Source organism: Streptomyces sp. Y309 (assembly GCF_056712025.1).
Window position 1 is genome coordinate 5,509,231 of sequence record NZ_CM160048.1, and the last position, 57,671, is coordinate 5,566,901.

Genomic DNA, 57,671 nt, shown 5'->3' on the forward strand with positions numbered 1-57,671 from the left:
CAGGCCGATGGTGCCGACCTGGATGATGTCCTCCATCGGCTCGCTGCGGGAGCGGAACCGGGAGGCCGCGAACTTCACCAGGGCGAGGTTCAGTTCGACCAGGGTGTTGCGGACGTACGCGTATTCGTGGGTGCCTTCTTCGAGGGACTCGAGCCGTTCGAAGAGAGTCTTGGACAGGGCCCGCGCATCCAGTGGCCCCACCTCGTCGTACGGGGGGATCTCGGGGAGCCCCTCAAGGCTCTCGTGCAGCTCACCGGCGCCGGCGAGCGGGGGCTCGGCCATGGCGGCGATGGCGGTCGGCGCGGCTTCCTGGGCGGGACCCGGGATCTCGGTGTCGGTGCGGTTCGGCGGGGGTGTCGACGTCGCTTGGTCAGTACGCGATTCGTCGAGCCGGGGTGACATGGTCTCCTCCATCGTTCTCGGCATATGGCTGCCGATGCCACTACGTGCACTGCGGTGTGCGGCGCCTCCATGGCCGTCCGTGTCGATTGATGTCTCTTCTACCCCTACCCGCTTCCGCGTCGGAGTCGCAAGTGCGGTCCGTGGCGAAATGTCCGAATTCGGGGGGATGTTCGGGTACCCCCGGCCGTAGGGAAGGCGTAATGTTCAAGGGCGTCATCGCGTGTCGGAATACACAGGCGAGCGCGCGGGCAACACCCCACGACTTGCAAGCAACAGCCCACGACTTGTCGGGAAGAGAGTGACGGCATGGACCGCGGGACGGTCGGCAGCGCACACCGAGGCCGGCTTCTGGTCGAAGTCCGAAAAGAGGGCCGCAGCGCCGTCGTGACTCCGGCGGGTGAGTTGGATCACCACACCGCCGACCTGTTGCGAGAGCCGCTGGAGGCCTGTGTCGACGACGGCTTCGCACGCCTCGTGATCGACTGCTCACGGCTCGAGTTCTGTGACTCGACGGGGCTGAACGTGCTCCTCGGGGCCCGGCTCAAGGCCGAGGCCGAGGGGGGTGGAGTCCATCTGGCCGGGATGCTGCCGGTGGTGGCCCGAGTGTTCGAGATCACTGGCGCCGATGCCGTCTTCACCGTCCACGAAACGCTCGAAGCGGCACTCGCCGAGTAGCCCAGGTGACTCTCCGTGCATGGCGTGAAGAGTTACGCGTCAGTTGTCGCTGTGTGATCGATGCGTTACCAGCGTCACACGGATCGTGCCGAATCCATGGGTGTCCGCACGGATCGGCCGGGCAGGAGTCACTCTGAGTCCGTCGTCCACATCCATCAAGTCATTCATCAAGTCAAAGTCAGATCGAAGTCGGAACGGCAAGCGGCCGGGACGCATCCGGGCGGGCGGGGGTCCGCCACCGGGGGCCTGCGCACTCGTCACTTGTCCAGTCCTCTTGTCGGTGAGGTGAAGTGCTGATGAGCACCACCCGGCCTTACTCGCCGGGCGACCGTGGCCCGGAGTCGGAGGCCGCCGTCGCGGCTGTTCCCGCGTCCGCGGCCACCCCGGAGTCCGGGGGCCGCCAGGTCCGCAGGCTGTGCCTGAACGGGGCCAGCGGCGTTGTGCCCCTGTCGCGCGACTTCACCCGGGAGGCGCTGCACGCCTGGGGCTGGCTGCCCGCGGCCGGCGCCGACCGGCGCGCCGCCGCCGAGGACGTGCTGCTCGTCGTCTCCGAGCTGGTCACCAACGCGTGCCTGCACGCGGAAGGGCCCGAGGAGCTCTGGCTCAGCTGCGACGGCAAGGTGCTGCGCGTCGAGGTCTCCGACCGCGGCGCCGGCCAGCCCGCGCCCCGCACCCCGCACCGCGCGGGGCGGCCCGGCGGTCACGGGATGTTCATCGTGCAGCGGCTCTGTTTGGACTGGGGGGTCGTTCGTACGCCGGGTTCGGCAGGCAAGACGGTGTGGGCCGAGCTGGGCGCCCCCTGTTAGTTCGGGGGGCCGGACCGCTTGCCGCCTGCCCGGCCGGGGTTCCGGCGCATTCGCCTCCCGGGGCCGTGGCTGCCGCTGATCGCGCTTCGCGCTCGTCCTCAATCTCCCCCAAGCTCTTAAGGAGCAGGGAGGGACCCCCTCGACGGGCTGAATCCTCCCCCCGTCTCCTCAAGTTCCTCCACGCGTCGGATCATCACGGATCCGGCGCGTCCTTTGTCTTCCCTCGGCAAGGCCCCGGGCGTACCTTGACGGCCAATCTGATGTGCCGTCAGTAAATTCGCACGCGCGGCACGGACTCGCCCGCACCACCGGCATGAGGGGAAATCGAGGTGTCGTACCAGAAACAGACGGCCGCGCTCGTGCTCGCCACGGCCCTGGCCGGATCGGCTCTGCTCCTTGCCGCGCCGGCCGCCCAGGCCGAGGTCCAGGACGTGGACTACCAGTGCAAGACCCCCATCGGGAACAAGGGGGCGGTCTCGCCGATCGACATCAAGAGCGTCAAGAGCGGCAGCGGCTACAAGCTCACGATGTCCTTCCAGAAGGGCGTCTCCTCCAGCCCCGTCGAACTCGGCAAGGGCGCGATGAAGCCCAGCGCGGTGATCAAGCTGGGCGGCGCGGAGAGCGGCACGGTCGCGGTCTCCGGGCCCACCAACCCGGAGGCCATTCCGGCCAACACCCCCATCAAGATCAGTGACTTGTCGGGCACGTACACGCCCAAGAAGTCGGGCAAGGTCACGTTCACGGCCGGGGTCCTCACGATCAAGGCGCTCGGTACGACCACGACGTGTACGCCCGCGAACAACCCCAAGCCGTCCCTGACGCTCGACGTCAAGGGCTCGGGCGGGGGATCGGGCGGTACGAGTGGTTCCGGCTCGGGCTCCGGGGCCGACGCGGGCGCGGGTTCCGGTTCCGGGGACACCTCCAGCGGCTCGCAGGGTGCCCCCTCCGGCGGCGACGAGCTCCCGCAGACCGGCCCCGCCGACTCCGCGATCGCGCTCGGCACCCTCGGCGGCACCGTGCTGCTCGCGGGCGCGGCCGGCGTGCTGTGGCTGACCCGGCGGAACCAGGCGGCGCGGTCGCGCTGACGTGGCCGACGTGGCCGACGTGGAGGACACCTGGTACGAGGACGGGGAGCCGCCGATGCCGCTGATGCCGTCGACGTGGGGAACGCGTGGGGCGCGTGTGCTGTGCGTGGGCGCCGCCGTGCTGCTCGCGTGGTGCGCCGGTGGGCCCGCGCGGGCGGACGACGGTGCCGCGCGGGCCGCGGACGACGGTGCCGGGCGCGCCGCCGATAGTGGTGCCGCCTGGTCCGTCGCGCCCTCCGCGGGGGCCGGGTCGCGGTCCGCGCGGGACGGCGGGCGGCCCTACTTCTATGCGGAGGGCGACCCCGGAGCCGTACTCCAGGACACCGTGTCCGTGACCAACCCCGGGGGCCGGCCGCGCACCGTGACCCTGCGCGGCGCCGGTCCGTCCGGCACCGGGAAGTGGCTCGCCTTCGCGAAGCGCGAAGTGACCGTGCCGCCGCGGACGCGTGCCGACGTGCCGTTCACCGTGACGGTGCCGTCCGGGGCCACGCCCGGCGACCACCTCGGCGAGGTCGTCGCGCGCGGCGGTGGGCGGGACGAGCGGGTCGCGCTGCGGCTGCGGGTGAGCGGGCCCACGCTGGCCGCGCTCACCGTGGAACGCGTCCGGGTGGACGCGGGGGCGGGCAAGATCTCGTACGACCTCGTCAACCGGGGCAACACCGTGCTCGAGCCGCGGGTCGCGGTGCGGGCCGAGGGGGTGTTCGGCGAGCTGCTCGACCGCGGGGCGCGGAAGCTGCCCCTCGAACTGGCCCCGGGGCGGCGGGTCTCCCTCACGGAGCCGTGGGGCGGGGTGCCCGCGCTCGACTCGGTCGACGTGAAGCTCACGGTCACCGCGGGCGGTGGCGTGCGGGAGCTTGGCGCTGCCTCTGCGTGGATCGTGCCCTGGCCCTTGGTTGCCGGCGGGGGTGCCGTGGTCCTGGTGGGTGCGGGGGGCTTTGTTGCTGTACGTAGGCGTCGGCGGGTGGAGGCCTCCCGTGAACGGTAAGTCGGTAAAAGCCCGCCGCTTCGCGGCGGATATCTCCCACCCACCCACCCGTTGCTCTCGGACTCAAGGTGGACGCCCCCGGGTTGCTGTCTCCTTCTTCGTCCCCGCCGTCTTCGGGCTCCTGCTCGCCGTCCTCGCGTTCACCCTGTCGGCGCCGGATCCCGCCCACGCCGCCGACAAACCCACCGTCACCCTTTCCAAGTCCCAAGCAGGTGCGGGAGGTTCAGTCACAGTCAGAGGCAAGGGCTGGCGCCCCGACACCCTCCTGATGATGCTCGTCTGCGGGCAGGCCACCCCCGCCGCCGGTGTGCCCGGCGGCACCAACTCCTGTGCCAACTCCCAGGGGCGCGCCGTCACCACCGACGGCGACGGTGCCTTCAGCAAGAAGCTGCCCGTCGCCGAACCCCCGAAGCCCTGCCCGTGCGTCGTGCACGTCGCCACCGTGACCGGCGCGAAGACCGCCGTGGACGCGGAGTTCAAGGTCGCGGGACACCCGGTGAAGCCGCTGCCCGAGCAGCGGGCGGGCGGGCGGCTCTCCGTGCTCACCGACACCCGGCTCGACGGGTCGAGCGGCATCCTCACGTGGTTCGGCTCACCGCCGTCCCGGCGTCTTGTGTTCACCGTCGGCAACGTGGGCTCCGCGCCCGTCAAGGACCCCGTCTTCCAAGTCGGCACCTCGCACGGCGTGTTCGCCCCGAAGTGGGAGGAGCAGCAGTGGCGCGGCACCATCGCACCCGGCAAGAAGGCACAGATCAAGCTGCCCGTCGAGCTGCCGGCGGGCGCGCACGGCGACTATCTGGTGTCGCTGCGGTTCGGTGACAAGGTCCTCGCCGAGCAGCCGTGGGGCGTCGGGCGGCCGTGGGGCGTCACGCTGTTCTGGGTGCTGCTGTGTGTCGTCGTGCCCGCGGCCGTGTTCCGCGTCGGCATGGTGCTCGTCGACCGGTTCCGCCCGGACCGGCGCCGCGGCCGCCGCACCCCGGGCCGGCACCGCACGTCCCGCCTCGTCGACCTCACCGGGCGCCTGCCGAAGCTGCGCCTGCCGCAGTCGGCCGTGACCGCGGAGCGCGGCGGCACGCCGCCCGGCTCCGCGCCGGCGCCCTCCTCCACCACCCTGCCCTGGTTCAGCCCGGACACCGACCCGGGCGCACCCGCAGGTCAGCTCTCCGCACCGTCCGACAACGGCCCCACCACGAGCCCCACGACGAAAGGAAAGCCATGAGGAGGAAACGGAGCGCGAGGGCGGCGGGAGCGGCACCACCCCGTACGAGAGCGACCGCGGCCGGCGTCGCCCTGATGCTCGGCGGCGCGGGACTCGCCGGCACCGCCGTGCTCGCCGCGGCCACTCCGGCGCAGGCCGCCGAGGTCGCGTACAAGACCGAGTGCATACCGCCGCCGATCTCCAATCTGCCGCCGGTGCACGGCACCACGAAGGTGGACGTCAAGGTGCCCGCCGAGGCGAAGGTCGGCGACGAGATCGAGGTGGTGTGGAAGACCGTCGAGGCCGCGTCCAAGAACCCCGACATCCTCGACCTCGGCAAGGACACCGTCCTGCCGACCGGCACGATCAAGGTCGGCGGCGCCCAGAGCGGCGACCTGAAGATGGAGGGGACGCGGACCAACCCGCCCATCCCCAAGGGCAGTCCGATGGTCCTGTCCGACATGAAGGGCAAGCTGAAGCTGACGAAGCCGGGCGAGGTGACGCTCACCCCGGACGCGTACGACATCAACGTCAACAAGCCGATCTCCACGGACACCAAGTGCAAGCCGGAGGAGGCCGTGAAGCCCGCAGCGACCATCAAGGTCACCGAAGGCGGCGGGAGTTCGGGCGGCACCACGTCAGGGGGCACCACGTCGGGTGGCACCACGTCCGGCGGGACCTCCGGCGGCAGCACCTCGGGCGGGACCTCCGGCGGCGGTGACGACGGCGGCACGACCACCGGCGGAAGCAGCTCCGGAGGCAGCAGCGGCGGCAGCACGTCCGGCGGGTCCGCCGCGGGCGGCTCCAGCGGCGGCGGTGACGGCCAGACCGACTTCACCGGCAAGGAAGTCCAGATCCCCTACAAGTGCAAGACGCCCATCGGCGACAAGGAAGCCACCTCGCCGGTGCAGATCAACGCCAAGAAGAACGGCGGGAGTTACGGCCTCACGGTCCAGTTCAAGAAGTCCGTGATGGACAGCCCGGCCGACATCCCCGCGAACTCCGTGAAACCTTCGATGGACGTCAAGCTGGGCGGCGCCGACAAGGGCACCGTGCCGGTCGAGGGCCCCGCGAACAAGGAGCCGATCAAGTCCGGCGCCCCCATCAACATCCCCGACCTGACGGGCACGTACAAGCCCGGCGCCGACGGCAAGTCGACGCTGTCGCCCGGTGTCCTGACCGTGAAGGCGCTGGGTACGACCACGACGTGCACCCCGGCGAAGACCGAGGTGTCCCTGGAGCTCGACACGTCCGCGCAGCCGGGCGGCGCGTCCGGCGGCTCGGCGGGCAGTAGCGGTGCGGGCGGTCCGGGTACGTCGGGTGGCTCCGCCTCCGGCTCGGCGGGCGGCTCCGCGGGCGGCGCGGCGGCGTCGGGCGGCGGCCTCGCGGACACCGGCGGCGACGGCAACGGCGCGCTGCGGGCGCTCGGCCTGGTCGCGGGCACGGCGATCCTGCTGGGCGGCGCGGTGTTCACGTTCCTGCCGAGGAGGCGCCGCGGCCTGCGCTGAACCGATTGTTCAGTGGCTAAGGGCCCTATTGGTCAGTGGCTGCGGGTCCACGCGTGCGCCCGCAGCCACTGAAGTACGTCGTGTGCGAGGCCCGGTGTCTTCAGGAGCGGGCCGCCGTGCGCGGAGCCTGGCAGGGTCCGTACGGTCACGTCCCGCATCCCCGACCTGCGCTGGGCGGCGGCGAGTTCGACGGAGTGCGCGGGCGGCACGTAGTCGCCCGCGGAGTGCACCAGGTACAGCGGGGCGTCCCGCTCGCCCGACGCGTGGGACTTCGCCGCCAGGTCGCCCCACCGCTCCCAGCAGTGCCGCCCGCCGCGGGCGGGGGAGCACCCGGCCAAACGTTCAGCCGCCTGCCGCAGCGCCCGCTGCCGCGGGGACGCGCCGGGCAGGGCGCCGTCCACCCACGCGCGGTAGGGCGAGGCGACGGGGGAGAGGGCGACGACTCCTCGTACGTACGTGACTCCGTCGCCGTACGCCCCCACGCTCGCCGCGAGGTGCCCGCCCGCGGACGAGCCGAGCAGCAGCGGGCGCGCGGCGCCGGGGCCCTCGCGCCGGGCGATCCAGCGCAGGGCGGCGAGCACGTCGTCGCGCTGCGCGGCCCAGGCGGCGTCCGACGAGAGGCGGTAGTCGGTCTCGTACACCGTGAAGCCGCGGGCCGCGAACCACCGCGACCAGCCGCTCCAGTCCGTGTCCCGGGCCCACGACCCGCCGTGCAGGACGACGAGGGCCGGGCGCGCGCCGTCGGACGGGCCGTACACGGTCACGGTCTGGCGCGCGTGCGCCCCGTAGGGGAAGACCCGGCGCGGAGCGTCGGGTGAGGCCTCGGGCGAGGCCTCGGCGGCGACGCTGGACGAAAGGAGCGAGCCGCACAGGGCCAGGGTCAGCAGCGCTCGGCGCAGGGTCATGGGCCGATGGTGCCCCGGCCGCCGCCGGGCCGCCCCCGCAAACGCCGAGGGCCACCGCACCGGGTGGTGCGGCGGCCCTCAGTTCGTACGAACGGCCTCGGGCGGGGGCGCCCGGACGGCCTCAGGCGGGCGTCAGTTGACGTCGCCCATGAGCGCCTTGACCTTCTTGCGGTACATGTAGACCGCGATACCGGCGACGACGGCGAGGGTGGCCTCCATGGCGACCACGCCGGTCTTGTTCAGATCGACGCCGGCCGTGGACAGCAGGCTCGTGGTGCAGTCACCGGCGGTGACGGCGAGGAACCAGACGCCGAGCATCTGCGAGGCGTACTTCGCCGGGGCCATCTTCGTGGTGACCGACAGGCCGACCGGAGAGACGCACAGCTCACCGAGGGTGTGCATGAAGTAGATCGCGACCATCCAGTACGCGCCGACCTTCTCGCCGTCGGCCGCCATGGTCAGCGGGATCAGGAAGACGAAGAACGAGGCGCCGGTGATGACCAGACCGACGGCGAACTTCACGACCGTGGTCGGCTCCTTGTCGCGGCGGTTCAGCGCCAGCCACAGGACGGCGACGACCGGGGCCAGGGCCATGATCAGGACCGGGTTGACCGACTGGTACCAGGAGACCGGGAAGTCGAAGCCGAAGATCGACGTGTCCGTGGAGTTCTTGCCGAACAGGGCCACCGTGGAGGCGCCCTGGTCGTAGATCATCCAGAAGACCGCGGCGGCCACGAAGAACCAGATGTAGGCCGTCATCTTGGACTGCTCGACCTGGTCCAGCTCCTTGTCGCGCTTGATGCGCGTGATCACCCAGATGGGGATGACCAGACCGGCGAGCGCGATCGGGACGGTCGCCCAGTTCAGGGTGTAGACACCGGTGGCGACCGTGACGCCGTAGAAGACGACCGCGGCGATGATCCACAGCATGGCCTTGCGCAGCAGGCTCGTGAGCTCCGGCTTCCCGACCGGCTTCGGCACTTCGCTGCTGCGCTCGCTCAGGTGGCGGCCGCCCAGCAGGAACTGGACCAGGCCGAGGCCCATGCCGAGCGCGGCGAGGGCGAAGCCCAGGTGCCAGTTGACCTTCTCGCCGACGGTGCCGATGGCCAGCGGGGCGATGAAGGCGCCCAGGTTGATGCCGACGTAGAAGAGCGTGAAGCCGCCGTCGCGGCGCGGGTCGTCCGGGCTGTCGTAGAGGTGGCCGACCAGCGTGGAGATGTTGGCCTTCAGCAGACCCGAGCCGATCGCCACGAGCACCAGGCCGAGGAAGAACATCGCCTGGCCGGGCAGCGCGAGGGTGACGTGACCTGCCATGATCACCAAGGCGCCGATGGTGATCGTCTTGCGCGGGCCCCACAGGCGGTCCGCGAACCAGCCGCCCGGCATGGCGAGCAGGTACACCATCGCCATGTAGATCGAGAAGATCGCCGTCGCGGTGGCGGCATCCATGTCCATGCCGCCGGGGGCGACCAGATACAGGGGGAGCAGTGCCTTCATGCCGTAGAAGCTGAAGCGCTCCCACATCTCGGTCATGAAGAGAGTGGCCAGGCCGCGGGGGTGGCCGAAGAAGGTCTTCTCGGAACCAGGAGTGCTGGCCGAATCCTTCGTCAGGCTGGACGCCATGGGTCGATCCTTGTGGTTCGGGACGCGCCTGGGGGCGGCATGGCCGCGGGCGCGCCCGGTGGGGGGCGGTCGGCACCGGCGCCCGCCATCCACCCCGCACGCCTGACGGGGGATCCGTGCCACGGTGTCCGTGGAGCACGAGGGACGGTGACACCGAGATCCACACCCCGGGACGCATCATCGCGTGCGGGGCCCGACCACAGGTCATTCCTTTCAAGGCTGGTGAACACCAGCCCACACACAGAAGAGACCCTTGGCGCGCAATAGCGGGCCAAAGGTCCTTGAGTAGTGCTACAGGCGTCTCGCCACCATACGTCACGATAGAGCGGCGTTAGGAAGGACTTGAGAGATGGATCACAGGTGACGCCGGAACCAACATCCCACATTCCAAGGTGTACGCGAGACGTACCCAAGGATCGCATCCTCTGACCGTCGGGGGGCGTCCGGCTCGGGGTGGCGCGGGGGCCGCGGGGCCGAGGTGCGGGGCCCGCGTTGCCGGGGGCGGACCGGCGTGCGGCCATCGGCCTCCTGTGCTGGTCCGGTGCGGACTACCATCACCCCATGACCCGTGTACTGCTCGCCGAGGACGACGCGTCCATCTCGGAGCCGCTGGCCCGCGCCCTGCGCCGCGAGGGCTACGAGGTCGAAGTGCGCGAGGACGGTCCGACCGCCCTCGACGCCGGGCTGCAGGGCAGCGTGGACCTGGTCGTGCTCGACCTGGGCCTGCCCGGCATGGACGGCCTCGAGGTCGCACGCCGCCTGCGCGCCGAGGGTCATACGGTGCCGATCCTCATCCTCACCGCCCGCGCCGACGAGGTGGACACGGTGGTCGGGCTCGACGCCGGCGCCGACGACTACGTGACCAAGCCGTTCCGCCTCGCCGAACTGCTCGCCCGGGTCCGGGCGCTGCTGCGGCGCGGCGCCACGGAGCCGGCGCAGCCTCCGGCCACGCACGGCGTGCGCATCGACGTCGAGTCCCACCGCGCCTGGATGGGCGAGGAGGAACTCCAGCTCACGGCCAAGGAGTTCGACCTGCTGCGGGTCCTCGTGCGCGACGCGGGACGCGTGGTCACGCGGGACCAGCTCATGCGCGAGGTCTGGGACACGACCTGGTGGTCCTCCACGAAGACCCTCGACATGCACATCTCCTGGCTCCGCAAAAAACTGGGCGACGACGCGGCGAATCCGCGGTACATCGCCACGGTGCGGGGGGTCGGCTTCCGCTTCGAAAAAAGCTGACTCTCGCGGGGCGCGTCAGTCCGGGCGGCCCCTGCCCCCGCCGCTCCGCGGCGGGCTTCCCACCCACCCACCCGTGACCGCCGACCCCGCCGCACCCTCGTTGCTCCACCGCTCCGCGGCGGGGTCCGGCTCGGCGTTCCCGTTGACGCGGCCCCCCGGGGCGCACCCCGGGGCCGACGGTCACGGGTGGGTGGGTGGGAGGAGCCGCCGCGCAGCGGTGGGCGGCTGCCGCCCCCGGCCCGGGGGACACTGAGGGGGTCCGTCACCCCGCCCGGCCGGAGGGCCCTGTGCGTCGTCGTCTCATCAACTCGACCCTCGCCGTCGTACTCGTAGTGATCGCCGTCTTCGGCGTCTCCCTGGTGATCGTCGAGACCCGCACGATCAGCAACAGCGCCCAGGAGCGCGTCGACTCCGAGGCGCTGCGGCTCGCGGGCATCGTCGACAGCCGCCTGCTCAGCGACGAACGCGTCAGCGGTGAGGTGCTGCGCAAGCAGGTCGACACCGACCGCTACGCCCGCATCGAGATCCCCGGCCGCGCCCCCATCGAGGTCGGCACCCGCCCCACGGGCGACGTGATCCGCGCCACCCGGGACGGCGAGGAGGGCGAGATCGTCACGGTCGAGGAGCCCCGCACCGCGGTCACCCAGGAGGTCGGCCGCACGCTATTGATCATCGGGGGCGTGGCACTCCTCGCCATCGTCGCCGCGGTGCTGCTCGCCGTACGCCAGGCCAACCGCCTGGCCTCCCCCCTCACCGACCTCGCGGAGACCGCCGAACGCCTCGGCTCCGGCGACCCCCGCCCCCGCCACCGCCGCTACGGCGTCCCGGAGCTGGACCGCGTCGCCGACGTCCTGGACGGCAGCGCCGAGCGGATCGCCCGCATGCTTACCGCGGAGCGCCGCCTCGCGGCCGACGCGTCCCACCAGCTCCGCACCCCGCTGACCGCCCTCTCCATGCGCCTGGAGGAGATCACCCTCACCGACGACCTGGACCAGGTGAAGGAGGAGGCGACGGTCGCCCTCACCCAGGTCGAGCGGCTCACGGACGTCGTCGAGCGGCTGCTCACCAACTCCCGCGACCCCAGCACGGGCTCCGCCGTCACCTTCGACCTGGACGAGGTGATCAAGCAGCAGCTGGAGGAGTGGCGCCCCGCCTACCGCAGCGCGGGCCGCGCGATCGTCAGCTCCGGCAAGCGCCATCTGCACGCGGTCGGCACCCCGGGCGCGGTCGCCCAGGTCCTGGCGGCGCTGATCGAGAACTCCCTCATGCACGGCGGCGGCACCGTCGCCCTGCGCACCCGTGTCACCGGCAACCAGGCCGTCGTCGAGGTCACCGACAGCGGCCCCGGCGTGCCCGCCGACCTCGGCGCGCGGATCTTCGAGCGCGCCATCAGCGGCCGCAATTCGACAGGGATCGGCCTGGCGGTGGCCCGGGATCTGGCCGAAGCGGACGGGGGCCGCCTGGAGATGCTGCAGGGCAAGCCGCCGGTGTTCGGGTTGTTCCTGTCACGTACGCCGTCGTACCGGGAAGGCCGGGGCAATGACGACGCGACGGACGCGACGGACGAGACGGACGCCACGGACGAGACGGTCCGCTGAGGCCGACGCGGACGCCGCCTCAGCCCGACCGCCGTCCCCCCAACGCCGTCGACCCCGACCGCTCCTTGCCGCTCCCCGGCTCCCCCCGCTCCCCCTGCTCCCCTTCCAGGAACGATTCCGCATGCGCGACGGCCTCGCGGGCGGGCAGCGCCCGGAACACCCAGGTCCGGTACGACCAGAAGCGGAACAGGGTCGCGATGCCCATGCCGAGGAACTTGAAGACGTTGGACTGCAGCCTGCTGTCCCAGTCGAACCCGTACGTCGCGACGTACAGAACGCCGTTCTCGATGACCAGGCCGACCGCGCTGAACAGCAGGAAGAGCGTCAGCTCCTTGGTACGGCCACTCTTGTCGCGGTCACGGTAGGTGAAGTACCGGAACCCCACGTAGTTGAAGGCGATCGCGACGACGGTGGCGATCACGCTCGCGCGCACCACCTGGAGATCCGTGACGTGGCGTACGAGGTTGAAGACGGCGAAGTTGACCAGCGTTCCGACCGCCCCCACGGCCCCGAACTTGGCTACTTCGCGCGCGAGTTGGTCGAACCGCACCCTCAGTGCGCCGCGTTCCGTCATGGTCGCCCCAGCCCCCGTCGAGTCGAGTGGTCCCGCCGACGGGATCGATGTCGGGCGGTGTGCTGTCGCCGCCTTCGATGTGTTCGGTGTATCCGCCGTTTCGGTCGCGCCAACCCAGCCATGCTAACCAGCGACCTCCGTCGGCGCTCGTGGGCGCTGTCACTCCGTGGCACCCCTGTGACGGCAGTGCACGGATCGGGCCGTTCCCGGATGGCCGATACCCTGTGGGTGTGACGTTCCCGGTAGTCGGCATGGTCGGCGGGGGGCAGCTCGCTCGTATGACACACGAGGCGGGCATCCCGCTCGGCATCAGGTTCAAGCTCCTCAGTGACACTCCGCAGGATTCCGCGGCGCAGGTCGTCAGCGACGTCGTCATCGGCGACTATCGCGACCTGGATACGCTGCGTGACTTCGCGCGGGGCTGCGATGTGATCACTTTTGATCACGAACATGTACCCACCGAGCATCTGCGGGCCCTGGAGGCGGACGGCATCCCCGTGCGCCCGGGGCCCGACGCGTTGGTGCACGCCCAGGACAAGGGCGTGATGCGCGCGAAGCTGGACGAGCTCGGCGTGCCCTGTCCGCGCCATCGGATCGTGCAGGACCCGGCCGACGTGGCCGCCTTCGCGGCCGAGGGCGCCGCGGCGGCAGGCGACACGGAGAGTGACGGCTTCCCGGTCGTCCTCAAGACCGTGCGCGGCGGGTACGACGGCAAGGGCGTGTGGGTCGTGCGCTCGGTTGAGCAGGCCGCCGAGCCGTTCCGCGCGGGCGTCCCGGTGCTCGCCGAGGAGATGGTCGGCTTCGTACGGGAGCTGGCGGCGAACGTCGTCCGCTCGCCGCACGGGCAGGCCGTGGCGTATCCGGTCGTCGAGTCCCGTCAGGTCGACGGCGTCTGCGACACGGTGATCGCGCCCGCGCCCGGTCTCTCCGAGGATCTCGCGGGCCGGGCCCAGGAGCTGGCGCTGCGCGTGGCCAAGGAGCTGGGCGTCGTCGGACACCTCGCCGTCGAGCTGTTCGAGACCCCCGACGGCCGTGTCCTGGTCAACGAACTGGCGATGCGACCGCACAATTCCGGCCACTGGAGCCAGGACGGGGCGATCACCTCCCAGTTCGCCAACCACGTCCGCGCGGTCCTCGACCTGCCGCTCGGCGACCCGCGCCCGCGCGCGAAGTGGTCGGTCATGGCGAACGTCCTGGGCGGCGACTACCCCGACATGTACGGCGCGTACCTGCACTGCATGGCGCGCGACCCGCAGTTGAAGATCCACATGTACGGCAAGGACGTGAAGCCCGGCCGCAAGGTCGGCCACGTCAACACCTACGGCGACGACCTTGACGACGTGCTGGAGCGCGCCCGTCACGCGGCCGGCTACCTCAGAGGAACGATCACCGAATGACTTCACCCGTCGTTGGCATCGTCATGGGCTCCGACTCCGACTGGCCCGTCATGGAGGCCGCCGCGAAGGCTCTCGACGAGTTCGAGATCCCCTACGAGGTCGACGTCGTCTCCGCGCACCGCATGCCGCGCGAGATGATCGCGTACGGCGAGCACGCCGCCGAGCGCGGCCTGAAGGCCGTCATCGCGGGCGCGGGCGGCGCCGCCCACCTGCCCGGCATGCTCGCCTCGGTCACCACGCTGCCGGTGATCGGCGTCCCCGTACCCCTGAAGTACCTCGACGGCATGGACAGCCTCCTGTCCATCGTGCAGATGCCCGCGGGCGTGCCCGTCGCGACGGTGTCGGTCGGCGGCGCGCGCAACGCGGGCCTGCTCGCGGTGCGCATGCTGGCCGCGCACGACGAGGAACTCGCCTCCCGGGTGCGGGAGTTCCAGCAGGAGCTGAACGACCAGGCCACGGAGAAGGGCAAGCGCCTTCGCGCCAAGGTCGACGGCGTGGGTTCAGGTTTCGGCTTCGGCTCGGGAAAGTGAGCGCATGACGAACCTGCGTGAGCCCGCTGAGTCTTCAGAGTCCGCTGTGGTGCCCGAGGCGGCCGCCGCCCTCGCCGAAGCCCGCGCCCTGCTCGCCGAGTTCCCCGTGGTGGACGGTCACAACGACCTGCCGTGGGCGCTGCGCGAGAAGGCCGGGTACGACATCGACCGCCTGGACATCGCCGCCGACCAGACCGGCAAGCTGCACACGGACATCGCGCGGCTGCGCGCGGGCGGGGTCGGCGCGCAGTTCTGGTCGGTGTACGTCCGCGCGGACATGGCGGGCGACACCGCGGTCAGCGCGACGCTCGAACAGATCGACTGCGTACGGCAGTTGCTGGACCGCTACCCCGCGGACCTGCGCGGCGCGCTGACCGCCGCCGACATGGAGGCGGCGCGCGCCGAGGGCCGCATCGCCTCCCTGATGGGCGCCGAGGGCGGCCACTCGATCAACAACTCCCTCGCCACGCTGCGGGCGTTGTACGCGCTCGGGGTCCGCTACATGACCCTGACCCACAATGACAACATCGCCTGGGCCGACTCGGCGACGGACGAGCCCGGCGTCGGCGGCCTGTCCGCGTTCGGCCACGAGGTGGTCCGGGAGATGAACCGCCTGGGCATGCTCGTGGACCTCTCGCACGTGGCGGCGACGACGATGCGGGCGGCCCTGGACACGTCGGTCGCGCCGGTGATCTTCTCCCACTCCTCGGCCCGCGCGGTGTGCGACCACCCGCGCAACATCCCGGACGACGTCCTGGAGCGCCTGCCCGGGAACGGCGGCGTGGCGATGGCCACGTTCGTACCGAAGTTCGTGCTCCAGGCGGCCGTCGACTGGACGCTGGCCGCCGACGACAACATGCGGGCGCACGGCTTTCACCACCTGGACACCACGCCCGAGGCGATGAAGGTGCACGAGGCCTTCGAGGAGACGCACCCGCGCCCGGTCGCCACCGCCGCGACGGTCGCCGACCACCTCGACCACATGCGCGAGGTCGCAGGCATCGACCACATCGGCATCGGCGGCGACTACGACGGCACGGCGTTCACCCCGTCCGGCCTGGACGACGTCGCCGGCTACCCGAACCTGATCGCCGAGCTCCTCGACCGCGGCTGGTCGCGCGCGGACCTCGCCAAGCTGACGTGGGGCAACGCCGTGCGGGTGCTCGGCGCGGCGGAGGACGTGTCGCGGAAGGTCCAGGGGGAGCGGGGCCCGTCGATCGCGACCCTCGACCAGCTGGACGGCGACGCCCGCTGACGCGGGGTCACGAGACCTGAGGGGCGCGGCCGTTGGGCCGCGCCCCTTCTTCGTACGCTCGACGAGCCGCCGCTATTGAAACGATCGGTCCAAATGGGTTACCGTCCTGGCAAGTAATGGACTGATCGATCTAAAACTGGACGGGAGACCGGCATGACCGAGGCAGTGACCCACGTGTGGACGGACGAGGAGCTGGCCCGCTCCCTGGAGGGCGACTTCACCAGCGCGCACGCCGACGTGAACGACACCACGCTGCACTACGTCTCCGGCGGCAGCGGCGAACCGCTGGTCCTGCTCGGCGGCTGGCCGCAGACCTGGTGGCAGTTCCACAAGATCATGCCGGAGCTGGCCCGCCACTACCGCGTGATCGCCGTGGACCTGCGCGGAATGGGCGGCTCGGCGAAGCCGGAGGGCGGCTACGACAAGAAGACGATGGCGCGTGACGTGTACGAACTCGTCCGCCACCTAGGCCACGACAGCGCCCACCTCGTCGGCCACGACATCGGCGCCATGGTCGCGTACGCCCACGCCGCCAACCACCCCGAGGCCACGCGGAAGCTCGCCGTCCTCGATGTCGCGCACCCTGACGAGTGGATGCGGAAGCTCACGCTGCTCCCCGAGGCCGGCGCCGACTGGCGGAACAAGCCCGGCATCTACCTCTGGTGGTTCGCCTTCAACCAGGTCAAGGGGCTCCCGGAGCAGCTCCTCGCAGGCCGCGCGGACCTCCTGAACGACTGGCTCTTCGACTACCAGCTCAAGGACCCCGCCTCGATCGACAAGGCCGCGCGCGCCGTCTACGCGCACGCCTACTCCACCGCGGACGCGGTCCGCGCGGGCAACGCCTGGTACCAGGCCTTCACCCAGGACATCGCCGACTTCGCGACGTACCAGCCGGTGGAGGCGCCGATCCTCGGCCTGGGAGGCGAGACCAACTACGCCTATCTGCGCGACCGCCTGGCGGTCCACGGCACGGATGTCCGGGTGCTCGCGGTGCCGGACAGCGGGCACTACCTGCCGGAGGAGCAGCCGGAGTTCGTCGCGAAGGAGCTGACGGACTTCTTCGCCTGAACCCGGCGGACATGCGTGTCGCCCTCCCCCTGACGCAGGGAGAGGGCGACACGTCGTACGGCCAAGTGGCCCCGGACTACGGCAGGTTGCGCGCCATTACGATCCGCTGGACCTGGTTCGTGCCCTCGTAGATCTGGGTGATCTTGGCGTCGCGCATCATGCGCTCGACCGGGTAGTCCCGGGTGTAGCCGTAGCCGCCGAGGAGCTGGACGGCGTCCGTGGTGACCTCCATGGCGACGTCCGAGGCGAAGCACTTGGCGGCGGCGCCCTGGAAGGTCAGGTCGCTGTCGCCGCGCTCCGACTTGGCGGCGGCCGCGTACGTCAGCTGGCGGGCGGCCTCGATCTTCATGGCCATGTCGGCGAGCATGAACTGCACGCCCTGGAAGTCGCCGATCGGCTTGCCGAACTGCTTGCGCTCCCGGACGTAGCCCTTGGCGTAGTCGAGGGCGCCCTGGGCGATGCCGAGGGCCTGGGCCGCGATCGTGATGCGGGTGTGGTCCAGGGTCTTCATGGCGGTGGCGAAGCCGGTGCCCTCCGCGCCGATCATGCGGTCGGCGGGGATGCGGACGTTGTCCAGGTAGACCTCGCGGGTGGGCGAGCCCTTGATGCCGAGCTTCTTCTCCGGGGCGCCGAAGGAGACGCCCTCGTCGGACTTCTCGACGACGAAGGCCGAGATGCCCTTGGAGCGCTTCTCGGTGTCGGTGACGGCCATCACCGTGTAGTACTCGGAGACGCCCGCGTTGGTGATCCAGCGCTTCACGCCGTTCAGGACGTAGAAGTCGCCGTCGCGCACGGCGCGGGTCTTCATGCCTGCCGCGTCCGAGCCCGCGTCCGGCTCCGAGAGGCAGTACGAGAACATCGCGTCGCCCTTGGCCAGCGGCGTCATGTACTTCTTCTTCAGGTCCTCGGAGCCGGAGAGGATCACGGGGAGCGAGCCCAGCTTGTTCACGGCCGGGATCAGGGACGAGGACGCGCAGACCCGCGCGACCTCCTCGATCACGATGACGGTGGCGAGCGCGTCGGCGCCGGTGCCGCCGTAGCTCTCCGGTACGTGGACCGCGTGCAGGTCGGAGGAGACCAGGGCGTCGAGCGCCTCCTGCGGGAAGCGGGCCTCCTCGTCCACCGCGGCGGCGAACGGCGCGATCTTCGCCTCGGCGAGCGAACGGATCGCGTCCCGGAGCATGTCGTGCTCCTCGGACGGGCGGTACAGGTCGAAGTCAGCCGATCCGGCCAAGGTCTCTCACGCTCCAAGGATGCTGCGGACGCTAATTACCGTTAAGTAACCCGTTGAGTAATCCAAATTTTAGGGGCCTGCCCACGTCAGGGATACGTGAGCTTGACGACAGGGGAAGACGTGCCCGGTGAAAGTCCCTGTTACGCCGGGACTATGCTCGGTCGACGCGCTCGCGCGGCAGCCGCGTGCGGGTAGGAAACCTCGATTCACTGGAGCACCGCATGGCCCTCAAGATCACCGTGATCGGCACCGGTTATCTCGGCGCCACCCACGCCGCGGCCATGGCCGAGCTCGGCTTCGAGGTGCTCGGCCTCGACGTCGTGCCGGAGAAGATCGAGATGCTCCAGCGCGGCGAGGTCCCAATGTACGAGCCGGGGCTCGCGGAGCTGCTCCGCAAGCACGTCGCGGGCATCGAGGGCGCCAGCGGGCGGCTCCGCTTCACCATGGACTGGGCCGAGGTGGCCGGCTTCGGCGACGTGCACTTCGTCTGCGTGAACACCCCGCAGAAGCACGGCGAGTACGCCTGTGACATGAGTTACGTCGACTCCGCCTTCGCCTCCCTCGCGCCGCACCTGAAGTCGGGCGCGCTCGTGGTCGGCAAGTCGACGGTGCCGGTGGGCTCGGCCGACCGGCTCGCGCGGCTGCTGCCCGAAGGGGTGGAGCTGGCCTGGAACCCGGAGTTCCTGCGCGAGGGCTTCGCGGTCGACGACACCCTGCACCCCGACCGGATCGTCATCGGCGTACGCAGCGAGCGCGCCGAGAAGCTGCTGCGCGAGGTGTACGCGACGCCGGTCGCCGAAGGGTCCCCGTTCATCGTCACGGACTTCCCGACCGCCGAGCTGGTGAAGACCTCCGCGAACTCCTTCCTGGCCACGAAGATCTCCTTCATCAACGCCATGGCCGAGGTGTGCGAGGCCGCCGACGGCGACGTGGTGAAGCTCGCGGAGGCCCTCGGGTACGACGACCGGATCGGCGCCAAGTTCCTGCGGGCCGGGATCGGCTTCGGCGGCGGCTGCCTGCCCAAGGACATCCGCGCCTTCATGGCCCGCGCCGGTGAGCTCGGCGCCGACCAGGCGCTGACCTTCCTGCGCGAGGTCGACTCGATCAACATGCGGCGCCGCGGGCACATGGTGGAGCTGGCGCGGGAGGCCGTGGGCGGCGGATCCTTCCTCGGCAAGCGGGTCGCGGTGCTCGGCGCCGCGTTCAAGCCGGACTCGGACGACGTGCGGGACTCGCCCGCCCTCAACGTGGCCGGCCAGATCCACCTCCAGGGCGGCCAGGTCACCGTGTACGACCCCAAGGGCATGGACAACGCCCGCCGCCTCTTCCCGACCCTCGGGTACGCCGACTCCGCCGAGGAGGCCGTGCGCGGCGCCGACGTCGTCCTGCACCTCACGGAGTGGCGCGAATTCCGCGAGCTCGACCCCGAGGCCCTCGGCACGGTGGTCGGCCGCCGCGTCCTCCTGGACGGCCGCAACGCCCTCGACCCTGTGGAGTGGCGTGCGGCTGGTTGGACCTACCGGGCCATGGGGCGCCCGGGCGCGTAGGCGCCCTGTAAGGGGCGCGGGGAACTGCGCGACCAGCCACGACGCACCCGCACGCGCCACGGGCCCGGGGCCCAACGGCGCCACCCGGTCAGCGGGGCGCAGCCCTCCGCGCGCGGTACGCCCGCATCTTCGCCCGCGCCCCGCACACCCCCATGTCGCACCAGCGGCCCCGTCCGCCGGGGCTGCGGTCGTAGTACGCCCAGTGGCACGTCACGGCCTCGCACGCCTTGAGGCGGGCCCAGGTGCCCGCGCCCACGCCCTCCGCGACGGCCGCCGCCACGCGTGAGGCGAGCGGGCGCGGATCCGCGGGGCCGAGCGTCGCGGAGCCGTCGGCGGTGTCGACCCGTACCAACAGGGGTGCGGCGGCGAGGAGTTCACCGAGGGGACGCACCTCTTGGTGCGGCGCGTGCCCCGCGTGGGCGAGGCACGCGGCCCGCAGCGACTCCCGCAGCTCCCGCGCCGCCGCCACGTCCGCCGCGGTGAGGCCGAACCGGGCCCGCCCGGTTTCGGTGTCGAGTTCGTCGGTACCCGCCCCGATGTCCAGCGTGTTCACCAGGTCCTGGATCAGCGCGAGGCCCCCGGGCGCGGGCGCTCTGTCATTCATGGTTGCGACGTTACCCGTACGGGGCCACTATGGGGTAACCGGAGTGGTTACCGGAGAACAGCTTCTGTCGGTAACCACGATCATCGACCGAGGAGAGGTCATGGCTGCCCCAGTCGCCCGCCTGCACAACGTCGTCCTCGACTGTCCCGACCCCCGCGGCCTCGCCGAGTTCTACGCCGAGATCATCGGCGGCACGATCCACGACGAGGACGGCGACGGCCAGTGGATCGACCTGGTCGCCCCCGGCCGCGTGAAGGTCTCCTTCCAGCGCGTCACCGGCCTCACCCCGCCCGAGTGGCCCCGCTCCGACACCAATGCCCAGCAGCTCCACCTGGACCTGGACGCGGGCCCGACCTGGGCGGACGTCGACGCCGCCGAGGAGCGCGTGCTCGCCCTCGGGGCCCGCCCGCTCGACCTCGACGACGGCGGCGGCAAGCGCGACTTCCGCGTGTACGCGGACCCGGCGGGCCACCCGTTCTGCCTCTGCACGATCCCCTGACCGGCCCGCGCCTCCCCGGAGGGCTCAGCCGTCAAGGCGCCCGATCGTCGCCGTCGACGCCCCCCGCCGCTCCCGCGCCGCCCGCGCCGTGAAGTCCGCGCCGCGCAGCACCCGTTGTACGTTGCCCCAGGTGAGCGCCGCGACGTCGGCCTCGGGCCAGCCGCGGCCGAGCAGCTCGGCGACGAGCCGCGGGTAGCGGGAGGCGTCGGTGAGCTCCCCGGGGTGCGCGGACCGGGTGTCGTACATCCCGGAGATCCCGACGCACTCGGGCCCCGCGACGCGGTGTACGTGCTCCAGGTGGTCCGCGACGTCACCGAGCGTCGGCCCCGTCCGGTCGGCCGCGAACGGCACCAGGCACAGCCCCTTCGCCCGGCCCACCGCGGCGAGCAGCCCGTCGTCCAGATTGGCGGGGTGCTCGCGCAGCGCGCGGGCCCCGGAACGCGTCCACAGCACCGGCGCCTTGGAGGCGGCGAGCACCCGGCGCGCGGTCGCCGGGGAGGCGCCGGAGAGGTCGGCGAGGACGCCGAGCCGGTTCATCTCCCGCACCACTTCCTCGCCGAAGGGGGTGAGATCCTCGCCCGCCCACGACGTGCCGGCCAGTGTCAGCGAGCTCAGGCCGAGCATGTGGAGCTGGCGCAGGGCGCCGAGCGAGTCGCCGATGGCGCGGGCGCTCGCCGGGCCGATCAGCGTGGCGATGCGGCCGCAGTTGCGGGCGTCGGTGGTCTCGGAGGCGTCGCGGGCCACCCGCAGGCCGTTCGCGTAGCGGCCGACGACGTGCCGGACGAGGTCGAGTTGTTCCAGGGCCGAGCTGACGGCGCGGTCGCCCTCGGGCTGCCCGTCCGGCGCCTGGAGCGACCAGAACTGCGCGCCGACCCGGCCCGCCCGCAGCCGCGGCAGATCGGTCTCCAGGCCGCTGTCGCCCAACTCCAGGTCGAACCAGGGAAGTTCACGCAACGCCGAGGGGAGGCCGCTGTAGCCGTCGGCGACGGGATGTGCGGCGAGGAGGTCCTGGGCCCGCTCCAGGGCTTCCCGGGGGTCCGGCTCCAGGGGCTCCGGTTCCAGGGGCTCCGAGGCGGGTTCCGACGCGGCCTCGGGCGCGGACTCCGGCGCCGGTGCGGGAGTCGACGCGTCGTCCACGAAGGCGTCGTCCACGAAGGCGTCGTCCGTGGGGCTGGGCGCGGTGCGCCGGTCGTGCTTCTCCCCGGCTTCGGCGGGGGAGTCGAGTTCGTCCTGCAGGTCCGCCATGGCAGGGCTCCGCGGGTCGGTGGGGGCACTTCTCGGCAGTGGCTCTTCGGTGGTGTCGAACCACCGTGCCACGGCCCCCGCGCGGCTTCGCGGCGGACGGGGCGTTCGGGGTACGCCGAACGCCCCGCGCGGGCGTGTTGTGCGGGCCTGCCCTGCGGGCCTAGTTGCCCGACACCGTCACCTTCTCGTCGTTGTTGAGCTCCGACACCAGCTGCTTGACCTTGGCCTTGTCCCAGACGACGTTGCCGCCCGCGAACCCCGAGCTCGGCATGTTCATGGACTTGCCGTCGCCACCGGTGACGCCCTTCATGGCCCAGAACATGGACGCCACGTCCATCAGGTCCATGTCCTTGTCGACGACCAGCGTGTCCAGACCGGCGCCCATCGTCGGGTACAGCTTGAACGGGTTCATGACCGTGCCGGGCGTGGCCGTCTGGTTGGCGAGCGCGGCCAGGAACTTCTGCTGGTTCTTGGTGCGGTCCAGGTCGCTGCCCGGCAGGGCGTAGCGGGTACGTACGAAGGCCAGGGCCTCCTCGCCGTTCAGCGTCTGCTTGCCCGCCTCGAAGTCGGCGCCGGACTTCTTGTCCTTGAAGCCCTTCGGGATGTCCATCTCGACGCCGCCGACCGCGTCCACGATCTTGGCGAAGCCGCCGAAGCCGATCTCGGCGTAGTGGTCGATGCGCAGGCCCGTGTTGGCCTCGACGGTGCGCACGAGCAGCTCGGGGCCGTCCTCCCCGTACGCGGCGTTCAGCTTCTTGCAGACCTGAGTCGTCGTGTTGCAGTCCCGCGCCGGGTAGAGCTTGCCGGAGTCCGAGCCCTTGAAGGAGGGGATCATGACGTTCGAGTCGCGCGGCAGCGAGATCATCGTGTTCCCGCCGTCGTCCGCGACGTGCAGGATCATCATCGAGTCCGTGCGCTTGCCCTCGGCGGAGCCGGTGTGGAGCTTCTTCTTCTCCTCGTCGGACATCCCGGCGCGGCTGTCGGAGCCGACGATCAGGTAGTTCGTGCCCTTGCCGCCGGCGGGCCGCTCGATGACCTTCGACAGGTCGACCTCGCGCTTGAGCTTGGAGTCCGCCCAGAAGTACGTGCTCACGGAGACCACGAGCAGCAGGGCAAGGAACGTGACCAGACCCCAGGTGATGCGCTTCTTCCAGTTGACCGGGGGCTTGGGCGCGCGCGGCGGGGCGGGCGGGCCGCCCGGACCCTGCGGTCCGTCGCCGCGGCCGGACGGCGAGCCGTACACCTGGCCGGTGTTGTAGCCGCTGTCGTAGCCGTCCTGGCCGGGGCCGCCCTGGCCGCCGGGCTGGGCGTAGGGGTCCTGGGGGCGCTGGTCGCGGTACAGGTCGTCGTAGACGTTGTCGTCGTACGAAGGCTGGCGCGGGACCGAGCCGCGCTGGCCGGGGGCCGACGGGCCGCCGCGCTGGACATGGCGCATCACGCGGGCGCCCTCGGGCTGTGCGCCGTCGCTGCCGTATCCGTGGCGGTCACCGTTGTTGTTCCGCGCGTCTGGCCAATCGCTCATTGGCTTAGTGTGCAGTGCCGCACCGTGCGCCTCACAGAGAGGGCATTGTTTCGGGTCAGGGCTGTTGCAGAGCTGATGCAATGTGCCCGGCGGGGGTTCGGGAGGGTCCCGACATAGGGTGGAGTGCATGACAGACCTGGCCCCCGGCACGGAATCGACGATTCCGGGCAAGCCGACCTCGGCGTCCCGCACCACGCTGAGCCACATCATGACGCACGCCGACACCAACCTCCTCGGCACGGTGCACGGCGGCGTGATCATGAAACTCGTGGACGACGCGGCCGGTGCCGTCGCCGGACGGCACTCCGGCGGGCCCGCCGTGACCGCGTCCATGGACGAGATGGCGTTCCTCGAGCCGGTCCGCGTCGGCGACCTGGTGCATGTGAAGGCCCAGGTCAACTGGACCGGGCGGTCCTCCATGGAGGTCGGCGTACGCGTCCTCGCCGAGCGCTGGAACGAGTCGACGCCCGCCCAGCAGGTGGGCTCGGCGTACCTGGTCTTCGCGGCCGTCGACGCCGACGGCAAGCCCCGCCTCGTACCGCCGGTCCTCCCCGAGACCGACCGCGACCGGCGCCGCTACCAGGAGGCCCAGATCCGCCGCACCCACCGCCTGGCCCGGCGCCGCGCCATCAAGGAACTCCGCGAGGCCCGCGCAGCAGAGGGCTTCGACGACTGACCCGGGCCCCGTCAGGGGCGCGGGGAACTGCGCGCTCAGCGCGCGAAAAGCCGCAGACGCGTCTGCCGGGTCACTGCGCAGACGCGTCTGCGGGTTTGTCGTGGCTGGTCGCGCAGTTCCCCGCGCCCCTACGGGGCGCGCCCCTGACGGGGCTAACGGCACATCACCTGGTCGCCGGTCACGGCGCCGAACTCGCCCTGGTGGGCGTCTTCGGCCCGTACCGCCCGCACGCCGCGGAAATCCGTCCCCGCGATGACCTTCAGGAGCGGCCCCTGCCCCCGAACGGGGCGCATCTCGCAGCCGGGTAGCGCCGTGGCCAGGGACTTCGCCGAGCGGTCCCAGCGCGGGTCGAAGGCGACGACGCTGCGGGCGACGGGCCTGGCGCCCGGCGCCAGCGGCACCGTCCCCGGCGTCCGGGTGGTGCGGAACCCGGTGCGCCGCAGCTCCGCGTCGACCCGCTTGCCGAGGCCCGGCACTCCCGCCCCGTTGTCCACCTGCACCCGGATCTGCTGCGGCGACACCGGCACCGCGAGGGCCTTGCGCTTGACGCGGTGCGGGGCGAGCGGCTTGTCGTCGCGCAGCGCCTGGAAGAGCTTCCTGGACTTCACGTCGTCCCACTTCAGGGTCGAGCCGATGCCCGGCACCTTGTAGCCCATCTTCCCGATCGGCACGGTCGTGAACTCCGACGACTTCGGCGAGAAGTTCCGCATCGCGCGGCCCAGCGTCAGCATCTCGGTCGTACCGAACCCCTTGTCGGCCCGTACCGATTCGAGCAGCGTCCCGGTGACGTCGTTGAACTTGACCGGATTCAGCAGTACGCCGCTGCTCGTCGCCTTCGCGATGAGTGCCGCGAGGAAGCGCTGCTGGCGCTGCATCCGGCCGAGGTCGGCGGCCCCGTCGACGTGCCGCGAGCGCACGTACTGCAGCGCCTGGCCGCCGTTCAGCTGGTGGGTTCCCACGGGCAGGTTCAGGCCCGAGTAGGAGTCCTTCAGGGGGCGGGTGGTGCAGATCTCGACGCCGCCGAGGACGTCCACGGTCTTCATGAAGCTGGTGAAGTCGACCTCCAGATAGTGGTCGATCTTCACCTTCGTCATGTTCTCGACCGTGCGCACGGTGAGATTCGGGCCGCCCTCCGCGTACGCCGCGTTGAGCTTCACCGGGTGCGCCTTGTGGTGCTTGCGGGAGTTCTGGTCGACGTGCTCGGGCATCTCGGCGTACGAATCCCTGGGGAGGCTCACGACGCTGGCCCGGTCCCGGTCCTCCGAGATGTGCACGATCATGATCGTGTCCGTGCAGTGGCAGGGCGCGCCGCCCAGGCGGTACTTCTTGCGCTCCGCGCGGCTGATCTTGTCGCGCCCGTCGGTGCCCACGAGCAGCACGTTCATGCCGTTGCCGGACTCGGGCCGGTTCTTCATGTTGCTGAAGGCGTCGACGCGGCCGATGCCGGTCTCCAGGCCCGAGACGATCGAGTGCCCGATGCCGGCGGCGGCCAGCACCCCGACGGACAGGGTGGTCGCGACCCGCTTGGCCCAGCGGGGCCGCCGTACCCGCGCGCCCGTCCTCGGGGCCGCCCGCGGCGCCGGTGGGCGCTGCGGGCGCGGGGGGCGCGGCGGGCTTGCGGGGGAGCGGGGCGGCGTGGGCACGTGCGGGGACACCTCCGCGGTTCAGGGTCCTGGGCCGGGCACCCGAGAACCGTAGGCCCATACGATCTGCGGACCGGGGCAGCGACCCCATCGGCGCGCGCCGGTGTCCCCCATTCGCGGTAACGTGACGCCCAATGCTGCATTCTCCGGGGGACAACCCCCGGACCCCCGGCCGAGCGACGAAAAGGACCCCGCACAGTTGAAGTCCGACGTGCATCCCCCCGCCGTATCCGTGATCATGCCGGTCCTCAACGAGGAGCGGCATCTGCGTGAAGCCGTGCACGCGATCCTCCAGCAGGAGTACGCGGGCGAGATGGAGGTCGTCGTCGCGCTCGGCCCCTCCACCGACCGCACCGACGAGATCGCCGCGGAGCTGGTCGCGGAGACTGCATCCAATAAAAACGCGCGGGTGCACACGGTGCCCAATCCCACGGGCCGTACGCCCGCGGCCCTGAACGCCGCGATCAAGGCGTCACGCCACCCGATCGTGGTACGCGTCGACGGCCACGCCGCGCTCTCGCCGGGCTACATCACGACCGCCGTCCGCCTCCTCGAGGAGACCGGCGCGATGAACGTCGGCGGCATCATGCACGCCGAGGGCCAGAACGACTGGGAGCACGCGGTCGCCGCCGCCATGACGTCGAAGATCGGCGTCGGCAACGCGGCCTTCCACACGGGCGGCGAGGCGCAGCAGGCCGAGACGGTCTACCTGGGCGTGTTCCGGCGCGAGGCGCTGGAGCAGCAGGGCGGATACAACGTGGAGTTCATCCGCGCCCAGGACTGGGAGCTGAACTTCCGGATCAGGGAGGCCGGGGGCCTCATCTGGTTCTCGCCGGAGCTGAAGGTCTCGTACCGCCCGCGGCCGAGCGTGAAGGCCCTCGCCAAGCAGTACAAGGACTACGGCCGCTGGCGCCACGTCGTCGCCCGCTACCACCAGGGCTCCATCAACCTGCGCTATCTCGCGCCGCCGGTGGCCGTCTGCGCGATCGCCGTGGGCCTGGTCGTCGGCGCGCTGCTGACGCCGTGGGGCTTCGTCGTGCCCGGCGGCTATCTCGCCGCCATCGCCGCGGGCTCCGTCCCCGCGGGCAAGGGCCTGCCCCTGAAGGCGCGGCTGCAGATCCCGGTGGCGCTCGCGACCATGCACATGTCGTGGGGCTGGGGCTTCCTCACCAGCCCGCGCTCGCTGGCCAAGCGCGTCATCGCCTCGCGGCGCCCGGCGGTCCTGGGAGAGACCCAGGAGGCCTGAGGCCCAGGCCCCCCGGGTGGCCAACTCCCGCCCTACCAGCTGAAGTTCGGGTCCACCTTCATGCAGGCCTTCTTGTCGGAGCCGTTCATGGCGTCCGCCGAGTCCGGCGTCGAGTCGTCCTGCTTCTTCGCCTTCTCCGGCTTGGCGCCGTCACGCCAGTCGGAGCCGACGACGAGCGTGATGCCGGAGACGTCCGTCGACTTCTTCACCGAACTCAGCGGCAGGCCGAGGGACTTGGCGACCCGCTGGGCGTCGCCCTCCAGCTCCACGCTGGGATAGCGGATGACCGTCCTGCTCTCGGTGAGCGACGTCGCGGTGTCCGGGACCGCCTTCACGAAGCCCTTGGCGGCGAGCAGTTGGGCGACGGCGCTCGCGCGGCCGCTGACGGCGGGCTCCGTGGCCGTGCGGGTGCCGTTCTGCACCTGGAGGGCGATCTGGCCGTCCGGCGCCGCCGGGTCGTCCGACAGCTTCTCCTTCGGCGGCTTGCGCTTGCCCTTGCCGTCGAGGGCGATGTCGTCGCGTACGAGACGGAAGAGCTGCTCCGCGTCGTCCGGCTTGGGGACCACGCGTGAACCGGAGTACTCGAACGGCATCGTCGTCATCGTCGTGCGCTCCGGCGAGACCTTCTTCAGCTCGTTGCCGAGGCCGTAGAGCTTCATGACGGAGCCGAGGCCCGGGTCGACCTTCAGGGCGCTCGTGGCGTTCTCGGCGAGCTTGCGCAGCTTGTTGGGGCTGGTCAGGCCGGTGTTCTCGCGGAGCGTGCGGACCAGCGAGTTCATGTACATGTGCTGGGCCTTGGCGCGCGCTATGTCGGTGCCGTCCTCGAAGCCGTAGCGGGTGCGCAGCCACTGCAGGGCCTGCTCGCCCTTGATCTTCGTGGTGCCCTTCTCCAGCTTCAGGCCCGAGCCCTTGCCCTGGCTGGTGCGCGAGTGGATGTTCTTGTCCACGCAGACGGGCACGCCGCCGATCGCGTCGGCCATCGACACCACACCCGAGAAGTCGACCATCATGAAGTGGTTGATGTGGATGTTGGTCAGCTTCTCCCAGGTGGCCACCGTGCAGCCGGGTCCGCCGCGGCCCAGGGACTCGTTGGTCATCGCGCGCGGTCCGGTCTCCTCGTACACCTTGCCGTCGTCCGGGTCCGTGCACTTGGGGATGGTCAGGAGGGTGTCGCGCGGCATGCTGATGACGGACATGTTGCTGCGGTCGGCCGAGAGGTGCAGGAGCATCTGTACGTCCGCGAGCGGCGGGCCGCCGAAGGTCTCCTTGGCGCCGCCGAGCTTCTGGTTCGCCTTGGAGTCGCGGGCGTCGGAGCCGATCAGGAGGATGTTCAGGGGCGTCTGTCCCGCGGAGTTGGGCGTGGGCTCGGGGGCCCGGTGGTCGCCCAGGTTCAGGTCGTCCGTCTCCAGGTTGTTGTTCAGGTGCTGGTAGTAGAGGTATCCGGCGCCGGCCGTGCCGAGTATCAGCACCGACAGAATCGTCGCCGACCACCGCAGCACACGACGCTTGCGCCGCCCCGGGGGTCTGCCGTCCCCGCCGCTGCCGGGAGGCCCCGCCTTGCCGCCTTTGGCGTGCCTGCCGTCCCCGCCGCCTTTGGCGTGCTTGCCGTCCCCGCCTTTGCCCGGCGGCCCCTTCGTACGAGAACCGGATTCCTCCGTACGAGAACCGGCCCCCTCGGCAGGAGAGTCCTCAGCAGGAGATCCCTCTGTACGGACACCGTTCTGCGCCATGCCTGCCCCTCCCCGCCCTGCTTCCCAAGTGCGGTCGCCCCGCGGCGACTTGCGGCGTGCCGCCGCCCGCCCACGTGACGGCGGTTGCCGGCCCGCCGTCACGCGTGGCGTTCTGTGAGACGTGAAACAACCGCCTCAGGTCACTTGGCGCACACAGTTTTGTCGGCTTCAACCTTCTGGACGCCGTCCGGAGCCTTCGACGGAGCGGTGATGGACTGCCCCGCGCCCTTGAAATCGGCGCCGAGGGTCAGCACCATCGCGGGCAGCCCCTGCGCGTTCTTCTCGCTCTTGCCCGGCTTCAGCGCGGACCCGGGCAGCCCCATGAGCTGGGCGAGCCGCCGGGCCTGGTCGGCCTGGTCCGCGCCGTACTCCAGGGTCGTCTTGGGCAGGTTCTTCGGCGCGTTGCCCTGCTGGCTGGACTTCGTCACGCCTTCAGTGTTCTGCAGCCAGCTGAGAGTTGCCTGAGCGGCGCCCGTCTTCCCGCTGCCGTTGTAGATGTCGACGCGCACGTCGGAGGGGTCGGCCTTGGGGCCCTTGAGGCGGGCGGCCACCGCGGCCTTCTCCTTCTTCTCCTTCTTCTTCACCTCGGTCAGCGACACGTCCTCGCGCATCATCGAGAACAGCTCGTCGGCCTTGGCCTCGTTCGGGACGACCGTGACGGGGTCCTTCTCGGCGGGGTTGTCGACCACGGGGGTGGTCGCGAAGGTCAGGTTCTTCATGTCGAGCTTGCCGAGCTCCATGCCGAGGTCGCGGAGCTTCATTATGTCGGCGATCTTGGAGTCGACGGTCAGCGCCTTCGTGCCTGCTTCCGCCAGACTTATCATCTTCTTCGGGCTGGTCAGCGTGCCCCCGGACTTGAGCTTGCGCATCAGTGAGCTGAGGAACTGCTGCTGCAGCTCGATGCGGCTCAAGTCGCTGCCGCTGCCCACGGTGTGCCGGGTGCGCACGAACGCAAGCGCCTCCTCGCCCTCGATCGTGTGCTTGCCCGCGGGCAGCTTCAGATGCGACTTGGGGTCGTCGATGTCCTTGGCGAGGCACACGTCCACGCCGTCGACCGCGCTGGACAACGTCTTGACCGCGTTGAAGTCGGCCACCATGAAGTGGTCGAGCTTTATGCCGGTGATCTTCGTGACCGTACGCATCGTGCAGCTCGGCGTGCGGTCGTTCTGGCCGAGGCTCTCGTTGAAGCGGACGCCCTGCGAGCCCGGGATCACCTTCGTGGAGCCGTCGTCCTGCTTGGTGGGGCAGTCCGGGATGTCGGTGATCATGTCGCGCGGGATGCTCAGCGCGGTCGCGTTGGAACGGTCCTTGGAGACGTGCAGCAGGAGCGTGGTGTCCGCGTGCCCGGTGCTGCCCTCGTCGCCGTAGCCCGCGTTGCCCTTGCCGCTGCGCTTGTCCGTGCCGACGAGCAGGATGTTGATCGCGCGGTCCTTGCTGAAACCGCCGGTGCCCGCGCCGTCGTCGGAGACGGACGTGATGTTGTCGTTCAGGTGCTGGTAGTAGAGGTATCCGCCGACCGCGGCGGCGACGACCACGAAGGCCACCGTGCCGCCCGACCACATCGCGATCTTCTTGCCGGTGCTCTTCTTCTTGGTCCGCTGCTTGCGCCGGCCGCCCGCGGCCGCCTCCGGCTGCGCGCGCCGCCTGCGCTGGCCGGGCACCTGCTCGCGCCCGTGCTCGCGGCTGCCGTGCTCACGCCCCTGGTCGCGGCCCGGCTCACGTCCCGGCTCGCGGCCGCGGCGCCCGCCGTGCGTCCCCGGCCGGGGCGCCGTGCCCCGGGGTCCGGGAACTCCGGGCGGCGCCGACTGCCCTGCGGAGGGACTCAGTCGCAGTTCGTAGTCGCCGGTCTGCGGGTTCAGCACCCACTGGTCTGCGGGGTCGATGTCGTCCGCCCGCCCACGGCCTTGCGCGTCCACGGTTGTTTGCGTCCTCCGTCAGGGCCACGCGGCGCCTTTCCCCCCTCAAGAAGGCGCTCGGTCAGTCGTACAGCGGTGCGCGGCCGCGTTGGCCGGAACACCGGATCGGCTCACACTATCCGCCCAGTTCAGCGTCCAACGACGCCGGTGACAAATTCCACTCCTCATCCGCGTCCCTACAACTGGGCAATCCACCCAATTTCTTTGGGAAGTGGCCCTTCGGCGGCTCTTCGGCCCCCTTCCGGGAGATGCCCGTCTTTACTCACAGGCGGTCCGGTCGGCCGTGTTGCCCCGGAATGTGGGAGCCGGACTCGGCGTGTGCGTCGGGTCGTCGGGCTTCTCGTCGCTCCAGGAATCGCCGCCGTCGCCACCCTCGTCGCCGTACTCGTCACCGTCCGACGAGTCCTCGGACTCCTTCGACTCCTCCTCCTCGTACGCGGATTCGCTTTCGTCGTACGTCTCTTCGGCGCCGTCGGAGTCTTCGGCGTCGGTGTCTTCGGTGTCGTCTTCGTACGACTTGGCGGCCGCGCGGTCGTACGTCTCCGCCGTGGCCGCGCGTGCCACCTGGACCGGCTCGTCCATCCGAAGGCGCGTGAAGAGTGCCGCCGCGGCGGGCTCGACCAATTCGTCGCGATTCGCGTCATAGGTGTAGGAACGCCGTGGCACAGTGAGGAATTGCACCCGTTCTGTGGGGATATTGCGCACCCCGCGCACCAGTTCGTACAAACCACGCAAACTCGCGAGGCCGGGGTCCGTCGTCAGCGACGACGTGGCCGCGTCGAGAACGGGATAGAGCTTCGCCGGATTCAGCAGGACGTCATTGCTGCGCACCTTGTTGACGAGCGCGGCCAGGAACTCCTGCTGACGGTCCATGCGCTCGGTGTCGCTGCCGTTGCCGAGGGACTTGCGGGCGCGCACGAATCCCAGTGCCTGCTCGCCGTTGAGCGTCTGCGGCCCGGCCGGAAGGCGCAGCTTCGCGCCGCGGTCGTCGATGGGGCGCTTCAGGCAGACCCGTACGCCGTCGACCGCGTCCACCATGTCCTTGAACCCGGCGAAGTCCACGACCATGTGGTGGTCGACGCGGATGTTCGTCAGCTTCTCCACCGTACGGATCGTGCAGGCCGTGCCGCCGAACTCGAACGCCCAGTTGAACTGGGCGAATTGGGCGCGGGTGCGGGAGCCGTCCGGGCGGCGGCAGCTCGGGATGTCCACCATCAGGTCGCGCGGCAGCGACACGGCGGTCGCGCTCTGCCGGTCGGCGGCCAGGTGCAGCAGGATCGTGGTGTCGGAGCGCTGGGTGCCCGGATCGCGGCCGTACTTGCGGTTGTCGGGTCCCGAGCGGCTGTCGGAGCCGATCAGCAGGATGTTCTGCGCGTCGTGCACCAGCGGCGTCGGCCGCTCCTTCTCGTAGCGCTCGAGCTCGGCGGCGGCGCCGGTGTCCTTGGTGATGTTCCCGTTGAGCTTGTTGTACGCGGCCCAGCCGAGGCCGCCCGCGGCGAGCACGAGGACGGCGGTGACCAGCGCGGCGTACCGCAGCCAGCGGAGCCTGCGGCGGCGCGGGCCGAGCCCGGTGGGACTCGCGCCCGCGCCCGGTGCGCAGGTGGCTCCGCCCGGTGCGTACGTGGCCTCGCGCGCCGCGTCCGCGGCCTCGGCCGGTCGTCCGTCCGGGTCGGACGGCTCGGACGGCGTGGGCGCGGTGTCGGTCACGTGTCGGTCCACCCCTCATGGCTGCGGTCGGTGCACAGGTCGCTCTGCTCGCTCCTACGACCATGGACCGGCGTGCGCCGGGGGGCCTGCGGGCCAGGGGCTCCACTGGGCCGAACGGGGGATGCCGGGGTGCCGGGGCCGACCGCCTGGGCGGTGGGGTCCGACGGGCCGTCGCCGTGACGCGGCAGGACCCGTCGGCCGCGCCCGACGGGACCCGTCGGCCGCGCCCTAGTGGGCCGTCGCCGTCACCCGCTCGCTCTCGATCCGCTTCTCCAGGCCGCCCTCGCCGAGCCGGTCGAGGTGGCGGCACAGGACCACGGAGCCGCCCGCGGCCAGCGGCGCGTAGAGCCCGGCGCTCAGGCCGTCCCAGGTGTCGTACGGGCGGTCGGAGAGCAGCCGGGAGCCGGGGGCGAGGCCGAGCTCGGCGGCGTCGGCGCGGGCCCGCTCCACCAGCTCGGCGCCGGTCAGCTTGCGGTCGCCGACGGCGAGCGCGGGCTCGTCCGGGTCCACGGGGGCGTACGGGGCGAACTGGTCGCCCTGGCTCGGCACCTCCACCGCGTAGTCGGCGAAGCCCTCGGGGGGCTGCGGGAAGCGGCCGCCGAGGGGGCGCAGGGCCAGGGCCACCCGCTCGCCGGAGCAGGCCCGCGCCGCGTCCAGGGTGTCCGGGCCGCTGACGACGAGGTCGGCCGCGGCCGGGTCACCGCCGACGTCCGCGGTCACACCCACGGACGAGCAGGCGAGCAGCCACACCGCCGTCTGCCAGTGCGCGGGCAGCAGCAGCGCGAGCCGGTCGCCGGGCTCGGCGGACAGCTCGCCCTGGAGCAGATTGGCGGTCTTGGCCACCCAATTGGCGAAGGTGGCCACGGACAATTCGACGCGCTCGCCGGTGGCGTCGTCGTAGTACGTGACGAGCGGGCGGGCCGGGTCCGCGGCGAGCGCGGATCGCAGCAGGTCGGCAGGGGTGCGGTCGTTGGCGTTCACGGCGGCAAGGGTACGCGGGCGGCCGCGTGTCGCCCCTGTGGGCGGCCCAGTTGGGGACACCGGTTCGGTGCCTCGCGGACCGACGGCCCGTCAGTTCCAGTTCCGTCCCCGATGGACAGATATGACCGGGTATGCCAACTATCGTCTGTATGCGTGGATTCCTTGCTTCCTCGATCGGTGTCACCTGCGCCGCGGCACTCGCCCTGCCCCTCGCCCTGACCTCGTCCCCCACCGCGGCCGAGACGCGGCCCGCCGCGGACTCGCTGCCCGGCTCCACCCAGTCGCTGCCGCTCGGACCGCTCGGCGGCGACCGCGCGAGCGGCCCGGCCACACCGCGCGACCAGGGCCTGGCCCGGCGCGACGTACGGCCGTTCTCACTGGTGGGTGTCGTCTGGGACGACCCGGACGTCGAACTGCGCGGGAGCGTCCAGGTGCGCACGCGCGCGGCCGCCACCGCCACCTGGTCCTCCTGGCAGGAGGTCGAGACGCACAACCACGAGCACGCGGCCGACCCCGGCACGCCCGAGAGCGACTCGGGCCGGGTGCGCGGGTCGACGGCGCCGCTGTGGGTGGGGGACTCGGACGGGGTGGAGGTGCGGGTGCGGCCCGAGGCGGGGCCGGACGAGCGCGCGCACCCCCGGGGCGATGCGCACCCCCAGGGCGACGCGCGGCCTGAGGGCGACGCGCGCCCCCAGGACCAGACGCTCGCCCTCCCCGCGGGCCTGCGCCTCGAACTCGTGGACCCCGGCGAGCATCCGGCGCCGCCGGCCGACCCCCAGACCGACACGGCGCAGGGCGCTCCGGCGCAGGCCGACGACGTGCACCAGGCGCCCTGGCGCGATCAGCCCGGCCAGGCGGACGGTGCCCTGATGGCCGGCATGACCGCCGAGGCCGCCGCGGCTTCCGCCGTGAACGCCGACCTCGCGCCGCTGGGCGCCGCCGTCGTCCCCGCGCTCGGCAAGGCGGAGACGGAGGCGGCACTGCTCGCCGCGCGCGGCGGCGACGTCACCAAGGCCAGGCCCTACATCGGCCCGCGGCCGCGGATCGTCACGCGGCGCGGCTGGGGCGCCGACGAGGGCCTGCGCGAGCGGAACTTCGCGTACACCAGGACCGTCAAGGCGGCCTTCGTGCACCACAGCGCGACCGGCAACAACTACCGCTGCTCGCAGGCGCCCTCCGTCCTGCGCAGTATCTACCGCTACCACGTCAAGAGCAGCGGCTGGCGCGACTTCGGCTACAACTTCGCCGTCGACAAGTGCGGGAACATCTACGAAGGCCGCGCCGGGGGAGTGGCCAAGGCGGTGCTCGGCGCGCACACTCTCGGTTTCAACACCAACAGCATGGGCATCGCCGTCCTCGGATCGTTCACCAACGTCCGCCCACCCAAGGCGGCGGTGACCGGCGTCGCGAAGCTCACCGCGTGGAAGCTCGGCCTGTTCGGCGCGAATCCCCGCGGAACGACATACCTGAAGTCGGGCGGTGGGAACCTCTACAAGAAGGGGAGCACCGTCAGGCTCAAGGTGATCTCCGGCCACAAGGACGGATTCGCCACCGAGTGCCCCGGCCGCCGTCTGTACTCCAAGCTCGGAACGGCCAGGTCCGCTTCGGCTCGCTACCAGGGCCGCTGAGGTCCGGTCACCCTGCACGGTCCGCTATGACGTCTGCATACACTGGCCGGCCGAGACGAAACCTCGGCCGGCCCGAGCAGGAAGCAGAGACGACAGGTGACAGAAGCGATCCTCCTGGTCGGCGGCAAGGGCACCCGGCTGCGGCCGCTCACGGTGCACACGCCCAAGCCGATGGTCCCCGCGGCGGGTGTCCCCTTCCTCACCCACCAGTTGGCGCGGGCCCGTGCGGCGGGCGTCGACCACATCGTCCTCGCCACCTCCTATCTGGCGGAGGTCTTCGAGCCGTACTTCGGCGACGGCTCGGCGCTGGGCCTCCACATCGAGTACGTCACCGAGGAGGAGCCCCTCGGCACCGGCGGCGCCATCCGCAACGTCGCCTCGCGCCTGCACTCCGGCCCCGAGGACCCCGTCCTGATCTTCAACGGCGACATCCTCACGGGCCTGGACATCCGCGCCCTCGTCGCCGAGCACGAGCGGGTCGACGCGGACGTCTCGCTGCACCTGACGAAGGTGTCCGACCCGCGGGCGTACGGCCTGGTCCCCACCGACCCCACCGGCCGCGTCACGGCCTTCCTGGAGAAGCCCCAAACCCCCCAGGAGATCGTCACCGACCAGATCAACGCGGGCGCGTACGTCTTCCGCCGCTCGGTCATCGACACCATCCCGGCGGGCCGCCCGGTCTCCGTGGAGCGCGAGACCTTCCCCGGCCTCCTCTCCTCCGGCGCCCACCTCCAGGGCATGGTCGACTCCACCTACTGGCTGGACCTCGGCACGCCCCAGGCCTTCGTCCGCGGCTCCGCCGACCTGGTCCTCGGCCGCGCCCCGTCCCCCGCGGTCCCCGGCCGCTGCGGCGACCGCCTGATCCTGCCCTCCGCCCACGTCGCCTCGGACGCGAAGCTCACCGGGGGCACGGTGGTCGGCGAGGACGCCGTCGTCGGCGAGGGCGCGCGCCTGGTCGGCAGCACGGTGCTCTCCGGCGCCGTCATCGAGCCCGGCGCCGTCATCACCGACTCCCTCATCGGCGCCCGCGCCTCGGTCGGCGCCCGCTCGGTCCTCACCGGCGCGGTGGTGGGCGACGGCGCGTATGTCGGCGCCGACAACGAGCTGCGGGACGGGGTCCGCGTGTGGTGCGAGGCCAGACTCCCGGCGGGAGCGGTCCGCTTCTCTTCCGACCAGTAGCTGATCGCCGTTGCACGGCGGGTGGCCGCAGATCGCGCTGCCGCGCTCGTCCTCAATCGCCGGACGGGCTTTTTTCCCCACCCGCCCGCCCTTACTACCTGCCGTAGGCGCCAAGCGACCCTTACGACCTGCCGTCGGCGCCAGCGAACCGGACCCGCCAGCCAGGCGTTTTCGGCTGCCTCGGCAAATTTCAGCCCGTCGAGGGGGTCCCTCCCTGCTCCTTAAGAGCTTGGGGGAGATTGAGGACGAGGCCGAAGGCCGATCGGCGGGCGCCTGTCCCACCCGCACGGGACACCCGCCTCCGGCTGGGGCCCAGGGGGCGCAGCGCCCCTGGTTTCGGTGAAGGGGCGGGACTGGGGCGCCCCGCGAGGGCCCACCCCGTACCCTCGACGGATGTCGTCCCGCTTCGCGCCGCGTCCCACCCGCACAACAGTGCGCGGCGGCGAAACGGCGATCCCACAAGGCGTCCCCCGCCAGAACACCGCAGCGGCAACCCGCACGTACACCCCACCCACCCCCCTGAACCTGAGCCTCACCCTCGGCCCTCTCCGCAGAGGCCCCGCGGACCCCACCTTCCGCACCACCCCCGACGGCTCCGTCTGGCGAGCCACCCGCACCCCCCAGGGCCCAGCCACCCTCCGCGTGGCCGCACGCGCGGGCACCGCGGAGGCGGAAGCCTGGGGCGAGGGCGCGACCTGGCTCCTGGACCACCTCCCCCAACTCCTCGGCGCCGAGGACGACCCGACGGCCTTCACCGCCCGCCACCGCCTCCTGGCCCACACCGAACGCCGCCGCCAGGGCCTGCGCCTGACCCGTACGGGCCTGGTCATGGAGTCCCTGATCCCGTCGATCCTGGAGCAGAAGGTCACGACGGGCGAGGCGTACCGCGCCTGGCGCCTCCTGGTCCGCAAGTACGGCGAACCGGCCCCCGGCCCGACCCCTGCCCAGGCCCGTATGCACGTGATGCCGGACCCGCGCACGTGGTCGCGCATCCCGTCCTGGGAGTGGCACAAGGCGGGCGTGGACAACAAGCGCGCGTCCGCGATCCTGCGCGCGGCCCGGGTGGCGCCCCGCCTGGAGGAGGCGGCGACGATGGACCCGGTCGCGGCCAGGACCCGCCTGGAACTGATCCCCGGCATCGGCCCCTGGACCTCCGCGGAAACGGTCCAGCGCAGCAACGGCGCCCCCGACGAGGTGACGGTCGGCGACCTCCACCTCCCCGGCATCATCGGCTACGCCCTGGCCGGCGACCGCACCGCCGACGACGCCCGCATGCTGGAACTCCTGTCCCCCTACGAGGGCCAACGCCACCGAGCGGCCCGCCTGATCCTCCTCAGCGGCCACACTCCGCCACGCCGCCAGCCCCGCATGCGCGAGGGCAACATCGCGGCGCTGTGAAGCCAAAGGCTTCCGCGTGACGCGGAGGCAAGCCTTTCAGCGCACCCCGGCACATTTCAGCCCGTCCGGCGTTTGAGGACGAGGCCGTTCAGGCCGATACGGGGGTCCGGGGGCGGAGCCCCCGGTTTCGGGAAGGGGCGGGACTGGGGAAAGCCCCGCAGGGCCCCCTACCGCACCACCACAAAGTCCTCCACCACACGCCCCACCCGCCCCGCCGGAGCCGAAGCCGGATGCCCCACAGCAACAGCCCCCATCGGATCCCACGCAAGCGGCAGCCCAAGAACGTCGCGCACCACATCCCGGCAGAACATGGTCGAGGAAACCCAGGCGGACCCCAACCGCTCCCCGGCCAACGCCACAAGAAAGTTCTGCACCCCGGCCCCGGCGGCGACGACGAACATCTCCCGCTCGGCCCCGTCCCGCCGCACGTCCCCGTACGCATGGGCCCCGTCCATGACGAGGCAGGGCACCACGAGGTAGGGCGCGTTGCGCAGCACGTCCCCGCGCCGCACCCGCCGAGCGATCGACTCCTCGGACTTCCCGTCCCGCCGCAGATCCGCGACCCACGCGTCCCGCATGGCGTCGAGCAGCCGTGTCCGCGCGTCGGCCGATTCAAGGAGTACGAACCGCCAGGGAGTCGTGTGGTGCGGCGCGGGCGCGGTGACGGCGGCGGCGACGGCCCGCCGCACGGACCCGGGATCGACGGGCTCGTCGGTGAACTCCCGCACGGTCCGCCGCAGCGACAGCGCTTCGCGCACCGCCTCGGACGTACCGAGCCGGAACATGTCGCTGTGCGCACTCCGCACCAGGTCCCGCGCCCCGCATTCCTCGGCACTCGGCCCTTCCGCGCCCCGCGGGACAACGTGCCCGAGCCCCCGCACCACCGCGACGGGCAGCCCGGCGGCCTTGCCTTTGACGAGGTCACCGGCGGCGGCGAGTTCGTCGGCGGTGGCGACGACGGTGGCGCTCAGCGGATTGCCGTACGCGTCCACGCCGCCGCGCAGGTCGTCGAGGACCCGTACGCCCGCGGCGCCGATGGCGACGTCCGTGAGCCCTTGGCGCCAGGGCCGCCCGAAGGTGTCGGTGACGATCACGCCGACGTCGACGCCGAGCGCGGACCGCAGTCCCTCACGGACGGTGCGGGCGGACGCGTCGGGGTCCTCGGGAAGCAACAGGACGGTCCCGGCGGGGGTGTTGGAGGCGTCGACCCCGGCGGCGGCCATCACGAGCCCCTGCCGGTTCTCGACGATGCGCAGCGTGCCGCGCCGGGCCACGACGCGTACGGTCTCCGCGTCGATCGCCGCTTCCCGGTCGGCCGCGGCGACGACGCGCCCCTCGGACTTGCTGACGATCTTCGAGGTGACGAGCACGACGTCCCCGTCGGCGAGCCCCGGCTCGGCGGCGGCGATCAGCTTGGCGAGGTCGTCCCCGCGCCGCACCTCGGGCATCCCGCCCACGGCCCAGACCCGAAACGCCGGCACCCCACCGGGCCGCTCCACTCCTGAAGGCGCCCCCGCCCCAAAAACAGAAACCGCACCCGCCCCGAAACCGTCACCCCCGGAGCCACCCGCTACAGCCCCAAAACCGTCCCCGCCCGCCTCGGAAGCCCGCCCAGGAACCCCAAAACCGTCCCCGCCCGAACCGGACCGACCTCCGGCAGGCCCAAAACCGTCCCCACCCGACCCGGACCGACTTCCGGCAAGCCCAAAACCGTCCCCACCCGCTCCAGATCCACCCCCACTCGACCCAGATCCACCTCCAACCGGCCCGGAGCCACCCTCAACCGACCCGGCGCCACCCCCAGCAGCCCCGAACCCATCACGACCAGCCCCGGCGTCACCCCCCGCAGCCACCCCACGCGCCCCCTCGCCCTCGCTCTCGCCCTCGGCCCGATTCACGCCCGTACCTCCTCCGCCAGCGTCAGCGCCTCGCGGGCCATCGTCGCGGCGGCGTCCTCGTCCGTCATCAGGAGCGGGATGGCCCGGCACCGGATGCCGGCCGATTCGACGCGCTCGACGACGCCCGCGTCCACGGTGTCGACGAGCCAGCCGTCGAGGAGCCCGCTGCCGTAGTGCTCGGCGACCGCGGCGGCGGTGGTCTCGACGCCGATGGCGGCGAGGACCTTGTCGGCCATGCCGCGCACGGGCGCGTCGCCGACGATGGGGGAGAGGCCGACGACGGGCACCCCGGCCTCGGCGATGGCCTCGCGGATGCCCGGCACGGCGAGGATCGTGCCGACGCTCACGACGGGGTTGGACGGCGGGAACAGCACGACGTCCGCCTCGGCGATGGCTTCGAGGACACCGGGCGCGGGCTTGGCCTGCTCGGCGCCGACGGGCACGATCGCGTGCGCGTCCACGGAGGCCCGCAGCCGCACCCAGTACTCCTGGAAGTGCACGGCCTTGCGCTCGCCGTCGACCTCGACGGCGACATGGGTCTCGACGCGGTCGTCGGACATCGGGACGATCCGCACGCCGGGCTGCCAGCGCTCGCACAGCGCCTCGGTGACGGCGCTGAGCGGATAGCCGGCCGCGAGCATCTGCGTGCGCACGATGTGCGTCGCGAAGTCCCGGTCGCCTAGCCCGAACCAGCCGGGTCCGACGCCGTACGCCGCGAGTTCCTCCTTGACCTTGAAGGTCTCGTCGGTGCGTCCCCAGCCCTGTTCCTCGTTGATGCCGCCGCCGAGCGTGTACATCACCGTGTCGAGGTCCGGGCAGACCTTCAGGCCGAACAGGTGGATGTCGTCACCGGTGTTGCCGATGACCGTGATCGCCGCGTCGGGCGCGGCCTTCTTGAGGCCGCGGAGGAAACGGGCGCCGCCGATACCCCCGGCCAGAACCACAATGCGCATGCGCCCAGCATCGCAGGCGGGTACGACATCGTGTCAGGCGGTCACGGGATCCGGTCGCTCAGGCGGTCACGGGATCCTGTGGTGCCCGTGCCTCGCAACGCGCCGTGTGCATCGGCATTTCGGTCAGGCCCGGGTAGTACACGTGCAGGCTCACGGCGGGTTCGAGCGAGTCGTTGACGACCTCGTGCACGTACCCGGGCGCGAAGACGCGCTGCGCGCCGGCGCCGAGGGCGCGCGTGCCGCGCTCCGTACGTTCCGTCAGTTCGCCCTGCAGGAGGGTGAGTACGCCGCTGGAGCGGCCGTGGTCGTGCAGCCCGCTGCCCTGTCCTGGCACCCACGACAGGAGCCACACCTCGTAGCCGGGCCCGGTGCGGAGGCGGTGGTACCAGCGGCTGGTCGCGTCGTACTCGACGAGGTGTTCCCACTGGGAGCGGTCGGCGGCGATGGCGCGGGCTAGGCCCACGAACTCGGCCACGGTGACGGGGTGCTCGCGCGCGGGCTGGAGGAGGTGCGGCACTTCGAGGATGTCGCCGGCGATCTGGAGGTCGCTGTCGCTGTTCATGGTGCGGTGGTTCCTCAACGTATGAGTGCTGGGGTGTCGCGGGAAAAGGGGGCGTACGGCTCGTACGAATCCGTACGAAGAAGGCGAGCCGTACTGGCGGGAGAACGAGCTGTACGAAGGGGGGTGGCTCAGCAGCCGGAGGCGGGTCGCCTCAACAGCTGGAACACGCGCACGTACAGCGACAGCGACAGCGCGCGGGGGCAGCACCGGAAGACCCGCCAGTGCGGGTCACGGAAAGCGCCAAGTTCGCGAGCATGCCCACCAGGACAGCGGCTCACACCCCTGGTGTCAACTCTATGTCCGAAATGTGGACCATGTTTCACCTCATCCGGTTCCCCTGCGCGGCGAAAGGTTTGTGCAGTCGCCTCCCGGGACACAAGCCGCACCAACCGGCGCTCGCGGGCGCGTCAACCGGCGCGTCAACCGGCGCTCGACCGCCGTTGTGATCCTGTGACCCGAATGTGATCCGGTTCGCTTCGGTGACGTCCGATGCAACGGGAGTGAGTGTCGTGGCGTCCCTGTCATTGAGTGCTCATGACGAAGCGGGTGTCGGATGGGCCGCTGGAGAGTGTCACGGTTTAGGTAGATTTGAACACTTTCCGCAAAGCCTTGGTTCCGCAGAGTGAATAAGGGGCCCAATAGCAGATCTCGGCTTGACTGGCCCGGATCGGCACACTTGTAATTTCACTCGTGTCGTTCAGCCGAAATCGGTAACGGCAGCATCACGGGGACGCAAAGACAGACGAGGGGCGCACATGACCGAGCTGGTTCAGGAACTGCTGGTCGAGGACGCGGACGAGGAACTCGGCTGGCAGGAGCGCGCACTGTGCGCCCAGACCGACCCCGAGTCCTTCTTTCCCGAGAAGGGCGGTTCCACGCGCGAGGCGAAGAAGGTCTGCCTCGCCTGCGAGGTCCGCTCCGAATGCCTTGAGTACGCGCTTGCGAACGACGAACGCTTCGGCATCTGGGGCGGCCTGTCGGAGCGTGAACGGCGCCGTCTCAAGAAGGCCGCCGTCTGAGCCCCGGCAACGGCCGCCGTCTGAGCCCCGGCCGGCCCGTCAAACGGCGCACACGGCACACACCCCCCTTAACGCTGCGCAACGAACAGCCCGTCGCCCAAGGGTTATCCACAGGCGGCGGGCTGTTGTGGTGCCAGCCGTTAGTGTGGGGCCCCGTCCGAGATGCCACAGCGTCCCCAGGGGGCGCGGGCGTCCACCGCAGTCCAGCGAACCGGGGCCCGTACCTCGATGTCCGTGCACAGCCACCCCACAGGCCACGAAGGCGCTGCCGCCGGGTTCGATCCGTCCCGCGCGGCCGGGTTCGATCCGGCGAGCCCACCCGAGTTTCCGCGGCATGTCGTGACCGCCGTCCTCGTCTCGCACGACGGCGCCCGCTGGCTGCCCGACGCCGTCGCCGGACTGCTCGGCCAGGACCGCCCCGTACAGAACGCGATCGCGGCCGACACCGGCAGCGCGGACGACTCCGCCCGGCTGCTCACCGAGGCCCTCGGCCCCGACCGCGTGCTGCACCTGGCCCGCCGCTCCGGCTTCGGCACCGCCGTCGAGGAGGCCGTCCGTACGGCGGCCGTGCTCACCCCCGAGGACCTGCCGTACCTCAAGCGCCCCAGCGGCTGGGACCCCGTCAGCCGCACCTGGCGCGACGAGGCGTACGACATGCCGGAGCTGCCGCACGGCGAGCCCGAGCAGTGGCTGTGGCTGCTGCACGACGACTGCGCGCCCGAGCCCGGCGCCCTCGCCGAACTGCTGCGCGCCGTCGAGATGGAGCGCGAGGCGGGCCACGAGGTCGCGATCGTCGGCCCCAAGCTCCGCGGGTGGTACGACCGCAGACAGCTCCTCGAAGTAGGCGTCTCCATCGCCCACTCCGGCCGCCGCTGGACGGGCCTCGACCGCCGCGAGCAGGACCAGGGCCAGCACGACCACGTGCGGCCCGTCCTGTGCGTGTCCACCGCCGGCATGCTGATCCGGCGTGAGGTCTTCGAGCGGCTCGGCGGCTTCGACCGGCGCCTGCCCCTGATGCGTGACGACGTCGACCTGTGCTGGCGCGCGCACGCGGCCGGACACCGCGTCATGGTCGCCCCGGACGCCGTCGTGCGGCACGCCGAGGCCTCCTCGCGCGAGCGCCGCACCGTCGACTGCGTGGGCCGCACGGCCACCTCGCCGCACCGCGTGGACAAGGCAGGCGCGGCCTACACCCTCCTCGTCAACTCCCGCACGGCGGTGCTGCCCTGGGTCTTCGTGCGGCTCGTCGTCGGCACGGTCCTGCGCACCCTCGCCTACCTCGTCGGCAAGGCCCCCGGACAGGCCCTCGACGAAGTCGCCGGTCTCTTCGGGACGTTGCTGCGGCCCGAGCGGATCCTCGCGGGCCGCAAGAGGCGCGGCAGGCCGGTGGCCGAGGCGGGCGAGATGCGGCCGCTGTTCCCGCCGCCCGGCGCCACGGTGCGTGCCACCGTCGAACAGGTCGCGAGCAATCTCGTCGGCCGCTCCGACCCCGAGGTTTCCTCGGCGGGCCGGCACGGCGCCGTCGAGTCCGGACCGGGCGGCGACGACGCGGACTTCCTGGAGATCGAGCAGTTCGCCCGCCTGAAGCGCGTCGCCCGCAAGCCCGGACCGGTGCTCTTCGTAGTGCTGCTGTTCGCCTCGCTGATCGCCTGCAGGGCGCTGCTCGGCGGCGGCGCGCTCGCCGGCGGGGCGCTGCTGCCCGCGCCCGCCGACGCCTCCGGGCTCTGGTCGCGCTATCTGGACGGCTGGCATCCGGTGGGCATCGGGGGCACGGCAGCGGCGCCTCCGTACCTGGCGGTCCTCGGCCTCCTGTCGTCCCTGCTGTTCGGCTCCACCGGCCTCGCCGTCACCGTGCTGCTCGTCGGCTCGGTGCCGCTCGCGGGCTTCGCCGCGTACTTCGCGTCCCGGCCGCTCGTCGAATCGCGCCTGCTGCGCGCGTGGGCGTCCGTCGCCTACGCCTTCCTGCCCGCCGCCACGGGCGCGCTCGCGGGCGGGCGCGTGGGCACCGCCGTCCTCGCGATCCTGCTGCCGCTCATCGCGCGCGCGGGCGTCGCGGCGAGCGGCCTCGCCGCCGCCGACGGCGCGCGCGGAAGCTGGCGCGCCACCTGGGCGTACGCGCTGCTGCTGACGATCACGACCGCCTTCACGCCGATCGTGTGGCCGATCGCGCTGGTGCTCGGCCTCGCGCTGCTCGCGGTGCGCCGCGGCGACATCGCCGCGTACGGCCTGCGGTTCCTCGCCGCGCTCGGCACGCCGCTGCTGCTGCTCGCGCCGTGGTCGCTCACGCTGCTGCCGTTCGGCTTCTTCAAGGAGGCCGGTCTCGAGTACGGCACGGGGGCCGCGTCGGCCCTGGACCTGCTCGGCGCCAGCCCCGGCGGGCCCGGCACGGTCGGCGGCCTGCTGCTCATCGGCGTCGTCCTCGCGGCGCTCGGGGCGCTCCTGCGCGGGCAGCGGCAGACGGCGGTCCGCACCGCCTGGGCCGTCGCGCTCGTGGCGCTGGTCTTCGCGGCGCTGTCGAACGGCTCCGCGTGGGCGGGCCCGGCCACGCTGGCGTACGGCATCGCGCTGCTGGCCGCCGCCGCGCTCGGCGCCGACGGGGCACGCGCGCGTGTGGCCGAGCAGAGCTTCGGCTGGCGTCAGCCGGTGGCCGCACTCATCGCGTTCGCCGCGGCCGCGGGACCGCTGCTCGCCGCCGCCGGGTGGATGATCGGCGGCGCCGACGGGCCCGTGGAGCGGCGCGACCCGGTGCAGGTGCCCGCGTTCGTCGCCGAGGAGAGCGGCACCCAGGACCAGGCCCGCACGCTCGTCCTGGACAGCGCCTCGGCCGCCGAGGTGTCGTACACCCTCGTCCGCGGCTCCGGCGCCCGCCTCGGGGACGCCGAACTCGCCGCGGCGGACGGCACGGACGGGCGGCTCGACCGGATCGTGGCCCGGCTCCTCGCGGGCTCCGGCGCCGACCAGGCCGACCAGCTAGGCGGCTACGCGGTGCGCTACGTCCTCGTACGCGACGGAGCCCCCCGCCAGATGAGCCGCACCCTCGACGCGACCCCGGGCCTGACCCGGCTCAGCCAGGAGGACGGCAGCGCCCTGTGGCGCGTGGACCGGCAGGTCGCGCGCGCGGCCGTGGTGCCGAAGTCCGGCGACCCCGAGCCGGTCGCCGCGGGCCCGGTCGAGCTGCACACGAAGATCCCGGACGGCAAGGAGGGCCGCGTCCTGCGCCTGGCCGACTCGGCCGACCCGGGCTGGACGGCCACCCTGGACGGCCGCGCGCTGACCCGCACGACCGTGGACGGCTGGGCGCAGGGCTTCGAACTGCCCGCGTCCGGCGGCCGCCTGGACGTCACGTACGAGCCGTCGGCGGGCCACACGGGCTGGCTGTGGGCGCAGGGCGCGCTCGCCGTGGTCCTGGTGGTCCTCGCGCTGCCGGGCCGGCGCCGCGATGTCGACGACGACCTGCCCGAGGAGCCCGTGGTGCCCGCCCAGGCGGTCGCGGGCGAGGGCCGCAGGGCGCGCAGGCTGCGGGCCCAGAGCGAACAGGCCGCGCAGGACGGGCAGTCGGAGGCCGCGCCGGGCGAGGAGGGCCTGGGCGCCGTCCCGGCCCAGCACACCCCGGGGCCGCCGCCCCAGCAGGCCCCCGCGTACGACGAGTGGCAGACCCCCGCCCCGGCGGGCGGCGCCGACTACGGCGCGTACGGCGGCGAACAGCCCTACCAGGGCGGTCAGTACGGCTCCTACGAGCAGCCGTACCAGGCCGATCCGTATCAGGCGGGCTCTCCCCAGGGCGGTCAGTACGACCCGTACGCCTACGGAGGGACGTACGGCGGCGAGCAGCAGGGCTACGGGCAGACGTACGACCCGGCGGACCCCTCTTACGCCCAGCAGGACGCCTCCTACGCCCAGCAGCCCCCGCCGATGCCGCGGCAGCCCCCGCCCGGCACCGACAGTGAGCGCCCCGACGGGAGCCAGCAGTGAACCGCACCACCGTGTCCCTGATCGCCGCGGCCGCCGCCCTGGCCGCGGTCACCGGCTTCGCCGCCGTCAACGCCCCCGACGGCGGTGACGACGGCGCGAAGGCGGCGAAGCGGCTGCCCGTGGAGCGCACCAGCCTGCTGTGCCCGGAGCCGAGCACGTCGGACCTCGCCGAGACGAGCTACACGGCGTTCACGCCCTCTTCGGAGGGCGCCGGGAGCGGCGGCAAGGCCGAGCTGCTGCCCGCCCCCAAGGAGCTGACGGACGCACCCCAGAGCGCCAAGGGCAAGCCCAAGGACACCAAGCCGTTCCTGTCCCAGAAGTCACCGGGCAAGCCCGTGGCCGCCGAGGAGTCCGGCGCGGACGCCCCCGCGCTGGTCGGCAGCGCCGACGGCGCCCTCGCGCCCGGCTGGGCCGTCCAGCAGACCACCACGGTCAGCGCGGGCGCCGGGCGCGGCGTCCAGGGCGCCAACTGCACAGCCCCGGACACCGACTTCTGGTTCCCGGGCGCCAGCACCGCCAAGGGCCGCAACGACTACATCCACCTGACCAACCCCGACGACTCGGCGGCGGTCGTGGACGTGGAGCTGTACGGCCGCGACGGCACCATCAAGTCCGACGTCGGCGAATCCATCCAGATCCAGCCGCGCTCCAGCGTCCCCGTGCTGCTGTCCACGCTCACCGGCAAGCCGCAGACCAACCTCACGCTGCACGTCGTCGCGCGCAGCGGGCGCGTGGCCGCCGCCGTGCACTCCTCGGACGACGAGCTCGGCGGCGACTGGCTGCCCGCGTCCACCGACCCCACCTCCCGCCTGGTCCTGCCCGGCATCCCCGAGGACGCCACGTCGGTGCGCCTGGTCGCCTTCACGCCCGGCGCCGACGACGCCGACCTGAAGGTCCAGCTCGCCTCGCCGACGGGCCCGATCACCCCGGCCGGGCACGAGACGCTGCACGTCAAGTCGGGCATGACGGCCGCCGTCGACCTCGGTGATGTCACCAAGGGCGAGGCCGGATCGCTGCTCCTGACGCCTACGGAGAAGGCCGTTCCCGTGGTCGCCGCACTGCGCGTCACGCGCGGCAAGGGCGACAAGCAGGAGACGGCGTTCATCCCGGCGACCGCCCCGGTCGGCGCCCGCGCCACCGCCGCCGACAACCGCGCCAAGGGCTCCACGCTCTCCCTGGTCGCCCCCGGGAAGACGGCCCGCGTGAAGGTCACCGCGTCGCCCGGCACGGAGGCGGGGGAGCCCGTCACGAAGACGTACACCGTCAAGGGCGGCACGACCCTCTCCGTGGATCCCCCGGTCCCGTCCGGCCTCAAGGGCTCCTACGCCCTCACCGTGGAACCCGAGTCGGGCGGCCCGGTACACGCCGCCCGCACCCTGGAACTCCCCGAGAACGGCATCCCCATGTTCACGGTCCAGACCCTGCCGGACGACAGGGGGACGGTTTCGGTGCCGGAGGCGAAGCAGGACTTGGACGTGCTGCAGAAGTGAGCCTGGCCTTCCGGCCCGCCCGGCGAAGTATCAGCCCGTCCGGCGTTTGAGGACGAGGCCGAAGGCCGATCGGCGGCGGCCCGTCCCACCCGCACGGGACACCAACCCGGCTGGGGTCCAGGGGGTGCAGCGCCCCTGGTTACGGGAAGGGGCGGGACTGGGGAAAGCCCCGCAGGGCCCCCGGCCTCAGTCTTCCCCGTACCGCGGATCCACTGACTCCGGCGAAAGCCCGAGCAACTCGGCGACCTGCTCCACGACCACTTCGTGGACCAGCGCGGCCCGCTCGTCGCGCCCCTTGGTGCGGATCTCGACGGGCCGCCGGTAGATGACGACCCGGGCGGGCCGCCCCTCGGAGGCCATGATCGTCCCGCCGAGCGGCACGGTCCCGGCCCCCCAGTCGTCGTCTGCACCGGCCCCACCGGCCCCGCCGACAACACCGGCGGTGGGCGGAACGTCGAGCACCAGGAAGTCGATCTCGGTGAGCTGCGGCCAGCGCCGCTCGAGCCGCTCCACGGAGTCCTGCACGAGGTCGGTGAAGGCCTCCGCGCGGCTGGCGGAGAGCGGCACCTGGGGCGGCGCCACGGGGCCGCGCATACCCCTGCCGTGGCGGTCGCGGCGGCGGGGCCTCGGCTCGGCGGAGCGGGGCTGTACGGGGTCGTCCATCACTGGGGAAGCGTAGTCCTCGAGATCGCCCTTTCCGCACGGAGCACGGCATGTCGCTTCCTGACCATTCCAGCCAAGCTTGGGCTCGATTGCGTATCTCTCCAGGACCGTCGATCTCGCGCCGATTGGCAGGATTTGTTCCAAGTGGTGACCGCGTTCAACACCACCCGCCCCGCTGGTCCCTTGCGTCTCCGCAGGTCAGCAGCGCGCCCACGGACGGTCCTGTGCGCGGGATCACAGCACGACACGGGGGAGTGACCTCGTGGAGAGTCGTCGCGGCCCGCTCAAGAGTGCGGTACCGTCCAACGTCGTGAGCCCTGTACGTCGCTGTTCGCGCACCGCTTGCGGCCGTCCCGCCGTCGCGACGCTGACGTACGTCTACGCCGACTCGACCGCGGTCCTCGGCCCCCTCGCCACCTACGCCGAACCTCACTGCTACGACCTGTGCGCCGAGCACTCCGAACGCCTCACCGCGCCGCGCGGCTGGGAGGTCGTCCGCCTCGCCGACGGCTCGGGCCCGTCCCGCCCCAGCGGCGACGACCTGGAAGCGCTCGCCAACGCCGTGCGCGAGGCCGCGCGGCCGCAGGAGCGGGCCGCGGAGGCCGGCGGGAGCGGGGCGCGCGGGGCGGACTCGATGGAGGTCGCGCGCCGCGGACACCTGCGGGTGCTGCGCTCGCCGGAATCCTGAACGACGCCTCCGTAGGACATGGACGCCGCCACCGTAAGACATGGCGTCCCCTCCGTAGAGAGCCGTCATTCACTCTTGAACAACCCACCTCGCCACTCTTGAACAACCCACCCCGCACGCCCCATTGACGGGCCGTTGGCGCGGACACGACCATTCCTCCCATCCGTGAGAGATCGCTTTCCGCATCACGGAAAGCTCCGTGGTGCGGCAAAGCTCTGTGGTGCGGCAAAGCTCCGTGGTGCCGCGTCACGGAACGTCCGGGGAGGCCCCTGTGTTCGTCCAGGAACTGGAGCCCGTAGCCGACTCGCTCGGCCTGTCCGCCCTCGTCGCCACCCTGCCCCTGCTCACCGTGCTCGTCCTCCTCGGCGCCGTCCGCATGAAGGCCCACCGGGCGGGGCTCATCGGCCTCGCGGTCGCGGTCGCCGTCGCCTGGCTCGCGTACGGCATGCCGCTCGGCCAGACCGCCTCCGGCGCCGCCCAGGGCGCCGTCTTCGGGCTCTTCCCCATCCTGTGGATCGTCGTCAACGCCCTGTGGGTGTACCGGATGACCGTCCGCACCCGGCACTTCGACATCCTGCGCCGCTCCTTCGGGCGGCTCTCCGACGACCCGCGCATCCAGGCGCTCGTCGTCGCCTTCTGCTTCGGCGCCCTCCTGGAGGCGCTCGCGGGCTTCGGCGCGCCGGTCGCGATCTGCTCCGTGATGCTGGTCGCGCTCGGCTTCGACCCGGTGCGCGCGGCCGTCGTCGCCCTCGTCGCCAACACCGCGCCCGTGGCCTTCGGCGCCATGGGCACCCCCGTGGTGACGCTCGCCCAGGTCACCGGGATCCCGCTGGACACCGTCGCCACCGTCGTCGGCCGCCAGACACCGCTGCTCGCCCTCGTCGTGCCGCTGCTCCTGGTCGCCCTCGTGGACGGCCGGCGCGGGCTGCGCGAGACCTGGGTGCCCGCCATGGCCTGCGGATTCGCCTTCGCCGCCGCGCAGTTCGCGGCCTCCAACTACGTCTCCGCGCAACTGGCCGACATCGGCGCCGCGTTGGCCGGCGCGGGCGCCCTCGTCGCCGTGCCGGGCGCCCGCAGGCCGGCCGCCGAGCCCGTCCGGGCCGCGGTCCTGACCGGCGTACGCAGCGAAGACCTGGACCACGACGACCCGCGCGCGGACGTGCTGCGCGCCTACGCCCCGTACGCCCTCATCGTCGCGATCTTCTCGATCGCGCAGATCCCGCCCGTGAAGGACTTCCTCGCCGAGGCGACCCGCACCTTCGACTGGCCCTTCCTGAACGTCGGCGACCCGGCGGGCGATCCGGTCGGGGGCAACGTCTTCTCGCTGCCGCTGGTGTCCACCGGCGGCACCCTCGTGCTGCTCGCGGGCGTCGGCACGGCGGCCGTACTCGGCATCCACGCGCGCGTGGCGGTGCGCGAGTGGGTGGCGACCGTGCACGAACTGCGGTTCGCGATCCTCACCGTGACCAGCGTCCTGGCGCTCGCGTACGTCATGAACCTGTCCGGACAGGCCGCCACCATCGGGCACTTCGTGGCCGACGCGGGCGCGGGCCTCGCCTTCCTGTCGCCGGTGCTCGGCTGGTTCGGCGTCGCCGTCTCGGGCTCGGACACCTCCGCCAACGCGCTGTTCGGCTCGCTCCAGGTGACGGCCGCCGAGCAGTCGGGGCTCTCGCCCGAACTCCTCGCCGCCGCCAACAGCTCGGGCGGCGTCCTCGGCAAGATGATCTCCCCGCAGAACCTGACGATCGCGTGCGCGGCCGTCGGCCTCGCGGGCAAGGAGGGCGACCTGCTGCGCAAGGTGCTGCCCTGGAGCCTCGGGCTGCTCCTGGTGATGTGCCTCATCGTGGTCGGCCAGAGCACGGCGGTGCTCGGGTGGATGCTGCCGTGACGGTCCTCGGTCGGATGCTGCCGACGGTCCTAGGGAGGATGCCGCCGACGGTCCCCGGGCGGATGCCGCCCTGACGCGCCTTCCGGTTCTGCGTTGCGGGTAGTTTGTTGCCACCGACGAGGGCTTGCCGAGCTCCCAGAACCTTGCAGAGAGGGTTGGCCGTGACTGCTGATCTGTCCCAGCTCGTGAAGGCGTACGACGTGCGCGGGGTGGTCCCGGACCAGTGGGACGAGTCGCTGGCCGAGCTGTTCGGTGCCGCGTTCGCCCGGGTGACCGGCGCGGACGCGATCGTCGTCGGGCACGACATGCGGCCCTCGTCGCCCGGTCTGTCCGGTGCCTTCGCGCGTGGGGCGGCGGCGCTCGGCGTCGACGTCACGGAGATCGGCCTGTGCTCGACGGACCAGCTCTACTACGCGTCGGGCGCGCTGAACCTGCCCGGCGCGATGTTCACGGCCTCGCACAACCCGGCGCAGTACAACGGCATCAAGATGTGCCGCGCGGGCGCCGCCCCGGTCGGCCAGGACACCGGTCTCGCGGACATCCGCGCACTCGTGGAGCGCTGGTCGGACGAGGGCGCCCCCGAGTCGACGGCGACGCCCGGCACGCTCACGCGCCGCGACACCCTCAAGGACTACGCGGCACACCTGCGCGGCCTGGTGGACCTCACCTCCATCCGTCCCCTGAAGGTCGTCGTCGACGCGGGCAACGGCATGGGCGGCCACACCGTCCCCACCGTCTTCGAAGGCCTGCCCCTCACCCTCGTACCGATGTACTTCGAGCTCGACGGCACCTTCCCCAACCACGAGGCCAACCCGCTGGACCCGGCCAACATCGTCGACCTCCAGAAGCGGGTGCGCGAGGAGGGCGCCGACCTCGGCATCGCCTTCGACGGCGACGCCGACCGCTGCTTCGTCGTCGACGAGAACGGCGCCCCCGTCTCCCCGTCCGCGATCACCGCGCTCGTCGCCTCGCGCGAACTCGCCAAGCACGGCGGCTCGGGCACGGTCATCCACAACCTGATCACCTCCTGGTCCGTCCCGGAGGTCGTCCGCGAGAACGGCGGCACGCCCGTGCGCACGCGCGTGGGCCACTCCTTCATCAAGGAGGAGATGGCCAAGACCGGCGCGATCTTCGGCGGCGAGCACTCCGCGCACTACTACTTCCGCGACTTCTGGAACGCGGACACCGGCATGCTGGCCGCGCTGCACGTCCTCGCCGCCCTCGGCGGCCAGGACGGCCCGCTGTCCGCCCTGGTCGCGCAGTACGACCGCTACGCGGGCTCCGGCGAGATCAACTCCACCGTGGACGACCAGAAGGCCCGCCTCGCCGCGATCCGCGCCGCGTACGAAGGCCGCGACGGCGTCACCATCGACGAACTCGACGGCCTCACGGTCACGGCCACCGACTGGTGGTTCAACGTCCGCGCCTCGAACACGGAACCCCTCCTCCGCCTGAACGTGGAGGCCCGCGACGAAAAGGGCATGACGGAGGTACGGGACGAGGCGTTGGCGATCATCAGGGGCTGAGGGAATCCCGGCTGGGGGCCGCGTTTGTGGGCAGGCGTTCCGCACGGCGGAACGGGTGGGCACAAACGCCCCACCGGCCCGCACCCGAGGAACAACCGCTCTCCCCCCACCCCGGGGGATCGGGGCGAAGCCCCGCCACGAGCACCGCCCAAGGCCCCCGGCCAGCGGTACGCTGACCAGGCCACAAGGCCCACCCACCCCACCGCACACCACCCGAAGGGACCCGCACATGCCGCTCGAAGCCGGCCTCCTGGAGATCCTCGCCTGCCCGGCCTGCCACGCCCCCCTCAAGGAGACGGACACCGAGCTGGTCTGCACGGCGGAGAACACGGAGTGCGGCCTGGCCTACCCCGTCCGCGACGGCATCCCCGTCCTCCTGATCGACGAGGCCCGCCGACCCGCGTAACGACGGGTCGACGAGACCCGCCGCCCCGAGTAACGATCGAAGAGGCGCACCGTACGACGCCGCGACCGGCACCCCGTACGACCACCCAGCCCGCCACCCGCCGCGCGCGGCGATCGGAGGCCGACCCCCATGCTCGACGAGTCGCTGCTCGACGCCCCCGAGGCCCTGGCCCGGGCCGACCTGCACGACCTGCTGCGCGGCGCCGCCGAAGCGGGCGCACGCGTGCGGACGGCGGTCCGGCACGCCACGGAGTCCGGCCTCACGGAGCTCAAGCCGGACGGCCGCCCCCGCGCTGTCCTGATCGCGGGCCCGGGCACCGCCGCGACCGGCGTCGCCGACCTCATCGGCACGCTCGCGGGCACCGGCTGCCCCGTCGTCCGCCTGGCCCCCACCGGCGTGGCCCCCGCCGCGGGCGCCCTGCGCTGGGCCCTGCCCGGCTGGACCGGCCCCGTCGACCTGCTGCTCGTCGTCACGCCGGACGGCTCGGAGCCCGGCCTGACCCTCCTCGCCGAGCAGGCGTACCGCCGCGGCTGCACCGTCGTCGCGGTGGCCCCGCCCCGCTCGCCGCTGGCCGAGAGCGTCGAGGGCTCGCACGGCCTGACGGTCCCGATGGCCGCGTCGCCCGCGGCGGCGTACGAGACACCGGAGAACGGACCCGCCGCCCAGGGGAACCCCACCGCGGACGACCTCGCGCCACAGGACCAGGCCCAGCAGGACCAGGCCCAGGAGGACCAGGCCCAGGAGGACCAGGACCGGCGAGACCAGGACCAGTCCCCGGAGGCAGCGGACCAGCGGGACCAAGCCCCCCAGGAACGCGCCCCCCTGACCCTTCCGCACCACCTCCACAACGACGAGCCCGAAGCCCCCGCCGCCTCCCCCGGCACGCTCTGGGCCCTGCTCACGCCGCTGCTCGTCCTCCTCGACCGCACGGGACTGATCACCGCCCCCGTCGACACGCTCCAGAAGGTCGCCGACCGTCTGGACAGCGTCGCCGAGCGGTGCGGCCCGGCCATCGCGACGTACAGCAATCCCGCGAAGACCCTCGCCGTCGAGCTCTCCGAGTCGCTGCCGCTGATCTGGTCCGAGGGGCAGAGCGCGGGCATGGCGGGCCGCCGCTTCGCCGCCGCCCTCGCCGAACTGGCGGGCCACGCCGCGCTCGCCGCCGAGCTGCCCGAGGCGCTGGCCGCGCACGCCACGCTCCTCGCGGGCGGGCCCGTCGGCGGCGGTGACAGCGACGACTTCTTCCGCGACCGCGTCGAGGAACCGGCCTCGCTGCGCGCCCGCGTCGTCCTGCTCAGGGAACACCCCGCCGACGCCGGGGGCCTGACCGCCGCGCCCGCCGCCCGCGACCTCGTCCACAGCCACGACACCGCGCTCAGCGAGCTGGAACCCGCGGACGGCGGCGACCTGGAGCGCCTCGCCGAACTGATCGCCATCACGGATTTCGCGGCCGTTTACCTGGCGCTCGCCTCCGGGGACCGATCATGACGCCGACACCGACCTCGCGCACGTGCACGTATCCGTGAGCACGTGCAGGTAATCCGTGAGCACGCGCACGTATCCGTAAGGGAGACCCCTCCGTGGACCGCCTCACCAACACCGTCCGCCCCTACGCCTGGGGCTCCACCACCGCCATCGCGGAGCTCCTCGGCGTCGAGCCGACCGGCGAGCCGCAGGCCGAGATGTGGATGGGCGCCCACCCGGGCGCGCCGTCGCGCACCGAGCGCGGCCCGCTCAACGAGGTGATCGACGAGGACCCGGCGCGCGAGCTGGGCCCGCGCGCCGTCGCCAGGTTCGGCCCGCGCCTGCCGTTCCTGCTCAAGATCCTCGCCGCCGGCGCCCCGCTCTCCCTCCAGGTGCACCCGAACCTGGAAGAGGCCAAGGAGGGGTACGAGGACGAGGAGCGCCGCGGCGTCCCCATCGACGCCCCGCACCGCAACTACAAGGACGCCAACCACAAGCCCGAACTGATCTGCGCGCTCACGCCCTTCGACGGACTGTGCGGCTTCCGCGCGCCCGACGAGGCCGCCGAGCTGCTCGCGGGCCTGGGCGTCGACTCCCTCATGCCGTACGTCGACCTGCTGCACGCCAAGCCCGAAGAGGCCGCGCTGCGCGAGGTCCTGACGGCCGTCCTCACCGCCGACCCCGACGCCATGGCGAAGACCGTCGCGGAGGCCGCGGCCGCCGCCGAGCGCCTGGGCGGCGCGTACGCCCCGTACGCCGCCGTCGCCCGGCACTACCCCGGCGACCCCGGCGTCATCGCCGCCATGCTGCTCAATTACGTCCGACTCCAGCCCGGCGAGGCCATGTTCCTCGGCGCCGGCGTCCCGCACGCCTACATCCAGGGCCTGGGCGTGGAGATCATGGCCAACTCGGACAACGTGCTGCGCTGCGGCCTGACGCCCAAGCACGTCGACGTACCCGAACTCCTGCGCGTCGTCCGCTTCGAGGCGACCGACCCCGGCGTGCTGCGCCCGGAGGCCTCGCCCGACGGCGAGGAGGTCTACGAGACGCCGATCGACGAGTTCCGCCTCTCCCGCCTCGTCCTGCCCGAGGGCGGCGCCCCGCACGACCTCACCGCCGGGACCCCGCAGATCCTGCTGTGCACGGCGGGCGCGGTCCGCACGGGCGACATCGCCCTGACGCCCGGACAGTCCGCGTTCGTCCCCGCGGGCGAAAAGGCCGAAGTGTCCGGGACCGGCACGGTTTTCCGCGCCACTGTGGTCGCCTGACCCACCGCACGCCTCTCGTGCTGCAACAATGACCCACCGCAAAGGCCGGGCAACGCAGCGCCCGGGCGACGAGTAGTGACGCAAGGCGAAGGGACATCGGGCACACATGAGTGCGTCAGGCGGAACAAAGGCGATCGTGGCGGCACTCGCCGCCAATCTCGCGATCGCGGTGGCGAAGTTCGTGGCGTTCCTCTTCAGCGGCTCGTCGTCGATGCTCGCCGAGAGCGTGCACTCCCTCGCCGACTCCGGCAACCAGGGGCTGCTGCTCGTCGGCGGCAAGAAGGCCCAGCGCGAGGCGACGCCGCAACACCCCTTCGGGTACGGCCGCGAGCGCTACATCTACGCGTTCCTCGTCTCCATCGTGCTCTTCTCCGTCGGCGGCATGTTCGCCATCTACGAGGGCTACGAGAAGATCAAGCACCCGCACGACATCGACCACTGGTACTGGCCGGTCGGCGTCCTGGTGTTCGCGATCATCGCGGAGACGTTCTCCTTCCGGACCGCCATCAAGGAGTCCAACGCCCTGCGCGGCAAGCTCACCTGGACGCAGTTCGTGCGCCGGGCCAAGGCGCCCGAGCTGCCGGTCGTGCTCCTGGAGGACCTCGGCGCGCTCGTCGGCCTGGTCCTGGCGCTCGGCGGCGTCGGCCTCGCCCTCGCCACCGGCGACGGCGTCTGGGACGGCATCGGCACCCTCTGCATCGGTGTCCTGCTGATCCTCATCGCGATCGTCCTCGCGGCCGAGACCAAGTCGCTGCTCCTCGGCGAGTCCGCGGGCACCGAAGAGGTCGAGAAGATCGAGCAGGCCCTGGTCGACGGCGACACCGTCACCAGCCTGATCCACATGCGTACGCTGCACCTCGGCCCCGAGGAACTCCTCGTCGCCGCCAAGATCGCCGTACGGCACGACAACACCGCCCGCGAGATCGCCGACGCGATCAACGCCGCCGAGGACCGCATCCGCACGGCCGTCCCCATCGCCCGCGTCATCTACCTCGAGCCGGACATATACAGCGAGGAAGCGGCGACCGCGGGCACCAACCCGGCAAAGTCCCCCGGCGGCACCCCGCCGGAGACGGGCCACTGAGCCTTCGTACTGGCCGGGCTGTGGGCAATCGTCCCGCAGGGCGGGACGGGTGGGCACAGCCCCCGGCGCCGGGCAACCATATGTGCTTGTACGTGAAGTAGGGCCCCGCACCCATGTGGTGCGGGGCCCTACTTCACGTGTCGCCGTACGTCGTAGGCGACGTACGGCGTCCTCACCGCACCTCGCGCAGCACCCCCAGAATCGCCGCCTCGTCCGGCGCGGCCACGAGCCGCTCCCGGAAACCGGTGTCCATCAACTTCCGCGACAGCAGCGCGAGAATCCGCAGATGCTCGTCACCCGCGGCCGCCTCCGGCACGGAGATCATGAAGATCAGCTTGGCCTTCGTACCGTCGAGCGAACCCCACTCGACGCCCTCGGCGGACCGCGCGAAGCCCACCACCGGCGCGGTCACCGCGTCCGTCTTGGCGTGCGGGATCGCGATCTCCTCGCCGAGGCCGGTGGTGCCCTGCGCCTCGCGCCGCAGCGCGGTCCGCACCAGCTCCTCCACGTCGCCCACCTTCCCGGTCCGCGCGAGCAGCCCCGCCATCTCCCGGATCGCGGCCTCCTTGTCGTCGGCCGCGAGCTGGACCTTGACGGTCTGCTCGGTCAGATACCCGGAGAGGACTTCGTCGTCGGGAGCCGCAGCGTCAGCCGATGTCTCCGTAGGCGTGGGTTCCGAAGCAGCGGGCGCCGAAGGGGCAGGCGCGGCAGGGGACTTCTCGGGCGCCCCCACCCCCGAGGCACCGCCACCGCCCGCAACAGCCGCCCCGGCCCCGGCACCAGTACCAGCACCAGCACCGGCCCCGACTCCCGCAAGCACAGGCTCGCCCTCGCCGACCTCACCGACCAGCGGCTCACCACGCCGCCGCCGCTCACTGATGTCCACCAGCGTCACGGTCGCCAGCGCGGTGACGACGGTGCCGATCGCCACGGCTACGAAGAACATCGGTACGCCACCGATCGCGCCGAGCACCGCGACGATCGGCCCGCCGTGCGGCACCGCGTCCTTCACGCTCGCCAGCCCCGCGATCGCCCCGGCCACCGCACCGCCGAGCATGTTCGCCGGAATGACCTGCGCGGGCCGCGCCGCCGCGAACGGAATCGCACCCTCCGAGATCCCGAACAAGCCCATGAACAAGGCCGCGAGCCCGGTCTCCCGCTCCTGCTCGTCGTAGAGCCGCTTACGG

Annotated in this window: 47 protein-coding genes (2 of these 47 only partly in view); 29 read left to right on the forward strand and 18 right to left on the reverse strand. The window is 72.0% G+C overall.

Annotated features, from left to right (window positions below; genetic code table 11):
- Positions 1-402 carry the beginning of an RNA polymerase sigma factor SigF gene (locus AC0KTA_RS22565; protein WP_481056523.1) on the reverse strand. Its footprint begins 567 nt before the window's first position, so 402 of the gene's 969 nt are visible here — the first part of the coding sequence; its start codon is at positions 400-402; the stop codon falls past the left edge of the window.
- Positions 403-708: 306 nt separating this feature from the next.
- Between AC0KTA_RS22565 and AC0KTA_RS22570 the strand changes: the two genes are divergently transcribed.
- From AC0KTA_RS22570 to AC0KTA_RS22595, 6 genes are all read left to right on the forward strand, one after another.
- Positions 709-1,077: an STAS domain-containing protein gene (locus tag AC0KTA_RS22570; protein ID WP_481050039.1), complete on the forward strand. Its 369-nt coding sequence runs from the start codon at positions 709-711 to the stop codon at positions 1,075-1,077.
- Positions 1,078-1,373: 296 nt separating this feature from the next.
- Complete coding sequence (locus AC0KTA_RS22575; RefSeq protein WP_481050040.1) at positions 1,374-1,883, forward strand: ATP-binding protein; 510 nt, start codon at positions 1,374-1,376, stop codon at positions 1,881-1,883.
- A 329-nt stretch (positions 1,884-2,212) separates the two neighbouring features.
- Positions 2,213-2,968, forward strand: a complete 756-nt coding sequence (locus AC0KTA_RS22580; protein WP_481050041.1) for an LPXTG cell wall anchor domain-containing protein — start codon at positions 2,213-2,215, stop codon at positions 2,966-2,968.
- A 10-nt stretch (positions 2,969-2,978) separates the two neighbouring features.
- Positions 2,979-3,953 (forward strand): COG1470 family protein, encoded by a 975-nt coding sequence (locus AC0KTA_RS22585; protein WP_481050042.1) that lies wholly within the window; start codon positions 2,979-2,981, stop codon positions 3,951-3,953.
- 121 nt (positions 3,954-4,074) lie between these two features.
- Positions 4,075-5,172 (forward strand): hypothetical protein, encoded by a 1,098-nt coding sequence (locus AC0KTA_RS22590; protein WP_481056524.1) that lies wholly within the window; start codon positions 4,075-4,077, stop codon positions 5,170-5,172.
- 74 nt (positions 5,173-5,246) lie between these two features.
- Entirely contained in the window at positions 5,247-6,659 is a 1,413-nt protein-coding gene (locus tag AC0KTA_RS22595; protein WP_481056525.1) for a hypothetical protein, read from the forward strand.
- A 32-nt stretch (positions 6,660-6,691) separates the two neighbouring features.
- Here AC0KTA_RS22595 and AC0KTA_RS22600 read toward each other — a convergent pair whose 3' ends face one another.
- Positions 6,692-7,564: an alpha/beta hydrolase family protein gene (locus tag AC0KTA_RS22600; protein WP_481050043.1), complete on the reverse strand. Its 873-nt coding sequence runs from the start codon at positions 7,562-7,564 to the stop codon at positions 6,692-6,694.
- A gap of 132 nt (positions 7,565-7,696) precedes the next feature.
- The gene (locus AC0KTA_RS22605; RefSeq protein ID WP_481050044.1) at positions 7,697-9,187 is read right to left on the reverse strand and encodes a peptide MFS transporter; all 1,491 of its coding nucleotides are present in this window, start codon (positions 9,185-9,187) and stop codon (positions 7,697-7,699) included.
- A gap of 561 nt (positions 9,188-9,748) precedes the next feature.
- On the opposite strand from AC0KTA_RS22605, the gene AC0KTA_RS22610 reads away from it, so the two are divergent.
- Together AC0KTA_RS22610 and AC0KTA_RS22615 are read left to right on the forward strand one after the other, a co-directional pair.
- Positions 9,749-10,426 carry a response regulator transcription factor gene (locus AC0KTA_RS22610; RefSeq protein ID WP_016644465.1) on the forward strand — a complete coding sequence of 226 codons (678 nt, stop codon included), beginning with the start codon at positions 9,749-9,751 and terminating at the stop codon, positions 10,424-10,426.
- Between the two features lie 287 nt (positions 10,427-10,713).
- On the forward strand, positions 10,714-12,024 hold the full coding sequence (locus AC0KTA_RS22615) for an ATP-binding protein (protein WP_481050045.1): 1,311 nt from the start codon (positions 10,714-10,716) through the stop codon (positions 12,022-12,024).
- Between the two features lie 19 nt (positions 12,025-12,043).
- Here the strand turns inward: AC0KTA_RS22615 and AC0KTA_RS22620 are convergent, their stop codons facing one another.
- Positions 12,044-12,598, reverse strand: coding sequence for a GtrA family protein (locus AC0KTA_RS22620; protein WP_481050046.1), 555 nt, complete (start codon positions 12,596-12,598; stop codon positions 12,044-12,046).
- A 230-nt stretch (positions 12,599-12,828) separates the two neighbouring features.
- Here AC0KTA_RS22620 and AC0KTA_RS22625 point away from each other — a divergent pair, with 230 nt between their 5' ends.
- The 4 genes from AC0KTA_RS22625 (at position 12,829) to AC0KTA_RS22640 (ending at position 16,848) form a co-directional block, all read left to right on the forward strand.
- Positions 12,829-13,995, forward strand: coding sequence for a 5-(carboxyamino)imidazole ribonucleotide synthase (locus AC0KTA_RS22625; RefSeq protein WP_481050047.1), 1,167 nt, complete (start codon positions 12,829-12,831; stop codon positions 13,993-13,995).
- The gene (gene purE, locus AC0KTA_RS22630) at positions 13,992-14,525 is read left to right on the forward strand and encodes a 5-(carboxyamino)imidazole ribonucleotide mutase (RefSeq protein WP_481050048.1); all 534 of its coding nucleotides are present in this window, start codon (positions 13,992-13,994) and stop codon (positions 14,523-14,525) included. The genes AC0KTA_RS22625 and purE overlap by 4 nt, the downstream gene beginning before the upstream one ends.
- A 4-nt stretch (positions 14,526-14,529) precedes the next feature.
- Entirely contained in the window at positions 14,530-15,780 is a 1,251-nt protein-coding gene (locus AC0KTA_RS22635; protein WP_481050049.1) for a dipeptidase, read from the forward strand.
- 153 nt (positions 15,781-15,933) lie between these two features.
- On the forward strand, positions 15,934-16,848 hold the full coding sequence (locus AC0KTA_RS22640) for an alpha/beta fold hydrolase (RefSeq protein WP_481050050.1): 915 nt from the start codon (positions 15,934-15,936) through the stop codon (positions 16,846-16,848).
- 76 nt (positions 16,849-16,924) lie between these two features.
- Here the strand turns inward: AC0KTA_RS22640 and AC0KTA_RS22645 are convergent, their stop codons facing one another.
- On the reverse strand, positions 16,925-18,082 hold the full coding sequence (locus AC0KTA_RS22645; protein ID WP_481050051.1) for an acyl-CoA dehydrogenase family protein: 1,158 nt from the start codon (positions 18,080-18,082) through the stop codon (positions 16,925-16,927).
- 221 nt (positions 18,083-18,303) lie between these two features.
- Here AC0KTA_RS22645 and AC0KTA_RS22650 point away from each other — a divergent pair, with 221 nt between their 5' ends.
- On the forward strand, positions 18,304-19,629 hold the full coding sequence (locus tag AC0KTA_RS22650; RefSeq protein WP_481050052.1) for a UDP-glucose dehydrogenase family protein: 1,326 nt from the start codon (positions 18,304-18,306) through the stop codon (positions 19,627-19,629).
- A gap of 88 nt (positions 19,630-19,717) precedes the next feature.
- Here the strand turns inward: AC0KTA_RS22650 and AC0KTA_RS22655 are convergent, their stop codons facing one another.
- A complete protein-coding gene (locus AC0KTA_RS22655) occupies positions 19,718-20,233 on the reverse strand; it encodes a CGNR zinc finger domain-containing protein (RefSeq protein ID WP_481050053.1) in 516 nt (171 codons plus the stop codon).
- Between the two features lie 100 nt (positions 20,234-20,333).
- Here AC0KTA_RS22655 and AC0KTA_RS22660 point away from each other — a divergent pair, with 100 nt between their 5' ends.
- A complete protein-coding gene (locus AC0KTA_RS22660; RefSeq protein WP_481050054.1) occupies positions 20,334-20,732 on the forward strand; it encodes a VOC family protein in 399 nt (132 codons plus the stop codon).
- 24 nt (positions 20,733-20,756) lie between these two features.
- Here AC0KTA_RS22660 and AC0KTA_RS22665 read toward each other — a convergent pair whose 3' ends face one another.
- Both AC0KTA_RS22665 and AC0KTA_RS22670 read right to left on the reverse strand, forming a co-directional pair.
- Positions 20,757-21,977: a dipeptidase gene (locus tag AC0KTA_RS22665; protein WP_481050055.1), complete on the reverse strand. Its 1,221-nt coding sequence runs from the start codon at positions 21,975-21,977 to the stop codon at positions 20,757-20,759.
- A 160-nt stretch (positions 21,978-22,137) separates the two neighbouring features.
- Positions 22,138-23,499 carry an LCP family protein gene (locus tag AC0KTA_RS22670; RefSeq protein ID WP_481050056.1) on the reverse strand — a complete coding sequence of 454 codons (1,362 nt, stop codon included), beginning with the start codon at positions 23,497-23,499 and terminating at the stop codon, positions 22,138-22,140.
- A gap of 127 nt (positions 23,500-23,626) precedes the next feature.
- On the opposite strand from AC0KTA_RS22670, the gene AC0KTA_RS22675 reads away from it, so the two are divergent.
- Complete coding sequence (locus AC0KTA_RS22675) at positions 23,627-24,175, forward strand: acyl-CoA thioesterase (RefSeq protein ID WP_481050057.1); 549 nt, start codon at positions 23,627-23,629, stop codon at positions 24,173-24,175.
- Positions 24,176-24,327: 152 nt separating this feature from the next.
- Here the strand turns inward: AC0KTA_RS22675 and AC0KTA_RS22680 are convergent, their stop codons facing one another.
- On the reverse strand, positions 24,328-25,818 hold the full coding sequence (locus AC0KTA_RS22680) for an LCP family protein (RefSeq protein WP_481050058.1): 1,491 nt from the start codon (positions 25,816-25,818) through the stop codon (positions 24,328-24,330).
- A gap of 199 nt (positions 25,819-26,017) precedes the next feature.
- Here AC0KTA_RS22680 and AC0KTA_RS22685 point away from each other — a divergent pair, with 199 nt between their 5' ends.
- Positions 26,018-27,064, forward strand: coding sequence for a glycosyltransferase family 2 protein (locus tag AC0KTA_RS22685; protein ID WP_481050059.1), 1,047 nt, complete (start codon positions 26,018-26,020; stop codon positions 27,062-27,064).
- A gap of 32 nt (positions 27,065-27,096) precedes the next feature.
- On the opposite strand, the gene AC0KTA_RS22690 is transcribed toward AC0KTA_RS22685, so the two are convergent.
- From AC0KTA_RS22690 to AC0KTA_RS22705, 4 genes are all read right to left on the reverse strand, one after another.
- Positions 27,097-28,794, reverse strand: coding sequence for an LCP family protein (locus tag AC0KTA_RS22690; RefSeq protein ID WP_481050060.1), 1,698 nt, complete (start codon positions 28,792-28,794; stop codon positions 27,097-27,099).
- Between the two features lie 140 nt (positions 28,795-28,934).
- Positions 28,935-30,710: an LCP family protein gene (locus tag AC0KTA_RS22695; RefSeq protein WP_481050061.1), complete on the reverse strand. Its 1,776-nt coding sequence runs from the start codon at positions 30,708-30,710 to the stop codon at positions 28,935-28,937.
- A gap of 258 nt (positions 30,711-30,968) precedes the next feature.
- Positions 30,969-32,417 carry an LCP family protein gene (locus AC0KTA_RS22700; RefSeq protein WP_481050062.1) on the reverse strand — a complete coding sequence of 483 codons (1,449 nt, stop codon included), beginning with the start codon at positions 32,415-32,417 and terminating at the stop codon, positions 30,969-30,971.
- Positions 32,418-32,645: 228 nt separating this feature from the next.
- Entirely contained in the window at positions 32,646-33,398 is a 753-nt protein-coding gene (locus tag AC0KTA_RS22705) for a TIGR03089 family protein (RefSeq protein ID WP_481050063.1), read from the reverse strand.
- Between the two features lie 149 nt (positions 33,399-33,547).
- Here AC0KTA_RS22705 and AC0KTA_RS22710 point away from each other — a divergent pair, with 149 nt between their 5' ends.
- The 3 genes from AC0KTA_RS22710 (at position 33,548) to AC0KTA_RS22720 (ending at position 37,603) form a co-directional block, all read left to right on the forward strand.
- Entirely contained in the window at positions 33,548-35,026 is a 1,479-nt protein-coding gene (locus AC0KTA_RS22710; RefSeq protein ID WP_481050064.1) for a peptidoglycan recognition protein family protein, read from the forward strand.
- A 96-nt stretch (positions 35,027-35,122) separates the two neighbouring features.
- On the forward strand, positions 35,123-36,205 hold the full coding sequence (gene manB, locus AC0KTA_RS22715) for a mannose-1-phosphate guanylyltransferase (protein WP_481050065.1): 1,083 nt from the start codon (positions 35,123-35,125) through the stop codon (positions 36,203-36,205).
- Between the two features lie 393 nt (positions 36,206-36,598).
- Complete coding sequence (locus AC0KTA_RS22720; RefSeq protein ID WP_481050066.1) at positions 36,599-37,603, forward strand: DNA-3-methyladenine glycosylase family protein; 1,005 nt, start codon at positions 36,599-36,601, stop codon at positions 37,601-37,603.
- A gap of 167 nt (positions 37,604-37,770) precedes the next feature.
- Here the strand turns inward: AC0KTA_RS22720 and AC0KTA_RS22725 are convergent, their stop codons facing one another.
- From AC0KTA_RS22725 to AC0KTA_RS22735, 3 genes are all read right to left on the reverse strand, one after another.
- Complete coding sequence (locus AC0KTA_RS22725; protein ID WP_481050067.1) at positions 37,771-39,102, reverse strand: coenzyme F420-0:L-glutamate ligase; 1,332 nt, start codon at positions 39,100-39,102, stop codon at positions 37,771-37,773.
- Between the two features lie 395 nt (positions 39,103-39,497).
- Complete coding sequence (gene cofD / locus AC0KTA_RS22730; protein WP_481050068.1) at positions 39,498-40,454, reverse strand: 2-phospho-L-lactate transferase; 957 nt, start codon at positions 40,452-40,454, stop codon at positions 39,498-39,500.
- Between the two features lie 58 nt (positions 40,455-40,512).
- Positions 40,513-41,016 carry a cysteine dioxygenase gene (locus AC0KTA_RS22735; RefSeq protein ID WP_481050069.1) on the reverse strand — a complete coding sequence of 168 codons (504 nt, stop codon included), beginning with the start codon at positions 41,014-41,016 and terminating at the stop codon, positions 40,513-40,515.
- A gap of 755 nt (positions 41,017-41,771) precedes the next feature.
- On the opposite strand from AC0KTA_RS22735, the gene AC0KTA_RS22740 reads away from it, so the two are divergent.
- The 3 genes from AC0KTA_RS22740 (at position 41,772) to AC0KTA_RS22750 (ending at position 47,497) form a co-directional block, all read left to right on the forward strand.
- Positions 41,772-42,035 (forward strand): WhiB family transcriptional regulator, encoded by a 264-nt coding sequence (locus AC0KTA_RS22740; RefSeq protein WP_016642094.1) that lies wholly within the window; start codon positions 41,772-41,774, stop codon positions 42,033-42,035.
- A gap of 228 nt (positions 42,036-42,263) precedes the next feature.
- Positions 42,264-46,007 (forward strand): glycosyltransferase family 2 protein, encoded by a 3,744-nt coding sequence (locus AC0KTA_RS22745; RefSeq protein ID WP_481050070.1) that lies wholly within the window; start codon positions 42,264-42,266, stop codon positions 46,005-46,007.
- Complete coding sequence (locus AC0KTA_RS22750) at positions 46,004-47,497, forward strand: DUF5719 family protein (protein ID WP_481050071.1); 1,494 nt, start codon at positions 46,004-46,006, stop codon at positions 47,495-47,497. Before AC0KTA_RS22745 ends, AC0KTA_RS22750 begins: the two co-directional genes overlap by 4 nt.
- A gap of 186 nt (positions 47,498-47,683) precedes the next feature.
- On the opposite strand, the gene AC0KTA_RS22755 is transcribed toward AC0KTA_RS22750, so the two are convergent.
- Entirely contained in the window at positions 47,684-48,160 is a 477-nt protein-coding gene (locus AC0KTA_RS22755; RefSeq protein ID WP_481050072.1) for a metallopeptidase family protein, read from the reverse strand.
- A gap of 262 nt (positions 48,161-48,422) precedes the next feature.
- Here AC0KTA_RS22755 and AC0KTA_RS22760 point away from each other — a divergent pair, with 262 nt between their 5' ends.
- From AC0KTA_RS22760 to AC0KTA_RS22790, 7 genes are all read left to right on the forward strand, one after another.
- Positions 48,423-48,848: a DUF3499 domain-containing protein gene (locus AC0KTA_RS22760; protein ID WP_481050073.1), complete on the forward strand. Its 426-nt coding sequence runs from the start codon at positions 48,423-48,425 to the stop codon at positions 48,846-48,848.
- A 271-nt stretch (positions 48,849-49,119) separates the two neighbouring features.
- Positions 49,120-50,736, forward strand: coding sequence for an L-lactate permease (locus tag AC0KTA_RS22765; RefSeq protein WP_481050074.1), 1,617 nt, complete (start codon positions 49,120-49,122; stop codon positions 50,734-50,736).
- A 161-nt stretch (positions 50,737-50,897) separates the two neighbouring features.
- Complete coding sequence (locus tag AC0KTA_RS22770) at positions 50,898-52,262, forward strand: phosphomannomutase/phosphoglucomutase (RefSeq protein ID WP_481050075.1); 1,365 nt, start codon at positions 50,898-50,900, stop codon at positions 52,260-52,262.
- A gap of 229 nt (positions 52,263-52,491) precedes the next feature.
- On the forward strand, positions 52,492-52,668 hold the full coding sequence (locus AC0KTA_RS22775) for a Trm112 family protein (RefSeq protein WP_481050076.1): 177 nt from the start codon (positions 52,492-52,494) through the stop codon (positions 52,666-52,668).
- Positions 52,669-52,797: 129 nt separating this feature from the next.
- Positions 52,798-54,156, forward strand: coding sequence for an SIS domain-containing protein (locus AC0KTA_RS22780; protein WP_481050077.1), 1,359 nt, complete (start codon positions 52,798-52,800; stop codon positions 54,154-54,156).
- A gap of 92 nt (positions 54,157-54,248) precedes the next feature.
- Complete coding sequence (gene manA, locus AC0KTA_RS22785) at positions 54,249-55,400, forward strand: mannose-6-phosphate isomerase, class I (RefSeq protein WP_481050078.1); 1,152 nt, start codon at positions 54,249-54,251, stop codon at positions 55,398-55,400.
- Positions 55,401-55,506: 106 nt separating this feature from the next.
- Positions 55,507-56,484: a cation diffusion facilitator family transporter gene (locus AC0KTA_RS22790; protein ID WP_481050079.1), complete on the forward strand. Its 978-nt coding sequence runs from the start codon at positions 55,507-55,509 to the stop codon at positions 56,482-56,484.
- 172 nt (positions 56,485-56,656) lie between these two features.
- Here AC0KTA_RS22790 and AC0KTA_RS22795 read toward each other — a convergent pair whose 3' ends face one another.
- Positions 56,657-57,671: the 3' portion of a fructose-specific PTS transporter subunit EIIC gene (locus tag AC0KTA_RS22795; RefSeq protein ID WP_481050080.1), read on the reverse strand. The gene runs 1,145 nt beyond the window's last position; only the last 1,015 of its 2,160 coding nucleotides appear in the window; the start codon falls outside the window, past its right edge; the stop codon is at positions 56,657-56,659.

Coding starts and splice junctions, on each gene's coding strand:
- AC0KTA_RS22655 (WP_481050053.1), bottom strand. CDS start 20,233: ATGAATGACAGAGCGCCCGCGCCCGGGGGCCTCGCGCTGATCCAGGAC.
- AC0KTA_RS22640 (WP_481050050.1), top strand. CDS start 15,934: ATGACCGAGGCAGTGACCCACGTGTGGACGGACGAGGAGCTGGCCCGC.
- AC0KTA_RS22570 (WP_481050039.1), top strand. CDS start 709: ATGGACCGCGGGACGGTCGGCAGCGCACACCGAGGCCGGCTTCTGGTC.
- AC0KTA_RS22660 (WP_481050054.1), top strand. CDS start 20,334: ATGGCTGCCCCAGTCGCCCGCCTGCACAACGTCGTCCTCGACTGTCCC.
- AC0KTA_RS22575 (WP_481050040.1), top strand. CDS start 1,374: ATGAGCACCACCCGGCCTTACTCGCCGGGCGACCGTGGCCCGGAGTCG.
- AC0KTA_RS22790 (WP_481050079.1), top strand. CDS start 55,507: ATGAGTGCGTCAGGCGGAACAAAGGCGATCGTGGCGGCACTCGCCGCC.
- AC0KTA_RS22735 (WP_481050069.1), bottom strand. CDS start 41,016: ATGAACAGCGACAGCGACCTCCAGATCGCCGGCGACATCCTCGAAGTG.
- AC0KTA_RS22740 (WP_016642094.1), top strand. CDS start 41,772: ATGACCGAGCTGGTTCAGGAACTGCTGGTCGAGGACGCGGACGAGGAA.
- AC0KTA_RS22780 (WP_481050077.1), top strand. CDS start 52,798: ATGCTCGACGAGTCGCTGCTCGACGCCCCCGAGGCCCTGGCCCGGGCC.
- AC0KTA_RS22665 (WP_481050055.1), bottom strand. CDS start 21,977: ATGGCGGACCTGCAGGACGAACTCGACTCCCCCGCCGAAGCCGGGGAG.
- AC0KTA_RS22675 (WP_481050057.1), top strand. CDS start 23,627: ATGACAGACCTGGCCCCCGGCACGGAATCGACGATTCCGGGCAAGCCG.
- AC0KTA_RS22720 (WP_481050066.1), top strand. CDS start 36,599: ATGTCGTCCCGCTTCGCGCCGCGTCCCACCCGCACAACAGTGCGCGGC.
- AC0KTA_RS22620 (WP_481050046.1), bottom strand. CDS start 12,598: ATGACGGAACGCGGCGCACTGAGGGTGCGGTTCGACCAACTCGCGCGC.
- cofD (WP_481050068.1), bottom strand. CDS start 40,454: ATGCGCATTGTGGTTCTGGCCGGGGGTATCGGCGGCGCCCGTTTCCTC.
- AC0KTA_RS22635 (WP_481050049.1), top strand. CDS start 14,530: ATGACGAACCTGCGTGAGCCCGCTGAGTCTTCAGAGTCCGCTGTGGTG.
- AC0KTA_RS22605 (WP_481050044.1), bottom strand. CDS start 9,187: ATGGCGTCCAGCCTGACGAAGGATTCGGCCAGCACTCCTGGTTCCGAG.
- AC0KTA_RS22710 (WP_481050064.1), top strand. CDS start 33,548: ATGCGTGGATTCCTTGCTTCCTCGATCGGTGTCACCTGCGCCGCGGCA.
- AC0KTA_RS22670 (WP_481050056.1), bottom strand. CDS start 23,499: ATGAGCGATTGGCCAGACGCGCGGAACAACAACGGTGACCGCCACGGA.
- AC0KTA_RS22650 (WP_481050052.1), top strand. CDS start 18,304: ATGGCCCTCAAGATCACCGTGATCGGCACCGGTTATCTCGGCGCCACC.
- AC0KTA_RS22600 (WP_481050043.1), bottom strand. CDS start 7,564: ATGACCCTGCGCCGAGCGCTGCTGACCCTGGCCCTGTGCGGCTCGCTC.
- AC0KTA_RS22755 (WP_481050072.1), bottom strand. CDS start 48,160: ATGGACGACCCCGTACAGCCCCGCTCCGCCGAGCCGAGGCCCCGCCGC.
- AC0KTA_RS22745 (WP_481050070.1), top strand. CDS start 42,264: ATGTCCGTGCACAGCCACCCCACAGGCCACGAAGGCGCTGCCGCCGGG.
- AC0KTA_RS22775 (WP_481050076.1), top strand. CDS start 52,492: ATGCCGCTCGAAGCCGGCCTCCTGGAGATCCTCGCCTGCCCGGCCTGC.
- AC0KTA_RS22610 (WP_016644465.1), top strand. CDS start 9,749: ATGACCCGTGTACTGCTCGCCGAGGACGACGCGTCCATCTCGGAGCCG.
- AC0KTA_RS22690 (WP_481050060.1), bottom strand. CDS start 28,794: ATGGCGCAGAACGGTGTCCGTACAGAGGGATCTCCTGCTGAGGACTCT.
- purE (WP_481050048.1), top strand. CDS start 13,992: ATGACTTCACCCGTCGTTGGCATCGTCATGGGCTCCGACTCCGACTGG.
- AC0KTA_RS22595 (WP_481056525.1), top strand. CDS start 5,247: ATGCTCGGCGGCGCGGGACTCGCCGGCACCGCCGTGCTCGCCGCGGCC.